We start from the raw sequence: 57,671 nt of genomic DNA on the forward strand, positions 1-57,671 counted from the left end.
ACGCATGAGCAAAGGCCGGATGGATCTAACTATTTGTCCTTTCCTTCAGGTCATACTGCTACCGCATTTGCTGCTGCTGAATTTATGATGCGGGAGTACCAGGATGTATCGATATGGTATGGTGTAGCGGGTTACGCAATGGCTGCTACTACGGGATATCTTCGTATGTCAAATAACAGGCACTGGTTTGGAGATATCGTGGCTGGAGCTGGTGTGGGTATACTTTCAACAGAATTGGCGTATTACTTATATCCTTCAGTGAAGAGAGTATTCAAGAGTAATAAAACAGATGTAGCCAATATAATATTACCAACCTATCAGCAGGGAAGCTTTGGTTTGAGTATGGTACATTGTTTTAGATAGGTATTGCAACACTTACTTATACCCGGAAAAGGGGATGCCATATCCCCACATTTGGGGATACGGCTTGCACCTGTTATTTATTCACTACTGGCATTAATCCGTTGAATTCTCCGGACACTTTGGCATCGCCATAATCCAGTATGTATGATATGCGGTAAGATTCACTCGGCGGATCTTTCTGAATAGTGATCCTGCCATCCTGCAGGTCCGTCAGCTGTTTGCCGGTACCAGGCGTGATGGTGTTGTTGGCGAAACTGGCGCCCAGCACCACATCAGCGGCACTGAAGTTCACACGTTTATCAAATCCGGCGGCGCCTGCCTCTTTGAACGTATATGTTTGTCCGTTCACAAAAGTATCCACCTGAAAGGAAACGCCATCGATCTTGCCACTAAAGGCTGCAGCATTGATATTCACATTAGACATCAGCATTCTTCCACCTTCTTCCACACTCCATTGCACACGGAAACCGAAAGGCGTTTCAGTAGTTTGTTTGTCTTGTCCCTCAATGGTAAAAGCGCTTTTAGGAGTCTGGTTGTTGTTGTCGTCTTTGTTACAGGCAGTAAGCAATGCTACAGCGGCAGCGACGCTGAAAAGTAGTCTTCTCATGGTTTTGTGTTGTGTTTTAATTAAAATCCAGGTTTTTAATAAATGGTTTGCATGTTAATCGGAGAGGTAATGTTGTGTCTTTGTTTTTGTATTGTCCCACTAGTGAAAATATACAAGCGCATATTTTTTTGCGCATGATCCTATTGACAAGAATAATGCCAGATCAGGGAAGGCTTCCTGCCGGACATTCTTATAAGGAGGCATAAAAAAAGGCTGTCGACAGACAGCCCAGTATAGTTATTTTATCTGTTGAATCCAATCTTTTATTACCTGTAGGATCGTCAGTAGTTCTTTTTCGCTGATGATATATGGAGGCATCAGGTATAACACATTGCCGATAGGACGTAACCATACACCGCGTTGCTGGGAGAATTCCTTAAAGCCAGACAGGCAGGCTGCATCTTTCATTTCAAGGGCACCAATCGCACCTATTGATCTTTTCGCAACAATAGCAGGAGAGGAGAAAGTATCAAACTGTTCGCGTATGATGGATTGGATCTTTGCTATTTTCTGCAGATACTGCTCATCTTCAATAATGGAGATGCTTCGCAGTGCCACTGCACAGGCAAGCGGATTAGCCATAAACGTAGGACCATGCATCAGCGCCTTTTCATAATTATCTCCAAGGAAGCTGTCGAATACCGCTGATGTGGCCAATGTGGCTGCATGGCCCATATAGCCTGCTGTCAATGCTTTGCCAAGTATCATAATATCGGGCGTAACACCGGCATGTTCTGCGGCAAACAATTTACCAGTACGTCCAAAACCTGTGGCTACTTCATCGAAGACGAACAGCACATTATATTTTGTACAGAGTTCGCGGGCTGCTTTCAGATAGAGAGGTGAATAAATATTGAATCCGCCGGCACATTGTACAATAGGTTCGACAATAAACGCAGCAATGTTATGATGTTCACGTCGTAACAGTGCCTCCAGTTTATCAGTAGCCTGTTTTACAAGTGCCGCATCCGCATCAAATCCTCCTTCAGGAATATCTAATATATATCCTCTTCTCAGTACATCTGAAAAGGCGCGTGTAAAGTCAGAGTCATCGCTGACTTCCATAGCTTTGAAAGTGTCGCCATGATAACCATTCCTCAATGATATGATCTTGCTTTTGCCATTATAGCCGATGTTTTTCCAGTATTGAATACTCATTTTCAGCGCTACCTCCACACCAATAGAACCACTGTCAGAAAAGAAGACATGGTTGAGGCCTTGGGGAGTAATGCTGACAAGTTTCGCAGCCAGGTCAAGGGCCGGGTTATGTGTCATACCGCCCAGCATCACGTGAGCGAATTTATTGGCCTGTGTAAGCAGCGCAGCATTGAGTGCCGGATGATTATATCCATGTATGACTGCCCACCATGAAGAGATCCCATCTATCAGCGAGCGGCCATCTTCCAGGTGCATCATCACACCTTCTCCAGATACCATCTTTGGCAACTCATTGATCTGTCTCATTTGCGTATACGGATACCACAACATAGTCGTAAAAATTCCCGCAAAGATATTTAAATCCGGGTATAAGCGATAAATGTAATAATGAGGTAAGATATTCGCTGGTTGTTGCCGTATATCGACCGACTCAAACAGGTTTAATAACCCTTTCAGTAGTGAAAAAAATAATGTGGCGGGCTGATATTTTATTTTTCTGTCGTCTGTAACACAGAGATGATATTCCCCGCAGGATCTTCAAACCAGGCTATCAATGGGCCACCACTTCGCCGACAGATACCTTTCTCATCTGTTTTGATCGGCTCATTGTATTGTAGAAAACGGATACCTCTTGCGGTAAGGCCGTCTACAGCCTCTTCTATATTCTCTACGGGAAAATTGAGGATTGTAAAGGTGGCAGGCGTGTGATTGTCTTTTTGATAAATCATGATAGTACCTCCTCCGTGGATATTCAGCTGTAACACGTTACCATTCATTACTTCCTCTACATCAAGCCCAAGTGTTTTACTGTAAAATTCCTTTGCCTTTTTGAGGTCATTAACCGAAAATCCACTGAATGCTTTGGTGGTTTTAAACATAATGGTAAGGTTTGGTGAGTGATACTAAGTTAACATCAATAAACGGACCGGAAGAAGGGGAATGAGGCATACAGGAGGTGTACATCGGTCAGAATTTGGTATGTAGAATAAAATATATATCTTTGCGACCCTTATCTATATACCTGGCCTCTATAGATGGAATAAACAACATTTGTAACCCAAAAAACACTTCACATTCAGAAGTACAACAATGGAAAGGAAATTGGTATCCCCGGTTGTCATAGACGACGTACAGCCTATTGACGGGGCAGACCTGATAGAAGTTGCCACCGTTAAGGGGTGGAAACTGGTGGTCAAGAAAAATGAATTCAACATCGGCGATCATGCGGTGTATTGTGAAATAGATTCATTCCTGCCTGTCAGGGAAGAATTCGAATTTTTAAGGAAAAGCTCTTACCGTAAAATGGGGGAGCTGGAAGGTTTCAGGCTGAAAACAATGAAGCTGAGGGGACAGATCTCCCAGGGTCTGTTACTGCCTGTGAGTCTGCTGGAAGGATACGCTTACGAGATCGGGGAAGATGTATCTGCACGCTTAGGCGTCATCAAATATGAACCTCCAATACCAGCAGCCTTAGGTGGCATTGCAAAAGGCTTATTCCCTTCTTTCATGCCTAAAACGGATGAAGAAAGGATACAGAACCTGAGTGGTCAGTACGAAGCCTTCAGGCAGCATACTTTTTACGTAACGGAAAAGCTGGATGGTTCTTCTGTTACTTTTTACCTGAACGAGGGCGTGTTTGGCGTATGTTCGCGTAACCTCGACCTCGAGGAAACAGCAGATAATACCCTCTGGAAAGTGGCAAGAGCAGAAAACATTGAAGAGAAGCTGGCTGCCCTGGGAAAGAATATTGCGATACAGGGAGAGCTGATCGGAGAGGGAATACAGGGTAATGCATACGGTCTGAGAGGACAAACGGTACGATTCTTTAATGCCTTTGATATCGATCGTTACGAGTACCTGGCATTGGATGAGTTTAAAGCGCTGATCGCTTCATTGGGATTACAGACGGTACCTATCCTGGATCTGCAGTACACCTTGCCTGCATCATTGGATGAGTTGCTGACCATTGCAGATGGCGTGTCGGTGTTAAGTCCGCAGGGTAAAGCAGTGGAAAGAGAAGGATTAGTGATCCGCTCAACAGACAGAAAGATCTCATTTAAAGTTATTTCGAATAAGTTCCTGTTGAACGAAAGATAAAAAGGTGCTCCGCCGGCAGGCGGGCACCTTTTTTGTTAGCTGAATTTTTTGAGGAAGCAGCCTACTGACAGGCCCCAATAAGTATTTCTGCTATTCCATCCACCCCAATGTCCCAATTCGGTTAGGCCTAAGCTATAGGTTGCATTGAAGAACAATCCGTTCTTTAGTTCATAGCCTGCAAGGAAGTTTAATCCTGCATCATAAGGTTTTACATACCTTTTTACCTCACTACCGGGAATATACTCAGGCTCATTGTTCCTGTATTTTACATCATAGTGGGTAGTGCTTGTAACGGGGCTCCCGTTTAATTCATAGTGGTTTTTTGATCTTTCACTACCATCAATGCCACGGCCAATGTAGGCGCCTGCGCCGGCAAATAACTTTCCGCCGTGGAACTGTTGTTTAAATAACATAATGGCTTGTAGTTCAGCATAGAGGAGTTGTCTTTCTGTTTTGCCAGAGATGCCGGTTTCTGAGTTATAGAAAGCATAGTTATACCCCTTTTTGTTTAATACTAACTGTGGTTGCAGATAGAATTTACTCCATAAGCGGCGATCTGCAATCAGACCGGCACGCCATCCCGATCTGGACGTTACATCATAACCATATAATTTAGGAGTAATCGAAGATAAGTTATACCCTCCGATAACACCTATGGATGTCTGGGCAAAAGCTGGCATAATGCTAACAGCCAGCAAAGCTAACAGGATGATTTTTTTCATGGTCTTTTGGATTAGTTAATAATAATAACCATCGTCTGTATTACAGACTGAAAAGGATATTGGTACTTAGTTGAATCTTTTAAAGAAATACCCTACGCTCAACCCAGCATAGGTGTTTTTAGATTTGTAGCTATCATCGTAATACAGGTTAGTTAATCCAATGCTGTACACTGCATTGAAAAACAGGCCATTCTTCAATTCATAACCTGCCAGGAAATTAACGCCCGCATCATAATGTTTTTCATAAACGTTTGGGGTATTGTATACCACGTTATTGCTGAACTTTACAGGTACCTGTGTGTCGTAATCTGTCCTTTCCCCAGCGAGTTCTGAATAGCCTTTCGCTTTTGACCTCCCTGTAATCCCACGAGCCAGGTATGGACCTGCACCCAGAAATAACTTGCCATTACCCAGCCGCTCCTTTAAAAGAAAATTGGCTTGTATTTCAAGATATAGTACCCGCAGATCACGTTCAGTCGCGTAGTTAAATGTTCCGGGAGTGCCGATGCTGGAAGCTTTTTCATGGAAGCCTTTGGTGTTCAATAATAGTTGTGGTTGCAGATATAACTTCTTCCATAGATGATGATCTGATACCAGGCCAGCACGCCATCTGGGCTTCAAAGAATAATCCTGATTGCCGGCTTGCTGCGGATTCTTAGGATAGCGCCATGCCAGATTATATCCGCCAATAACGCCTATGGACGTCTGGGCAAAAACGGGTAATATGCTGATGATCAGCAAGGATAATAGTAGAAGTCTTTTCATGAATGTTAAGGTTAGTTATAGAGATTACATGTTGTTGCAGGTACAATGCTGATGGCCAGCAAGGCTAACAGTACAATATTTTTCATGAACGTTTAGGTTTTGTTGAATCGAAAATAAACCAATCACTCTAAAAGAAAAGTTAAACTGAACAGTTTGTATGACCGCTTATGCTATTTTAACTTTTTGTTTCGTTTAAGCACGGAGGTATACACGATAAGTGTGCAAAAAAAATCAGGAGAAGGATATGCTCCTCCTCCTGATGTAAAACAACACAGAATACGGTTACATGGAAAGACTGATTGTCTTTGTGATCACAAATGTCTCACCTGTTACATATCTTACTGTCATCGTTACATTGTATGCGCCTGCATAATAGAAAGAGTGATTGACGCCGATTTTGTTTAATACAGGCGCTGTACCATCACCGAAATCCCAGTCTACAGAAGCAACAATATCACGTTCAGCGGGGCCTGGTACAGACAGTATGAAAGTGGCGATCCATTCACCAGGATTTACTGAACCATATGGACGAATAAAGGTAAAAAAGTCCGGTGTCGGTACTGTGTCTGCAGCTGGTTTTGAAATTGTTGTGCTGATAGTTGATGGAGTGGTGGTATTTGCGTACATGCCAATGCTTGCAAATGCGAAGAGAATGGCTAACAATAAACCTTTCATAGTAAAGGGAATTTTTGGGTAAACAATAAATAAAATATTATCACAGTGAAAATAGACAGGAATGATTGAATGGAAAATGTTAAAATATCGCAGTTGAGTATATATACTTAAGAAGGGAGTAAGGGCAGTCAACCGTAGGCTGACGGCCCTTACTTTATGCGGATATCAATCCATTAATATGCGTCTGTTTCTATTGTCAGAAATGTATGATAGTCAACGGCTGTTGTGCCACCAAAATAATTCAGGACAGCGATTCCCACACTTAAATTGCCGGTAGCATTTGCAGTAAATGGAATCACATGACACACCATACGCATACCAGTGCCATAAAGCGTATGGAACTGTGCGCTGCTGCCCGGACCATTAGGAATAGTCACGCTCACTCCCGTTGTGGCGAGTTGAAGTACTTGTCCGGCAACAGAAGGATTAAAGGCCCCTACAAGTGTGATCCTTCCTTTCATGCCATTATACACAGGAATAGAAGCCGTGCTAACAGACAATGGGGTACTGCTGCTGTAAGTATTTACGGCAACGTTTGCAAAGGCTTTCTGAACAGATAAGCCATTACCCCGCAGATTTGATACAGTAATGCTATTGTTAGACGGATTATTAATAATAGCACCACTTCCTGCATGTACAATACCTTCGATATTGGTGAATGTAACATTGGCTCCTTTTATATTCACTGCGTTTACAACACTCTGATTGCTTGTTAGCTTGGAAATATTGATCACGGTGGAATCGCTGTCCAGCTCTACAACAGCGCCGTTAATGCTGGTAGGGGAGATCTTTTCTACATATGCGTCAGTAATGTTAAGGTGAGCCATTCGTGGTCCTATCTGAATGGCGTTGTCATTCATGCCGGTAAAGACGTTGTCGGCTATTTCAGTCAACAGACTCCATATACCGGTGGTCAGATTACTGATCTTAATAGCTCCCTGGAAGATATTGTTACTGGTGATAGTGTTGGTACGTGAATTGGCAGGTGTGGCCAGCGCATTATCTCTTTCCAGAAGAATTGAATAAGCCCTGTAGCCGGTGTTATACAACGCGTTGTCAAAAGGTAACTGAGTACCGATATAGTTGCCAATGATCTTCCAGAAAATGGCATTTCTGGCATAAATACCATATTGTGCCTGGTCGAGAGTGCAGCCTTCTATAACAAGGCCCTCATTGGTGTTATAGTCACCGCTATAACTGGATTCTGACTTAATACCATATGTCCCCGCATTGGCAGAACCGGCACAATATATAACGGTATCCCTCACCATGCTTTCGGCATGTTTATCCAGAAAATAAATACCGTTCTTATTGCCGGAAATCCAACAGTTATCTACCAGTATATTGCGACAGATGTTAAACTTGATGGCAGTGTCAAAATTTGCGATATTACATTGAATGATCCGGATAGCTGCATAGTAGTTATAGTCCGCAGGACCGGCAGGATTCGCAACTTTGGGGTAACCGCTGAAGCTAAGGCAGGTAGTGCCGGAATTGACATCTGTTGCCTGAAAATTAACTTCTACAAATTCAATTCCCTCTGCTCGTTGTTGCGTTGGCTGATTCAACGTGAAAGTGAAAAGTGCACCACCGGTAAAATCAGCTGTGAGGGTACATCTGTTTCCGACAAATCTCACATTCGAATATCCTATAAATGATAAGCCGGCTGTTAATCTGTAATTACCACGGCCCAGCAAGATCTCTGACCCGGAGCCAGCTGTTTGAATACATTTGGTAAAGGCCGTCTCATCTGGCGTGATACCATCTCCTTTTGCACCAAACCAGCGAATATTCAACGAAGAAGTATAAATGCGTTTCCATCTTCCGGTTGCTACGAGAGTTCCTCCCACGGTTACCTGGAAGATCGTGCCCTGGTTATCGGTTTCTGTCGAGGTGGCGTCCCAGTAAAACTCACCACCACCCTTATCGTCCGGCGCATAATATCCCAGGAGGGTACTAATTTCATTAGGTTGGGGAACTGCAGAGAGGGTCTTCAATGCACTGACGTTGCTAAATGTCATGTTCTAATCTTTGAGGTTAAATTGCAATAATGCTACTCAAAGATCGCTTATCACTACGCATAGAAAATACGTAGTCACAGAATATCATTTATCTCCTGCTTTCAACCGTATAAATAAAGCTATCAGACTTATAATACCCCAGGTTTAGTTCTATCGGTTTATCCGACTGATCATACACAAAACGCTTACGGAATAATATCGGACTACCCGTATCTATTTCCAGCTTACCTGCAATGAAATTATCTGCAGCCTTTGCACTGATCTCTTCTTTTGAAAGCGTCGCAATAACATTATAATCCTGTTCCAGTATCTCATACAACGGACGCTTAAAATCCTCTTCACCGCTAAGACCAATATCCGGATGAAAATACGATACGAAATATACAAACGGTCCCTCCGGACGTCCTCTCAGCCTTTCAAGTTTCAGGACTTTTACATCAGGTTTAATATCAAAGAAGTGAATAAGCTCCTCAGTAGGTTTCACCCAGCTGATATGCAGTTCAAAGCTCCGGATAGGAATACCCCTGGCTGCCATCTCCTGTGAGAAACTTTTCCAATTCATGGATTTCGAACTGACAGTCTTTTCCGATACTTTGGTACCGATCCCTTTCTTACGGATCAGCAATCCTTCATATACCAGTTTATTCAGGGCCTGCCTGAGTGTAGTGCGGGAAATTTTCAACTGTTGGGATAACTCCACCTCATTCGGCAGGAATTTACCATTCCTGAACTGAGGATCTTCAATCATTTTCCGCAATAATTCCTCCGCCTGGATATGCAGGGGAACAGCACTGTTATGGTCAATAGAAAACTTCATATAACGAATAGAAATGTCAAAAGTAATAGACTATACCCATAAAGACGTCAAAAAATATTTGCTTTCTATGTTCATTGTCTATATGTTTGTACATATGAAATCAGTGTAAGTGCCAAATTTACGCTTATTTATACATAAATACCGATAAAAGAAAGGTAATTGTATAGACATTATGTATGTACATATAACTTACCCATAAACCATTGACCTGGAATATGACAAAGTATTTCCTGCTTTTGCTGCTATGGTGCAGTATCTATACCGCTGCAAAAGCGCAAGACAAAGAACAGGTATTCACTTCAATAGAACTGAAACCTACCGTCGCTTACCTGAAGTATGAAGGACGAGCCGCCAGAATGGTGCGTCTCCTGTTCCATGGAGGGAAGCATTATGCTGCTGCTACGGCTTTTATCAGCTTCAACGGACTAAAAGACAGCGTCAGGATCAATGCCGGCGGAAAAGGAATGGAGGTATTTGAACTGCCTCTCCCAGGAGGGCCTGTACAACAGGAAACGCAGTTATATGTGAAGCTGGCTGCCGACGGAAGAGAATACACTGCCCGCTGCATGGTAGCGCCTGCACCTGAATGGAAGGTATACCTGCTGCCACACTCCCATGTAGATATAGGCTATACCAACGTACAGGAAAAGGTTATGCGCCTGCACATGAACAATATAGATGAAGCTATCAAGATTGCACAACGTACGCAGGACTATCCGGCAGACGCCCGTTATAAATGGAATACGGAGGCTTTCTGGGTAGTTGACCACTATCTTGCTGCAGCAGACGAAGCGAAGAAACAAGCCTTCTGGGAAGCGGTTAAGAAGGGATGGATCAATATCGATGGTGCATATGCCAATATCAACACCAGCGTGACCGATTCCCGCCAGCTGATGCAGATGTTTCACACAGCAGTCAAGACTGCCAAAGAGCATGGCCTGACTATCAACACCATGTTCCAGGGTGATATTCCCGGTGCTTCCTGGGGACTCCCCAGTCAGTCAGCTATTACCGGTATCCGGTATTTCTGGGGCGCTCCCAATGCTGGCGACCGTATAGGCAACTCTCCTAAATGGCGTGACCGACCCTTCTACTGGCAGTCGCCGGGAGGTGAGAAAATGCTCTACTGGCAAAGCGAACCCTATTCCATCGGTTATACACTGAAAGGCAGTAAGATCCCAAACTTCTTTACCATAGAAGATCCTGTGCCTTATTATACAGGGAAACCATCGGACAACTTCCTCAATCCTTATCTGTTTGATTATCTCGCAGCACTTGACAGGAAGAAATTCCCTTACAATATGACCATCATGACATGGGCCATGAGTGATAATGCGCCGATAGATCCGGAGTTGCCCGATGCTGTGAAGGAATGGAATGAAAAATTTGCTTCACCAAGATTGATCATCACATCAGTAAAACAGTTCTTCGGCGATTTTGAAGCTGCTTATAAGGATAAGATCCCTGTTGTTTCGGGCGACTATACAGAATTCTGGACCGATGGTATTGCTTCTGCTGCACGGGAAACAAGATACAACAGGAACGCCTCTGAAAGACTGCAACAGGCAGATGCTGTCTGGGCGCTGCGTAATAAACAAGGATATCCTGCAAAAGACTTTGACACTACCTGGAATAATATCTTATTGTTCAACGAACATACCTGGGGTGCCTATAACAGTACTTCCAATCCTGAAGATCCTAAAGCGATTTCCCAATGGGAATATAAACGCTCCTTCGCATTAAAAGGAAAAGAACAATCCACCATGCTGCTGGAAAAAGCAGCAGAAGGAACTGCGATACCCAATGCAGTGGATGTATACAATACGATCGGTGACACACGTTCCGGATTAGTGATCCTGTCTGCAGCACAAAGTACAGCTGGCGACCTGGTAAAAGATGCCAATGGAAAAAACGTGCCTTCCCAACGATTGAGCACCGGCGAACTGGCCGTACTGGTACAACAGATTGCACCTTTCTCTAAGCAGCGCTTCACCATTCATGCTGGTAAGGCATTTACCAATACAAAAGCCACTGTCACTACAACTACTTTACAGAATGGTTTATACAAGGTAGTACTGGACGAAAAAACAGGCGACATCGTTCGCCTGGAAAGAACAGGCATTGCTCCTAATATAGCAGATTCAGGAGGATTGAACCGGTATTCCTATCTGCCGGGCGACTCTCTTGAGAAGATACAATATGCCGGTCCGGCAAAGATCAGCATCAAGGAAAAAGGACCACTGGTAGTAAGCCTGCTGGTAGAATCTTCAGCGCCAGGCGCGAATGCATTAAGCAGGGAAATACGGCTGACAGCAGGTATGGACCGTGTAGAGATCATCAACACGATCGATAAGAAAGCAATCAGCACAAAAGAAGGTATTCACTTTGCTTTCCCTTTTAATGTGGCAAATGCACAGGTGAGATACAGCATTCCCTGGGGAAGTATCAATGTAGAGGCAGATCAATTGCAATACGCCAACAGGAACTGGTATACAGTGCAACGCTGGGTAGATGTATCCAATAAAGAATACGGTATTACCTGGTCAACGCCCGATGCACCGCTATTTGAAGTAGGTAGGCAAACAAGCGCTGATATGCTGGGCGGACTGTATGATTCTCCGAAATGGATCAACTTCACGGAACAACATCCTGCACTATACTCCTGGGTAATGAATAATCTGTGGCATACGAACTTCCGCCATGCACAGGAAGGCCCTGCTACTTTTCGTTATTATCTGCAGGTACACCATGCTTATGATGCCTTTGCCGTAAATCAATCAGGACTGGCTGTTCACCGGCCATTGATAGCTGCTCCTGCAACGGGGGATGCCAGTGAATCCCTCTTCTTTAACATCGACTCGAAAGCAGTATACATAGAGAGTATCAAACCTGCCGATGATGGAAAGGGTGTAGTACTCTGGCTGGTAAATACATCAGCAGCAGAAGCGCCTGTTACATTCACAGCGAAAGACAAAACAGGCGGGTTGAATATATGGGAGAGCAACATGCTGGAAGAATACAAACAGCAGTTGAATAACAAAGTAACACTGCCTGCAAAAGGTATCATGATGTTACGTGTAGAAAAGAAATAACAGTAATAAGATTGGACATGTTGAATAATGTAAAAACAGATCCTGTGATCAATAAGGCAAATCATGAATCAGAGAACTGGCGTACTTCCGGACAGCGCCTGCTGCCATTACAGCAAACACCCGCTCCGGATGGATATAATATTTATCCAACACATGCTTTAGGCGCAGGTAAGATCAGTGAAGGTTATGAAACACTGGCAGCCTGGATCATTAGGCACGGTCAGGTGCAGATAGATGGTTATACAGGCATACTCTGGGACACGATACAGGACTCACTGAATGAGATCTTCCATCAGCAGTCGTTGAAGGTAAAATGGCATTTGACAGAAGATGCTTTGAAAGATGAAGAAACCATTGAGCAAATGGTTCGTCCTTTTTTGGGCGAACCAGGCGCCGTATGGGGAACGCGTACCTCCTTACAGCTGGCCGATTTTTTTGATAGAGAAAAGTTGGCTGCTATGCAACCGGAGCCCGGATATGATCTGCATATTGTGATCGGTACCGGTGCTGCACTGGTACGGAAGAATATTCCGCTGATCTACCTGGATATGCCCAAGAATGAACTGCAATACCGTATGCGTGCAGGCGCTGTCACTAACCTCGGTAGCAGTAAGACGGCGGCAGCGACTGAGATGTATAAACGCGCCTATTTTGTAGATTGGGTTGTGCTGAATAATTATAAACAATCCCTGGCAGACAGGATCTCCATATTTGCAGATACACAGTGGGGGGCTACGCTGACATGGATAAAAACGCAGGACCTGCAGGCTGGCATCGAACAGATCTGCCAGGATACTTTCCGGGTACGTCCCTGGTTTGAAGCCGGCGCCTGGGGAGGGCAGTGGATGAAAAAGAACATCCCGCAGCTGCCACTGGAAGAGATAAATCTTGCCTGGTCATTTGAAATGATCGTACCGGAGAACGGTGTGCTCTTTGAAAGTGACACCTACCTCTTTGAGATTCCCTTCGAATGGCTGATGTTCCTGCAACATGAAGCCGTGCTGGGAAAACATGCAGACATCTTCCGGTATGAGTTTCCCATCCGTTTTGATTTCCTGGATACCTTTGATGGTGGTAATTTGTCTATCCAGTGCCATCCTGCATTGTCGTATATCAGGGAACAGTTTGGCGAGACCATTACACAGGATGAAACATATTATATCCTCGATTGTAAAGAAGATGCCAGCGTATATCTAGGTTTTGCAGAAAATATTGATCCGGTGGAGTTCAGGACTGCGCTTGAGAACAGTCAGCAGCAGAACAAGCCGGTGCAGATCACAGATTATGTGCAACAACATAAAGCCAGTAAACATGACCTGTTCCTGATTCCCAACAGCACGGTACACAGCGCAGGGGCAAACAACCTGGTATTGGAGATCAGCGCCACTCCCTACATCTTTACATTCAAGATGTATGACTGGCTGCGTCCCGGATTGGATGGAAAGCCAAGACCAATCAATATCGATCATGCATTTAAGAACCTGGACTTCAGCAGGCAGGGTGCATTGGTGAAGAAAGAACTGATCTCTGCGCCGGCGCTGATAGAAGAAGGCACTGACTGGCAGTTATGGCACCTGCCTACACATGCGCAACACTTTTATGATGTACACCGCGTAGAAATGGATCATGCAATTACCTTTACAACCAATGGTATTTGTGAGGTGATGATGCTGGTGGAAGGAACGGTTATCGCAGTAAGAACGGCAAATGGAAAGGAAACAGTGTACCATTATGCAGAGACTTTCGTAATTCCTGCAGCAGCCGAAAGCTATACCCTTATTAATAAAGGACCGGGAAGGGCAAAGGTGGTAAAAGCCTTTATCAAAGCCGAACATCCGGTCTTCAGTACCATCAGTTATGAAAGCACAATCTGATTTTCTCCTCGTTATGACCACAGTGGTTGCCTCATTGGGAGGTTTCCTCTTTGGCTTTGATATGGCGGTTGTATCCGGCATATTGCCTTTTGTAAGACAGCAATTCGCGTTGTCGGCTATCCAGGAAGGATGGTTCGTATCATCTGCACTGGCAGGTTGTATTGCAGGCGTGATCGTTGCCGGTAACCTGAGCGACCGTCTGGGCAGAAAGAAACTACTCTATCTGGCTGCTTTGCTTTTCCTGCTGGCAGCATTGGGATGCGCTTTCTTTCATGACCTTTCCTGGATTATTACAGCCCGTATTTGTGGCGGAGTGGCAGTTGGTATCGCTTCGAGTATTGTGCCCCTGTATCTGTCTGAAATTGCTCCGGATGATAAAAGAGGGCGCCTGGTTACTTATTACCAGCTGGCAGTTACCATTGGCATACTCGTAGCCTATTGCAGCAATGCCCAGTTATTGTCCTATGCTGAGGCGCATAAACAGGATACAGGCGGTGGGCTGATCCAGTTCGTGTTTGTACAGGAAGTATGGCGAGGTATGTTCGGCATCGGTATGTTGCCCGCAGCACTATTCCTTTTCGGACTACTATGGGTACCTGAAAGCCCACGCTGGTTAATGCAACGGGGGCGTGCAGTTGCGCACGAAGGCTATGGCCCTTTATTTGAACCCGCTATGCGCAGGGCTTTACTGATAGGGATACTATTACCATTATTCTCCCAGTTCAGCGGTATTAACGCCATCATCTATTACGGACCTACTATCCTCAACAATGCCGGCATTACATTAAGCAATTCATTCCTTAGCCAGATCATCTTCGGAGCAGCCAACGTGTTCTTTACCATCTTCGCCATCTGGAAAGTAGATAGTCTCGGCAGACGGCCACTGTATCTATGGGGCACCGCAGGCGCTACTATCAGTCTGATCATGACGGGTATCTGTTTTTATACCGGCGCAACCGGTATTGCGCTGCTCTGTTGTGTACTGGCTTTCCTGGCTTTCTTTGCATTCTCGATCGGACCACTGAAATTTGTGATCGCAGCAGAGATCTTTCCCGACAATATCCGGGCAAGGGCCTTATCTTTAAGCATCATGGTGATGTGGGTGTCGGATACTATCGTGGGACAACTAACGCCTGTACTCCTGCGTAGCCTGGGTACCGCGCAGACCTTCTGGTTCTTTGCCGCATTCTGCCTGGGTGCTTTCATTGCGGTTTACAGACTGCTGCCGGAAACGAAAGGACAATCTTTTGAACAGATAGAGCAATATTGGAAAAATACATCGAAACAAACAGCATGAAGGATACGCAGGTCTTAAGTGTGGATATAGGGGGCTCTCATATCACAACTGCATTGGTGGATATGGAACGCAGGACATTCCTGCCAGATTCCATCTATCGTGAACACATTGATTCACATGCCGGTGCAGCGGATATCATCAGCCGATGGAGCTACGTGATGAAGAAGAGTATGCTGGCCGGTAATAACGTACATCGTATTGGTATCGCTATGCCGGGGCCTTTTGACTATGAAGAAGGGATCTCTCTGATCAAAGGACTGCACAAGTACGAAGCCCTGTACGGCCTGAATGTGAAAGATCTGCTGCAGGAACAACTGGGCATCGATAAAAAGTATATCAGGATCATGAATGATGCCTCCTGTTTCCTGCAGGGGGAACTATTCAATGGCGCGGCGAAAGGGGAGAAGGAAGTACTGGGATTGACACTCGGTACAGGTTTCGGATCATCCGTAGCAGATAATGGCGTCGCACAGGAAGGTACTTTCTGGAAAACCCCTTTCCTGGATGCTACAGCTGAAGAATACTTTTCCACCCGCTGGTTCCTCCGCCGCTATGAAGAACTGAGCGGCGAAAGGATCAAAAGCGTGAAAGAGCTGGCTGCCGTAGCACAGCAATCCACATATGCGTTTACGGTATTCCAGGAGTTTGGCTATAACCTGGCCATGTTCCTGCAGGAACAGCAGCCCATTCCCTCTCTCGTGGTATTAGGAGGAAATATTACCCAGGCATTTCACCTGTTCCGTTCCAACCTGGAACATCATATGAACGGTACCCGTTTCGTAGTCTCGGAACTGGGAGAAGAAGCCATCCTGCTGGGTGCAGCAGGTTTCTGGGAAATACCCTAGTCGCCTGCTTTATTGCTGCCACGGTTTGTAATACAGGATCACCACGCCTGAGCTGAAGGTCCTGGCTTTTACAAACCGCAGGTGTATATTCTCTTCCATATCCCTGAACATAGGTACGCCATGTTGTATAAAAACGGGGTGTACCCATATCTGGAATTCATCAATCAGACCGTCCTGTATAAAGGACCTTACGATGCTGCCACTGCCGTAGATGATCATATCTTTCCCGGGCAACCGTTTCATCTTCAATACTTCTTCACTGATATTCTCCTTCACCAGCCTGGTATTGCTCCAGGTAGCAGATTCCAATGTCTGGGAGAATACGACCTTGTTATGATTGTTCATCATATCAGCATATTCCAGCTCTATTCCGGTGAATGTCTTGTTGGGCCAGTAGCGCGCCATTCTTTCGTAGCTCACGCGGCCCAGCAGGATGGTATCTGTTTTGCCCAACTGATCGCAGAAATAGATTGACATTTCGTCGTTCCACAAGGGGAAGTGCCAGTCCAGCTCTCCATCGGTCCCGGCCATGAAACCATCAAGCGTCACATTCATAGATACGATTATCTTTCTCATTCAGTTAGAGGTTACTTCTCAATTTCAAAGATACTATGACATGACAGGTTGGAAGGGGCGTAATCCGGACTTGTAGCGGGGTTGTTTCTGACATCTAATTTTCCTTATTTTTGCCAAGCAACCTGTTTATTAAACGCTGATCCCAGATGAAACACATTTCAATCCTAGTGCCAGATGAGGCTGTATTAGGCACCATCTCTGATACACGTTATATGTTCACCACACTGAACGAGTTCCTTGAATCAGATGGTAAACCGGCCATGTTTAAAGTGCAGCTGGTCGGCCTGACCCGCGATATTCCTTTGAACCAGGGTCTTTTCTCTGTGCATCCCGATGTACTGATCCAGGATGTAAAGAAAACAGACCTCATTGTCATTCCCGCACTAAGCGGTAATCTGAAAGCAACCCTGGAAAGGAATAAAGCCTTCATTCCCTGGATCATTGATCATTATCATAACGGTGCCGAAGTAGCCAGTCTGTGTATCGGCTCATTTATGCTGGCCGCGACCGGATTGCTGGATGGGAAAGAATGTTCCAGTCACTGGGCTTCTGCCGGCGAATTCAGGGCGATGTTCCCCGATGTAGACCTGATAGATGGCAGGATCATTACTGAGGAACAAGGCCTGTACTCAAGTGGTGGCGCCAATTCCTACTGGAACCTGCTGTTGCACATCGTTGAAAAATATACGGATCGTGCATTGACTATCAGGATCGCCAAACTGTTTGCCCTTGAAATAGACAGGAAAACACAGTCGCCTTTTGTCATGTTTAACGGACAAAAGAAACATGAAGATGAACCTATCAAAAAGGCGCAGGAGTTCATAGAATGTAACCTGACAGAAAGGATCTCTGTGGATGATCTGGCTTCCAAATTTGCCATAGGCAGAAGGCATTTCGACCGCCGTTTCAAGAAAGCGACCAACAATACACCCGCCGAATATATTCAACGGGTGAAGATTGAGGCCGCAAAGAAATGGCTGGAAAACAGCCATAAGAATGTGAATGAAGTCATGTATGAAGTAGGCTATAATGACACCAAATCATTCAGAACTGTCTTCAAAAAGATTACAGGATTATCGCCTATCGATTACAGGAACAAATACAATAAAGAGGCTGCGGTAATGGCCTGACCTAGTCCAGGAAATTGGTGGTCAACGTATCCCACACCTCCTTACCATTACCGTTGAATACCTGTTTCAACGCATACATTCCAAATCCTTTCGCCTGGGAAAATTCTATCCTGGGTGGCATTACCAGTACGGACGGATTCACAACAGCGTCTATCAGTACCGGACCATCATGCGCGAATGCCTTTTCCAGGGCGGTACCCACATTGGCCGGATCTTCCAGGCGGATGCCTTTTATACCTATGGCCTCGGCCATACGGGCAAAGTCAGGATTTTTCAGATCAGTACCATAAGGCGGGAGTCCTGCAACCTTCATTTCCATCGCCACAAATCCCAGAGAACTGTTGTTAAACACGATGATCTTCACCGGCAGATTATACTGTGCTATGGTGAGGATATCTCCCATCATCATAGCAAAACCTCCATCTCCTGACAGGGAGATTACCTGTCTGCCGGGATAAGTCAGCTGTGCCCCGATAGCCTGCGGCATTGCGCTGGCCATAGAACCATGATTAAAAGACCCCAGCAGTCGTTGTCCCTTTTTCATTTGCAGATAACGGGCTGCCCATACGGTAGGTTCCCCCACATCGGTGGTAAAGATGGCGTTATCTGATGCCAGCTGATTAATCATATGCGCTAGGTATTCCGGGTGTATGGGCGTCTTGTCAGCTTTACCGGTAGCCTGACTATCGAGTGTTGCCCGGGCGTTTTTGTAGTGCTCCACACACTTGTCCAGGTAAGATCGGTCCGTTTTCCGCTTTACCAATGGCAACAGGCAATGAAGGGTTTCCTTCACATCTCCCACCAGCCCCAGGGCTATATTACAACGTCTGCCGAGGCGCTCCGCCCGGATATCTATCTGCGCGATCTGTGCACGGGAAGGGAACCAGTCTTTGTAAGGGAAGTCAGTTCCCAGCATGATCACCAGGTCGCTGTTTTCCATGGCGTGATAACCGGAGGAAAATCCTATCAGGCCGGTCATACCCACATCAAAAGGATTGTCATATTCTACATGCTCTTTTCCCCGCAGGGCATGCACCATAGGAGTAAGCAGTTTTTCGCCCGCAGCCATCAGTTCATCATGTGCACCGGCGCAACCGCTGCCACAGAGGAGAGTGATCTTTTCGGACTGGTTGATGAGCTCTGCCAGTTTATTCAACTCAGTGTCGGAAGGACGGATAGTGGGGCGACTGATCATCAGGGGATGTTCCAGACCGTTGCTTTCTATCGCTTGCATGGCTACATCTCCCGATAGGGCAATAACGGCTACGCCACCTAATCCGACGGCATTTTGCATCGCGATCTGCAATACCCTGGGCATCTGCCGGGCAGAAGCAATGGTTTCGCAATAGTGGCTGCACTCCCGGAAAAGGGATTCAGGCCGGGTTTCCTGGAAATAGGAAGTGCCTATTTCTGTACTGGGAATCTGAGCCGCGATCGCCAGTACAGGCGCCATACTCCTGTGAGCATCGTATAATCCGTTAATGAGATGCATATTGCCGGGACCGCAGCTACCCGCACATACTGCCAGTTTCCCGGTCAGTTGTGCTTCCGCGCCCGCAGCAAAGGCCGCCGCTTCCTCATGGCGGTAATGTATCCATTCTATTGCTTCATGCTGACGGATCTCGTCAGTTATACTGTTCAGGGAATCTCCCACCACGCCATGTACTCTTTTGACGCCGGCGGCTACCAGTTGTTCGACTATTTGTGCAGCGATCGTTTTGGGCATAAAACAAGGTATTATTTGCTTAAATTTACATTTAAAATCAATGTGTTATACTTTGGTAAGGATTCTGCCAACAGAAACCCTGATCTGTACAAAAAAACTGAAAAGGGTACCATTTTTATGCCGGTAGATTGTCTTATACTTGCCTCTCAAACGTAAACGTCATGATCACAGCGATATCAACTCCGGCCGGAAATAATCATATCTTAAAAGGTATCTCAAAGGAAGAGGCAGCGCAGATCAAAATCCCCAGAAAATATATCAGCCGTAAGGAAGAGATCTACCAGGAGTTTCTCAGGCTGGTAGACGAACACCTGGCCGATATAGTAGCCGAACGGACAGACAAAATGAATGAGCTCAGAGAATTTGCAGAAGCGCTGTTCATTCATCCCACACATCTCAGCAATGTCATCAAAGAGCATACCGGGTATCATCCCTGCTTTTTCTACGAAGAAAAGCTGCTGAAGCTTGCCAAGGAGTTATTGCTGGATAATAAACGCTCCGTGGCGGATGTTGCCTATTTACTTACTTACGACCCTTCCAACTTTACCAAGTGGTTTAAATCATTTGAAGGAGTAACGCCCACACAATTCAGACGCCTGCATCAGCAGGGATGAAAAATACTGAAGTAGGTACCATTTTTACTGAAGAGGGTACCATCATTCCGGAGCTGGGATGTGCCAACTTTGTACTGTAAATCAAAACACAGTACAAAATGAAAACAACGAAGAAAATAGCACTTGTAACAGGCGGTAGCCGCGGATTAGGTAAGAACATGGTGATAGAACTGGCAAAGAACGGGCATCATATTGTGTTCACTTATAACAGCAAAAAAGAGGAAGCACAGAAGGTCATTGCTGAAGTAGAGAAATTTAATGTAGAAGCTGTTGCCCTGCAGTTAAATGTAAGCGAGACTAAATCTTTCCCCGCTTTTAAAGCCAGTCTGCTAAAGGCATTGAAAGAAAAATGGGATACTGAGAATATTGATTTCCTGGTGAATAATGCCGGTATTGACCGTGCCTCACTGATTGCCGACACAACGGAAGAAGACTTCGATGATTTAATGAATACCCACTTCAAAGGCGCTTATTTCCTTACACAAACATTGCTGAATGTGATTGCTGACGGTGGAAGGATCGTAAATCTTTCAACCGGTCTGGCAAGATTTGTAACGCCCGGTTATGCTGCATACTCTTCCATGAAAGCAGCCATATACAACTTCACAAAATACCTGGCAAAGGAACTGGGCCCAAGAAGGATCAATGCCAATGTGGTAGCTCCCGGTATCATTGAAACTGATTTTACCCGCGATGCGCTGGAAAACCATCCCGGAGCGAAAGAGTACCTGTCAACCCAGATAGCTTTGGGACGTGTTGGCGTACCGGACGATATAGGCGGTGTTGTGGCATTCCTCTGTAGTGAAAGGGCCAGGTGGATCACCGCACAGTGTATAGAAGCATCCGGCGGAATGTTTCTGTAACAGTACGAAGAACGATGAATGGCGAAAAGGCTGTAAACTACGGTTTGCAGCCTTTGGAAATAACCTGAGAAACATCGGAAAATGCCTCTAAACATCTCCTGAATTTCAATGTTATCGATAATGTATCTCTGAATTTTCATCCATGGTATGGAGCAGTGATTGCTGTCATAGCACAGAAAGGGGAAAAGCTACTGAAGAAATAGGATGCGGAGAAGTAAGACACGATAAAACATTGACAAATGGAGGCATATAATGAAGAAAAAATACGTGAGGCGCTGAATGCCCATTGGCGTGCGTCCGCAGCTGGTGATGCGAACGCGGAGCATGATATTTATGATGATGATACCATCTGTGACTATCCTCAGTCGGGAGAGCGAATCTTCGGACGACATAATTTGCAGGCGCTGCGGAGTCATCATCCGGGCAAGCCCTCTGGCTTCGATATCAGGCGAATTATCGGCAGCGGCAATGTCTGGATTACAGAATATATCATTACCTACCAGGAGCAACGGTATTATACGGTAAGTATTATGGAGTTCCGCAATGGCAAAGTAGTGCAGGAGACACAGTATTTTGCAGATGCCTTTGACGCGCCAGCCTGGCGAAGTCAGTGGGTGCATCGAAATGTATAAAAGCCGATACCGGACAGGGAATGTTTCAAAAGTGAACATATGGGAATTTATATAATGTATAGTTGTTTTTATAATAGAAATATATAGATTGGCATTGGCTTGGTTAATTAGCATGCTGAATAGCCTAATACTCCCACCGATGCTTAAAAACTACATTAAAATAGCCTGGCGCAACCTCCTGAAGGATCGTCAGTTTACATTGCTTAATCTGGTTGGTTTGTCTACTGGATTAACCTGCGCAATACTCATCTATCTATGGATCAATGATGAAGTACATGTTGACAGGTTTCATGCAATGGATGATCAGCTGTACCAGGTGATGACCAATATAGAAAATTCGGAAGGTGTTCAGACAATGGCGGCTACACCGGGTATTCTGGCAAGGACCATGAAAAATGATATGCCGGAAGTGGAATATGCTGCTGCGGTTATTTATCCGTACTGGGCGGGAGAGACGACCTTGTCTGTGAAAGACGATAATTTGAACGCAGTGGGGTATTATGCTGAAAAGGACTATTTCAACATCTTTTCTTACCCACTTTTACAGGGAAATAAAGACCAGGTGTTATCAGATAAGAACAATATTGTTATATCGAAACAGCTGGCATTAAAACTGTTCCATACCACAGAAAATGTAGTGGGTCGCACTATTGAGTGGCAGCATGAAAAGCAATACCAGGTATCAGGCGTGTTTGACATTCCTGCCAACTCCTCCGTAAAGCATGATTATATCCTGCCTTTTGATGTGTACCTGGACCAATATTCCTTTCTGAATTCCTGGGGAAGTATTGACCCCTCTACTTACCTGGTATTGAAGAAAGGGACAGATATAGACCGCTTCAATAAAAAGATTACAGACTACACGAGGACTAAAGATAAGAATGCCGGTTATAAGCTGTTTGCCCGCCGGTACTCATCCGGGTATTTATACAACCGGTTTGAAAATGGTGTGCTGGCAGGTGGAAGGATAGAATATGTGCGTATGTTTTCTATTATCGCTCTTTTCATTCTCATCATTGCCAGTATCAACTTCATGAACCTGTCGACTGCCAAAGCCTCTAAACGATTGAAGGAAGTAGGCATCCGGAAGGTAGTAGGTGCAGACAGGAAGCTGCTTGTTTTTCAATACCTGGGAGAATCAGTCCTCATCACTTTTTTGGCGCTGCTGGCTACATTGGTATTGTTACCTTTTCTGTTGCCTGCCTTTAACCAGATTACCGGCAAGCAGATATCCCTGCAGGCTGACCCGGTATTGTGGACATCTGTTTTGGGTATTACCCTTTTTACGGGCATACTGGCTGGAATTTACCCCGCATTTTATCTCTCAGGCTTCAATCCCATTGCCATTCTGAAAGGCAAATTACGGGCTTCTTTAGGGGAGATATGGGTAAGAAAGGGACTGGTGATGTTCCAGTTCGTTATTTCTGCGGTATTCATTATCGCGGTACTGGTGGTATATAAACAGATCAGGTATATACAAACAAAGGATCCGGGTTATAATGTAGACAATATTATCAGCTTCCAGATGGGATCAGAAGTGATAACAAAAACGCCTGTGTTTGTGAATGCTATCAGGAACATGCCGGGAGTCGTAGCTGCATCCAGTATAGATCACGCAAGTATAGTGGCCGACTATGGCAGTACTTCCGATATCTACTGGGAAGGGAAGCAACCAAATGATAAAACCAGCTTTGCCAACATTGGTGTATACTATGGTGTTATCGAAACGCTGGGTATGACGATGAAAGAGGGCAGGAGTTTCAATAGCAATGTGAGCTCAGATAGTACAGAAATTATCTTTAATGAAGCTGCTATTAAAAGCATGGGACTTACTAACCCCGTAGGCAAGATTGTAAAGATGTGGGGAGTGAAGAGGAAAATAGCCGGAGTAGTAAAAGACTTTAATTTTGAATCCATACACGAGCATGTGAAACCCTTTGCCATGCGGCTGGAACCAGCAGCAACCTATAGAATACTGGTCAGGATCAAAGCTGGTAAGAACCGTGAAACGATAGACATGCTGCGTAGGGCTTATGAGAAATTTGATCCGGGATTCCCGTTTGTTTACAAATTTGTAGATGGTGAATACCAGGCACAATATACTGCTGAAAACCGCCTGGGCGCTTTATCTGCTTATGCAGCAGGACTAGCCATCGTGATATCCTGCCTGGGTTTATTTGGTCTGGCCGCTTTCACCGCACAGAGAAGAAAGAAAGAGATTGGCATCCGCAAAGTATTGGGCGCATCAGAAAGAAGCGTGGTGGTCATGCTGTCTGCTGATTTCCTGAAGCTGGTGCTGATCGCTGTTTTCATTGCATTCCCGCTAGCCTGGTGGCTGATGGATCAATGGCTGGCAGGTTTTGCCTATCGTACTGCTATTGGGGCGGATGTGTTTTTAGTAGCTGGTGTTGCCACTATTCTGATCACATTAGTGATTGTTAGTTATCAGGGTATCAGGGCTTCGCTGATGGATCCGGTGAGAAGCCTGAGAACAGAGTAGGAAACTACAATACGAGGAGTATAACGAAGGCTGTAAAGAGCCTGCGAATGGAATAATTGATGCAAGCTTTCAATCAGGAGAACGGCCGTCTCAGTAACAATTGGGACGGTGCTCTCCTATCTTTATGAATCATGTCCGGAAGCGGACATAATAATGCCGGAAGTGGACATTTTTACTTAGTGTTCGTATTGTAAATGGTTGAAAATGAGCGATTAAATATTTTGTATTGTTTTTGCGCCATACACCCGATAATCCCCTCCCGTATGCTTAAAAACTATCTTAAAACTGCGTTAAGAAGCCTGTGGCGCAACAAGCGCTATGCATTTCTGAACATCACCGGTCTTACCCTGGGCATCACCGTTTGCCTGGTGATCTATGTGATCATTCAATACGAGCAAAGCTTCGATATGTTCCATACGAAGAAAGATCGCATCTATAGGGTGCTTACGGTAACGCCGGAGGAAAGTGGCAAGATCAATTATACGCAGGCGGTGTCTTTCCCTGTGCCCACTGCGCTGCCAAACGATTTTTCCGAGTTCGAAAAGGTAGCCGGCATTGTACAAATGGGTAAAAGACTGGTAACGCTGGAAGACAGGCATGGCAACATTCAGAAGAAATTCAAACCACTGGTATATTTCCTGCAACCCTCGTTCTTCGACATATTTGATTACAGGTGGCTGGCAGGCAATAAGGCCACTGCGTTGAATGACCCTAATTCCACAGTGCTGGCACGTTCCACTGCAGAGAAGTATTTTGGCGACTGGCACAAGGCCATAGGGCAGGTCATCAAACTTGACAAACAATTTGACCTGACAGTAACAGGCATACTGGATGACCCTCCCAAGAACACAGAGTTCCAGTTTGATATGGTGGCAACTTATGCCTTGCTTAAAATAAACGAGATAAAGGATTGGGTAACGCTAGATGACATTCATAATTGCTATGTGTTGTTACGCCCATCGCAGGATGTGGAAAAGATCAACCGGGAATTGATCGCTTTCTCGAAAAAATACAAAGACCCGAAGAGCAACGTCACGCATATGCTGCAGTCGCTGGGCGACGTGCATTCAGATAAACGCACAGGAAACTTTATTGGCCGTGTAGCATCACCTGAACGGATAAGGATGCTGTGGATGATCGCTGCTTTTATTTTGCTCATTGCCTGCGTGAACTTCATCAATCTGGCCACTGCACAGGCTGTAAACCGTGCGCGTGAGATCGGCGTGCGTAAGGTACTGGGTAGTAACCGCTGGCAGCTGAAAATACAATTCCTGTCTGAAACTGCTATGCTGGTGCTAGCTTCCCTTCTGCTGTCCGTGGTATTAGCGTTGTGCGTGCTTCCATTTATCAGCAGGGTAATGGACCTGCCGCTGGATGCAGGTATGCTGGCTGCCTATAACGTATACATTTTATTGTTCGTCATCTTCCTGGCTGTCACCTTGCTCGCAGGCTTCTATCCTTCCATCGTTGTATCGGCTTTCAATCCTATCAATGCACTGAAGAGCAAGATAGCGGCCAGCAAAAAGTCTGGTGGCATTTCTTTGCGCCGTGGCCTGGTAGTTTTCCAGTTTATTATTACGCAGGCATTGATCATTGGTACGTTAATCATCCTGCAGCAGATGAATTACTTTCACAAGCAATCCATGGGTTTTACCCGGGATGCCATTGTGAATGTAGCTTTCAATAACGACAGCGCGGGTAATGCAAAGATTGCTTACCTCCGGGCTGAGTTGCAACATATCAAAGGCATACGGGAGGTGAGCTTTTCCAATGCTGCTCCTTCCAGAGATGGTAACTGGTGGACAGGCTTTAGATTTGATCATCAGACTGAGGAAACCAAATTCCCCTCCGTTACACGCTGGGTAGATTATAACTTTCTCAATACCTACGATATCAAACTCATTGCAGGCCGTAACCTCACCATTGCAGATTCCGTACGCGAGTTCCTGGTCAACGAAACCCTGGTACAAAAATTAGGTTTGAAACCAGCCGATGTGCTAAATAAAGAGATAGATGTATGGAACGGGCAAATCAAAGGCCTGATTGTGGGCGTGGTGAAGGATTTTGCTGCCGGTTCACTGAAAGAGGCAGTGGCGCCTGTATTCATGTGCAACATAAAGCGGCGTTTCTCCAGCGTGGGCGTAAGACTCGCTACCGGTGCTGATGTACAGGCTTCGCTAAAAGCTATTGAGAAACTTTGGAACGAGAACTTTCCTGAACAGATCTTTGAATACCAGTTCCTGGACCTGCAAATAGCAGAATATTATAAAGAAGAACGTCAGTTGGCACATTTGTACGAAATCTTTGCAGGCATAGCCATATTCCTCAGTTGCCTGGGCTTATACGGCCTGGCATCGTTTATGGCGGTGCAGCGTGTCAAGGAAGTAGGTGTGCGTAAAGTGCTGGGGGCAACGCCGGCTCATATTGTATATCTTTTTTCTAAGGAGTTTGTTCTGCTCATAGGTATCGCATTTGTAATAGCAGCGCCGGTAGTATGGTATTTCATGCATAACTGGCTCAATAATTTCGTGAACCGGATAGAGATTAACTGGAGCGTCTTTGTATTTGGAGGCGTGGCGGCACTGGCGATAGCGCTGGTAGCGGTTAGCTCACAAGCTATCAGGGCTGCCGTGGCGAACCCAATCAATAGTCTGAAAGCAGATTAAGAAAACAGTTGTCATATAGTGTGTGGGTATTAGGATGTTGTTGGGAATATCCTGAATCAATAATATGGAGTTTTATAGAATAAGCATTTCAGCTGCGAAGTGATTATTGAAATTGTGATGGGTAAGCGGAAACAAGGATGCCGGAGATATTATCTCTGGCTTTTTTGTTTTTGTGACAGTGGGGATGTATCTAATGAGATGAAGAAAGAGCTGGATAAGAATATCCAGCTTTCATATCTCACGTTATGAAGAGACACGCTTATCGCATGTCTATCAGGTACGCAAGATAGTTCGGCACTTTGGAATGTCCTCTTAATAAGATGTTAAATACTGAACTTGAGCGGGATTTCCTATACTAAACTGATCAAGTGGCTATAAACCAGAATAATGATCATATCCCTGTTCACGCCCCATAATCGGAGGGTGCTGGCTGTTAAAGCTGATAGTATCAGCAACATGGCACAAAACTGGATAATATATTTAAGAGATCCCTGCGAAAACGAATTGAGGATAAGCTGAATAAAAAAGGAAAGAAGTTGTAACGATTGTATCGACCACTGACAGAAGAATGAAATTTAATTAATCCATAAATGCAATGTATTATGAACTTCAAATCAGTTTTTGCTAAAGGATTTACTGTGGCAGCAATCACAGCTTTTCTGGCTTTGAATGTACAGGCACAGGAGCCAATTAAGAAAGATACTTCCCAACTTTATCATGAAACAGATAAGAAGCAAAAAGTAGATAAGGTGAACAAGAAAATAGAAAAGGTGGACAAGAAGAAAGATAAAGCGGATAAGAAAATAGATAAAAAGATGCAAAAGGTGGATAAGAAAATCGATAAAATGAAGAAAGATACTATGTGAGAAATGTAGGTATTTTTAGCCTGTTATGGCAGCAGGGAGGAGAACGTGCCCTGCTGTCATTTTCAAAACTAAAATGGTGTTGTCATTATATAAAGCTTCATATATCGGGATAATTTGTATATTTAAGCCATAAAATCCTGTGAATAAATAAAGTAGAAGTTTAAAAATAAATGCTGGCAACACGAATTACAAGAATTGAGGAACGGCTTTCACTACATGGCGTCAACAATTATCAGATCTCTTATCCGGAATACCTAAACTTTGATCAGGAGCATTTTGCGACACCAAGAGAGGTGGGTTGCAGAGTGATGATCCTCACTGCTATTGCCTATACGATACAGGATGAGACAAAGAAATATGGTATCGTTAAATGGCTCAAGGAAGAGAACATCTGGTCGCATGTGAGCGAGAAAGAAGTAGCATACCTGAACAGCCGGACAACCGGGGAAGACGAGATAGTAGACCTATCCTGGAAAATTGAAGCAGCCTATATACTGGCCTGGGCACTCGGCCTGGTAGACGATAAACCAATGCCTGGAGAAGAAGCTACAGAAGCGCAGATCAACAATATGATCCAGCAGCTGCCGGCACTGGGCGATCAACTGGAACCTTTTCTCAGTCAGCTGACTTTCAGAGATACTACAGAGATCTATGACGAGAATATCTTCTACGAACTGACCACCAGTCATTTCAGGGATACCTTGTTCAGTGGCGGAAAAAGCAGGGCAGACGTACACGTACCCGCTTCATTTGAGCGGCATCTGGCGCTGAACTGGCTGAGACGCTTTATGAGTGTGCAGGACTGGGACGATACAGATACTTCCACCTGATATTATCCTTTCTTTATTTTTCGCCTGGTATCAGGCACGTGATATTCCTTTTCAGGGGTAAGTGACCATTCTTTCCCTAACTCAGGCCGCACTTTCGTAATGTCGGTTCCTGCCAGCTCCAGCAGTACTGTCATGGGGAAGAGACTGTCGTCTACAATACGCAGGTTACAGGTATGTATGATCTTCTGCACCTGTTGCGCATCAGGCGTCCCATCTCCGATATATTGCAGAATATAGTTGCCCATACCTATCATTTCATTTACTCACTCAGGAGTATACCTTTCCCTTCAAAGGTAGGCTTAAATCCCAGGGATTTGATCCTGGCCGATAAATATTTCAGCATTTCATCCGCCCTTGCCTGGGTACGTTGCATAGCCAGTATCTCCGGGGCTGCAGACAATATACGGGCTGCCATTCCGGTAGCTGCCGGACAGGCCATACTGGTGCCATCCATGATGGCGTAACGGTCGTCGGGGAAGGTGGAAATAATACCTACACCCGGTGCTGTCAGATCTGTTTCCGGTCCGATGTTGGAGAAGTCTGCAATGAAATTGGCCTTGTCCTTCCCATAGGGCGCTTTTATACTGGCAGTTTGTACGGTACGGGAGGGAAAAGTCTTCTTTCTGCCCATTGCCGATACCGCTACAGAAAGGCTGTAAGACGCCGGGAAGCTCACTTTGTCACGGTCGTCATTGCCATTGGCACAAAAACAAAGCACGCCGGCATTATAAGCCTGTTTGATGTAACTGATAATGCCTTCATCCTGTTCTGCCTCTCCCAGGCTCATGTTGATGAGATCACATTTATCGAGGATCGCCTGGTTAATGGCCTTCATGATATAGAAATTAGAGGCTGATTTTCCGACAGGGAATACCCGGTAACTAAAGATCTCTACACCTGCAGCCACGCCATGAATGCCTCCTGAAGCCCCGATAATACCTGCCACATGAGTACCGTGCCCTTCGCCGTTGTCTTTATAATCTTTCGGATCTTCATCTTTTACACAGTTCATTCCACCGGATACTACCAGGTCCTTATGAGGACCAACACCTGTATCGATCACTCCCACACGGATACTGGCGGGTATTGAGGGCCAGCTGGCGGTAGGATAAAAGTATCGTAGTACGTCTTTGTAGTTGATGTCTATAGATGTCAGCGCGATATGAAGAGAAGCGGTAGCGGTAAAGCTGGCGCGGTAATATCCCCAGTAACTGTGTTCCGGATAAACGTAGATCCGTTGTATACGTTTGCCCTTCAGTGAGAGCGTTATCTTGCCTTTGGTTGTGGTGGTACCGGAATCGCCCAGTCTGTTCTCAAAATCAGTAAATGCGACGATATAAATGTCTTTTAGCGGGTTTCCTTCTTTGTCTGTGACCGTGATCTGCAGCTTGTTATTGATCTGGCTTTTCTTCGCCTTTTTCTCTATTGCTTCGCGATAGATAATAGCCTTTTTATAAAACTTCTCTTTGATGATCCTGAATCCGGGATAGGAGAAGCGGAAATCCGCCAGCTCATTGTCGCTTAGCTCTATCAGTTTGGCGCCGTCTTCCTGTATAGAGTCCAGCACCTTCACCGGGATCTTTTTCTCTTGTTTGGCAGGCATCCTGGCACTTAGTTTCAGGGAATCGCTTTTAACAGCCGGTTCGAGTACTGTAGTGAGGAAGTCTTTTACTTTCGGGTTGGTATCTGCGTTGGTCTGGGTCTGGGTGGCAGGCAGCAGGATGAAGTTTGCCATGGGTTGGAACTTTTTGAGGTGAAAAAATGTGTCGACAGTTGCGCTTACTAATTTACTAATTTATACGGCTGGTAAAGTATATCTTGTAAGTAAAACTACTCAGTCTATGCTATACAGGTATATTCTTCAGGCATTGTTCCTCCTGTTGCCATTTTCCACGATTATAGCCCAGGATACCGCCAAAACTTTCTATTTGTGGCCCGATGGTGCTCCGGGGTATGAAAACCGGAAAAACGAGCCGGAAGAGGCCAAAGATTACTACGTAAAGAATATCCACAATCCCTCTGTCACGATCTATCTTCCTCCTAAGGAAAAGGCGACCGGCGCCGCGGTAGTGATCTGTCCGGGAGGTGGCTTCCGTTTGCTTGTCTACAATTCTGAAGGACGTGATCCGGCCCGTTTCCTGAACAGTATAGGCGTAGCGGCCATCATCCTGAAATACCGCCTGTTCCGGGAGGAAAATTCCCCTTACACCCTGGAAAAGGAGATCAGACAGGATGCTTACCGCGCCATGCGTTTTGTACGCAGCCATGCGGCAGAGTGGAATATCGACACCAACCGGGTGGGTATCTGGGGCTTTTCTGCCGGTGGAGAAGTGGTGGCCCAGGTGGCTTATGGTCCGGGGTATGGGGATCCTAAAGCCAAAGATCCTATTGACCGGCTGAATGGGAAACCGGATTTCCAGATACTGGTATACCCTGGTCCCCTGGGTATACCAGAAAAAGTGCCTGCGGATGCGCCTAAGGCCTTTCTGATTGCTTCTAATGACGATGAATGCTGTTCTGCCCCTATCGTTAGCCTCCTGGAGCGTTACAGGCAGGCAAAAGTGCCAGTGGAGGCACATATTTTCGCTAATGGTAACCATGCCTTCAATATGGGTTACCGCTCCAATCTACAGTCTGTCCGGGCGTGGCCACAGCTGCTGACCAACTGGATGACGGATTGTAAGCTCCTCTCGCCGGCAACTGCAGCCGCTAAGTAAGCAAGATCTTATAGTGCAATATCAGTTTAGGAGTACGACCAGTTCGTACTCCTAAGCCTGCTTTATATCGGTCGGTTCCCTTTTATAATCCATAGATAAACCATCCTCAAACCATATATAACCCATATATAACCCATATCTCTATAAATATGGGTTATATATGGGTCATATATGGCTTATATATGGGTTATATATGGGTTATCTCACCGAATACACTATGGTAAAAGCTTTACAAGGGCTGTTTAAATACTTGATTATGTACCGGGTTATAGAAGTGTATCTTTTACAGTAGTAAAAAATGTTATGTCACAATTTGATGGCTGAGAATATATCGATATTTGACATTCTAATGACACTATGAGAGATGGTCTGTACGTCTTCCAAAAGGCATAATCGATAAATTTGCATCGATGAATAAGAAATTAGACATTAAAAGAATTGAGAAGATTTCCAAGGCACTTGGGGATCCATATCGTATTAAAATCGTGGAGGCCATTCGTAAAGAACAGGACTGGACTCCATGTACATTGATCCTCGATATGCTGGACCTGGCGCAGTCTACTGTTTCCCATCACATTAAACAGCTTGTAGATGCTGATCTGCTGCTGGCTGAAAAAGAAGGTCGTAATACAAAATATAAGATCAACAAAGAGGTCTTTGAGGAGTATGTAACATTCCTCTCGCTCTTCACTGCATAAGACTTATTACAAAACAAGCATCAATCTGTACCATGCAAAACTATGCTGCATTAGATAACCCGGTATGGCACGCCTTACAAACAACGCATAAGACATTCGCACAGGGAACGGAACGTGTGCAACGATATCCCGCAGACATTCTGCAATTCATGGGATGTGCTGATCCGCTTCATGCTGATCTGAACGAAATATTACCCTGGACATCTGTGGGAGAAAAGATGCTCATGATCGGTGAGCTACCTGTACTACCTCCTAACTGGGCACTGGTAAGACAGTTGGATTGTATACAGATGACCTGTGATCAGGCTGTGTCAGTAGCTGGTCCGGATGTTGTTCCCTTAGAGAATGTAGAGGAAATGCTGACGCTCACTAACCTGGTACAGCCGGGATTCTTTTACAGGAACACGCCTTTGCTGGGTACTTATTATGGTATCTATCAGGAAGGGCAATTGGTGGCTATCGCTGGCGAACGTACGAAGATAACAGGAATGGTGGAGGTGAGCGCGGTGTGCACGCATCCTGCATTTACAGGACGGGGATATGCGCACCAATTGGTAGCGCATATTGTGAATAAGAATGTGACCCAGGGGAATGCGCTGTATCTGCATTTTCTGACGAATAATGAAAGGGCGAGGAAGGTGTATGAGAGATTGGGGTTTAGGGATAGGAGGGGGATTGTGTTTTGGGAGATCATTAGGAATAGTTAAGGTGACCATCGTTGAAATATCCGGGTAAAAGAAATAGTCCATTTATTTCTTTAACAAGCGCTATCGGGAAGTAAGTTAGTCACTACATATCATGCCCCATCACTCAAGATAAGATGTTTGAAATTGGCTTAAAATATTATCCCACTATTTTGGTAGACTATTAATTTATATTATTTTTGCAGTGCCCGATATGTTATTGCAGTCAATAGACTGGGATAAACGACAAGAACCAGGATTTATGAAACCAGCTGTACTTTTATCAACATTACTCCATTCAACATCTTTGTCTGTAAGCATCAGTTGCTATTGTAGCACCTCTTAATTTACACACATAATAAATGCAATTATTGCCAGCTGCTTCCACCCGGCAGCTGAATAATATACTATTGCCTACAGGTAATGTATTTCTCTATTCTTATAATCTAAACACCCATGTTCAAGAAAAATGTAACCCTTGTGCTTACGCTGCTATTAAGCACAGGGCTTTTTGCGCAGCAAAGACAAGTACAGGGACAGGTACTCGCTGCAGAAAACAGGCAGCCATTGCCAGGAGTAACAGTCAAGATCAACCGAACTTCGTTTGGCACAGCAACAGACCAGAACGGACGTTTTCAGCTGAATATTCCCGGCAGCAAGACAGTGCTTTCTGTTTCCTTCATCGGTAGGGAAACCGTAGAGACAGAAGTCCGCGAAGGAGATGCGAATATCACTATTCTCCTGAAGCCTGCTAATACAACGTTGGATGAAGTAGTAGCAGTAGCTTACACGAATGTAAAACGCTCGGGGTATCCGGGAGCTGTATCTACCGTTAGTGCAGAAAAGATCAATAACCGGCTTACGCCTAATGTTACCAATGCATTACAGGGATTGGTGACAGGTCTGCAAACTACATCTGCAAACGGACAACCAGGCAACAGCTCTACCATACGCATTCGTGGTGTTGGCTCTATTAATGCCTCCAGTGCTCCGCTGTTCGTTGTGGATGGTGCTCCGTATGACGGAGATATTAACGCGCTCAACGCAGCAGACATTGCATCTATCAGTGTATTGAAAGATGCTACAGCTGCTAACCTTTATGGATCGCGTGCAGCCAATGGCGTTATTATCATCACAACCAGGCAGGGTAAAAAAGGCGAGTCGGCCGTAAACGCTGTATTTAATCAGGGTTGGAGCAGCCGTGCTGTGGAAGACTACGACAAGATCAATACAGACCAGTATTTCCAGCTTTACTGGGAAGCATTGCGTAATAAGCAGCTGACTAACGGTCAAACGCCTACACAGGCAGCCGCAACAGCCAGCGCACGTGTCGTATCTGATCTGGGCATCAATCCCTATGGTCCCGGCTTTCCGCAGCCCGTTGGAACAGATGGAAAGATCGTGGCAGGCGCAAAGCCCCTGTGGAATGATGACTGGGAAAAAGGTATACAGCAGTCCGGAAAATATACACAGGCACAGCTCAGCTTCAGTGGCGGCAGCGATAAGTCCACTTATTATGTCAGCGGTGGCTATGTCAACAATGAGGGCGCTTATATGGGTTCCGGCTTCAAACGTTATAATGTAAGAAGCAATATCACCTTACAGGCTAAACCATGGCTGAAGGTGGGGCTTAATGTGACCGGTTCCAGCTCTGCACAGGATTACCCTACGTCTGCAGATTCCCGTACAGACAACGTTGTATTGTTTGGCAGGACAGTGCCGGGTTTTTATCCCATCTATCAACGCAATGAGGATGGCTCCTACAAGCTGGATGGCAGCGGACAGAAGCAATTCGACTATGGTGCTTACCGTCCTTCAGCAGCGCTGGCCCGTGAAAACCTGATCGGTTCCCTGCCGCTGGATAAAAACAGGTATACCAATGAGAACATTTCTGCGAGAACATTCCTCGAAGCAACTCTTATCAAAACCCTGAAATTTAAAACCAGCTATAATATCGACTATGTCAACAATAATTCGTTGGTTTATACCAATCCATTAGTTGGAGGTGATGCTGAAATCGGCGGTACTATCAGTAAAGGCAATGGCAGAAAACTGATCTATACCTGGAATAACATTTTCACATACGATATTGACCTGCTAAGTGGTCATCATCTCAATCTGCTGGCTGGTCAGGAATATTATTATTTCAATTCCAGCACCCAGAGCGGAAGCCGGCAGAAGTTTGCATTGCCCGATTTGTACGAACCAGCGGCAGCTTCTCAGCTGAATGATTTTTCCGGCATTTCAGATAACTATACAAAACTGAGCTTCTTTGGGCAGGGCCAGTATAATTACCTGAACAGATATTATTTCACCGCTTCAGTAAGAAGAGATGGTTCTTCCCGCTTCTCGCCCGATTCCCGTTGGGGTACTTTCTGGTCGACCGGTGCATCATGGCGTATCTCGGAGGAAGCATTCCTTCGTTCTATTAGCTGGTTGAATGCCCTGACACTGAAAGGTAGTTATGGTGCTTCCGGCAATGACAATCTAAGCAGCTACTATGCTTACCTGGCGCTCTTTGATATTAAGAATAACCTGGGCAACGGCGGTGTTATAACTTCCAGGCTTGCCACACCAGGCCTGAAATGGGAAAGCAATCTTAATCTGAACATAGGGCTGGATTTCGGATTGTTTGACAACCGCCTGTATGGTACCATCAACTATTATAACAGGACCAGTAAGGACCTGCTATATGCAAAGCCTATGGCGCCATCTACGGGCTTCGGATCTATCAGCGCCAATATCGGGGCCTTGCGTAATACCGGTGTGGAACTGGAATTGAATGTGATACCTGTGAGAACCCGTGATTTCAAATGGACGGTAGCACTAAATGTAGCCCATAATAAGAATAAGATCACAGAGTTGCCACAAAAGGAAATCATAAGCGGTACCAAAAAGCTTATGGTAGGCAGTTCTATTTATGAGTTCTACCTGCGTGAATGGGCCGGTGTAGATACAAAAACCGGTAATCCGTTATGGTATCAGACCGGTGCAGATGGTAAGAAAATAACTACAACCAATTATGCCAGTGCTACCCAGTACTATGCTGGTTCTGCTTTGCCGGATGTAACGGGTGGTTTCACCAATACGCTTAATTATAAAAACTTTGAATTGTCATTCTTACTAGCTTATAGCATCGGTGGTAAAGTGCTGGATCTTGACTATGTATCACTGTTAAGCGGTGCTACAAGCCCTGGTCGTAACTGGTCTACAGAACTATTGGAACGCTGGACTCCCGAGCACACTAACACCGATGTGCCAAGGCTTACAACTGATAACCTGAACTGGACTTCCACCTCTACACGATTCCTGTACAGTGCCACTTATGCGCGTCTAAAAACGGTATCGCTTGGATATTCCCTGCCTGCACAGTTGTTATCCCGCATCGGTATTGGCAGCCTGAAAGTGTATGCCCTGGGTGAAAACCTGCTCACTTTTTATGGTCATCAGGGAATGGATCCGGAACAGTCTATAGATGGTACCACTTACTATCAGTATCCGGCGATGAAGACATTCTCACTGGGTTTACAGATAGGACTTTAATGTGTAACATTTAATATCAAATGAAATGAAAGCAAACAGATTTTATACATATACGGCAGCGCTGATCATTGGTTTGTCGGCCTGCAACAAGCAGTTGGATACCGCTCCCTCCAATGCGGTATCAGAAGATATTGTGCTGAAGAATGTGGATAACCTCAGTACTATTTCAGAAGGTACCTGGGCGGCCATGATGGATGATTTTTACGGAGGGACCTTCAGTAATCCCGGATTCAAGACCATCGCGCTCACCAGTGATGCCATGGCAAATGATGTAGCATTGATCACTACTAAATACGGTTTTCCCACTGCTTACCGTTTTACGCAGATGAATGATAAAACGCAGGCGCGTGTAAGTGCTATATGGGGGCAGCTCTACAAGATCATCAATAATAGCAATATCATCATCGCCAACGCCGACAAGGTAGAAGGCGACGCCACTGCGAAGAAGGAACTCAAAGGACAGGCGCTGGCATTACGGGCGCATACTTACCTGACTATTGTTTCCTTTTACCAGTTCTCATTCCTGAAAGATTCTCTCGCTAAAACGGCACCTATTTATACTACGCCAACAACAGCAGCGACACAAGGCAATCCGAAAGCTTCGCTGAAAGAGATCTATGAACTGATCTTCTCTGACCTGCTGCAGGCAAAAGGCCTGCTGGCCAACTACGAGCGGCCCGCTAAATACAAGATCAATGCCGACGTGGTGAATGGTCTGCTGGCACGTGCATACTTAAATACCGGCCGTTGGGACCTGGCTGCAGCTGCAGCAGATGAGGCACAACGGAATTATCCATTAATGGCGCCGGTTGAATATAGCAAGGGGTTCAATGATGTGGGTAACTCAGAGTGGATCTGGGGGCATCCTGAAATCCCCAGTCAGAGCGATGGAAGTTATAGTTTTCATTTCCTCGACGTATCTTCTGCGTCTTCCTACTACTACAGCTTTATGGCCGATCCTTTTTTCGCAGAGCTGTTTGACGCAGGCGATATACGTAAAACGCTTTTCTCATGGGATGGTTCTACCGCGGCCAGAGAAGGCTATCTGCAATACAAGAAGTTTAAGTTCAGAGCAGATCAGACGGCAGATCTCGTGCTCATGAGAAGTGCAGAAGTGATATTGATCAAAGCAGAAGGTTATGCACGTGCAGGCAATCTGAATGAAGGTATTAATGCGTTGAATCAGCTCCGTACTGCAAGAGGAGCGAAAACGTTTGAACCGGCCGGGGCTACACAGGAAAGCCTGATAAAAGAGATATTGATAGAAAGGAGAAAAGAGCTGTGGGGCGAAGGATTTGGCTTGTCGGACATTATCCGTAATCAATTGGCGGTTGTGAGAAAACCTTATGTGGATACTGATGGCAAAGATATAAAGGTGACGGTAGTGACGCCGGATGGTACTACTAAACAAGTAAATGCCAAATATCATACAACGCTCAGCTTTTCAGATGGGAGTAACTTTGTGGCGAATAGTCCTTATTATATTTTTGTTGTACCGCAGGCGGAGGAGCAGAATAATCCGAATCTTAATAAGTAGGAGGATATTGGTAAGAGGGGGCTTATGGCCCCTTCTCTACTAATGTTAAACTAAATACAGTCAAAAAGCCTACAGGCAGCAAAAAAATTTGCTTATATTAATTTCATGGAGTTAATTTGTATACACTTCCGAAATAAAATGATTCCATCATGCATAGCAGACAAATAGAGAGAAGCAGGAATGCCCACTCCAAAGTGTCAAAGTGGAGTAGAAAAGAAATCCAACAAAAACATAGTTTATTCCCGAACGACAGAAATGCCTCCGCGTGCGATGTAATTGAAAAACCGGTGAGCGGTTTAGCGGGAAAACTCCCTGTTGGAAATTGGAGTAACGCGAAGTTTACTACCACATATTCTTTGCAGGCAGATTTACTGGAAGAAGCAATGTTTTTAAGAAAAATAGAAAATCAGGGAATTGCGAATGTTGTTCCTTCTACGCAAGTTGAAGCGAATCTTTTAAAAGAGTTCCGTCTTATGGACGAGGCCCAGTTTGGAAGTTATAAAATGAAATTCCAGGAAAGGCTTAGGGACATGGGCTAATCAGCTCGTCCTATGATGTAAATCTAACTGATTTCGGTGTATGTGTTAGATTTTCGAAGTTTCCTGCATACTTCTTAACAAGGTATGCATGTAGAATTTTCACGTTTTTTGAATTTCTGTTCAATTCAAATTCTCCTTCCCAGGATTCTCCATATTCTTGCCAGTAAACCTCTCCACTCATTGGTTTTGTTCCTTGTCCAGGTATATATACATTCAACTGACGTTGTTCCAATAAATCATTTAATGGCATGCGGGGAATTTTTCTTTTATCTAAATTGATATAGTACGCATCTTCACTTTTTCTGGTCATAGTGAAACCAGCCTTTATCCAGGTAATGTACCCGTTAAATTGTTTTGTGGAGTCGGCATGCTCCAACGTAAGTTTGTCTCCGTAGGCTAGGCATGTTATTTTTTTATATCCGGCTCTAAAGAGAGTCTCTTGCTGTTGCTCAAAAATCAGAATTCCTACGCCCTGGCCTTCGTTGCCATTTTTCATTCTGATATATTGATTTTCTACTATTTTATCTTTTGTGTTAACAATAATTCTAATAAAGACTACGTCAGTCTCAATCTCGATTTTAGCGTTTTTTTCAAACCAATCAATCTCAATTGCAGCATTTTTTATTATATCAGAGATTTCATGGATTGCATCTATTCCGGTAAAGGAAATAAGCTGTTTTAATGAATAGCCAGTAAGTCGTTGCCGGAATTGCGTATAATATTCACCTGTTCGGTAGATAATTGCCATTTCTCAACATTTTTGGAGCTCACATATAAGAGGGCAAGTTAATTTAAATAGATAAAATATTATCTGTAATTGAGTAAATAATATCAACATGTTGAATGTTGATAATTTCAAAGTTTGTCTGACTATATATATTAAGTTATGATCTTCGTATTACGTTGGACGGTTGAGCGTCGTGTATCGATTGTCCCTGCAATGCTAGCGCTCAGCGCTCGATTTGCAAGGATGAATTTGAAGAAAAGTTTAATAACTATTTAATTATCAGGTCATTATTCTTTTTAGGAATGCATGATTGAAATGGTCGTCTTTAACACTCTTGAAAATTCCTTTCTTACCTACCAGCTTTTGCTTAATCAGCATTTACCAACTTTTATTAATTTCCCCCCCTCAAGACACATTAACAACCAAACCCACTCCAACACCATGCAGGAAATACAAAATGAGCTAACACGCCTCCGCCGCCAGATGAACTATTTTCGTTTATACGCCATCGCCATATCCGTGCTGCTCTTCGCACTCATCGGCTATGGTTTCCGCAAATCTGCCCAGGATGATATTCTAAAAAGCCTGCGCGCTGAAAAAATCGAAATCGTAGAACCCGATGGCACTGTCAAACTTTCGCTGTTTAGCAAAAGGCATCTTCCTTTAGCTGTTGTCAACGATAAGAAACTAAGCCGCCAGGGAGGAGATGAATCAGGCCTGATGTTTTATAACACCGAAGGAGAAGAATGCGGTGGACTGATATATTCCGGAAAAGGAAAAAATGGTAAAGGTGAGAATGAGTTGAGCATGACATTCGACAAATACAAACAGGATCAGATGGTACAGTTGTCTTATATTCAACGAGAGAACGGAAACCATACAAAAGGACTATCTGTTTACGAACGACCTGAATTTCCGCTCAATCTGACAATGGAAAAGATCGACTCTATTCGTAAGAATGTCAAGGATGTTCAGCAGCAAAACAGCATGATTGAACAACTAAAAGAAGAAGGATTTTTTGGATATACACGCATGTTTGCAGGTCAGCAGGGACAGCGAACTGGCGTCTTTGTACGTGATGATAAGGGAAAGATACGTCTTGAGATGATTGTTAATGAGAAAAACGAACCGGAGATCCTGTTTTATGATGAGAAAGGGGAGGTGCATAAAAAGATAACCTATTAAAGACAAATAGAAGGGCTTTGAAGCACAACTTCAAAGCCCTTCTACGCTTTATAGTGGAAAAATTAAAAGGCCTCCAGGCATACACCTGAAAGCCTTTTCTCAAACTGTAAAGAGAGAGTACTTACCAGCCATATCCTATCAATGGTATCCGTTATTCTGTTTCAGCGTAGGCGTGCTTCCATTAATAGAAAGATCAATCTGCCGCTGAGGAATCGCAAAATATTCATTCGTCCCCTTCACAAAATGCGCCCCTTGTATATCGAGTGTTAGTGCACCTTCGAAAGCGAAGAACGCATTCAGCACCTGGTCTGCCACGCCCCAGCGTACGAGGTCGAAGAAACGGTGACCTTCCATTGCCAGTTCCAGCTTACGTTCAAAATAAATGGCTTTTAAGGCGTATTGCTGACCTTTGGAAGCAAAGGAGCCTGCGGGGTAGGGCGCAACCTTATAATTAGCCGCAGGGACGTTAGAAAAGCCATCCATAGGGGCGCTGTTGTTCTTGTACTTGTAAACAGCGCTTGCCGGTTGGGCTGCACGTTCCCGCACGATGTTCACATAAGCTTCTGCGGCATCGTAGTTTTGCAGTTGTGCTTCACATTCTGCCGCCAGGAGTAGTACATCGGCATAACGAATCAGGTTATAGTTGATGGCATTACCAGGCGCCCATCCACGAGGGTCGTAATAGTCGTCCTGTGTAGCCTGCCAGTAGACATTCTTTTTGGGAGAGTAATGGCCCGCAGTAGACGCTTCCCTGATCCAGGTATCGCCGGGATGTACGCCCCAGTCGAGGTAGGGAATGCCCTGGCGGCCTACCGTCCAGTCCAGGCGAGGATCTACTGTTTCAGTATTTACATTGTGGGTGTTGTAGTTGTCCAGGAAAGGCAAGCCCTGGGGATCGGTGATATATGAGTTCACCAGATCCTGTGTTGGCTGGAAGAAGCCGCAACAGCTGAACGGACCGTTGTACGGATAGTTCAGCATCTCACCCTGGTTCGCATTGGCGGAAGTACCTGAGTTGTCGTTGGCGTCGTATTGTATGGCGAAAACAGATTCAGAGGTGTTCTCTGTAGCAGCATCGAAGTTGTCTTCGAAACGATCCCTTAATGCGTAATGATCGCCTTTGGAAGTAATACCCTGCGTAGTGATCTGGTCGAACAGTGGTTTGGCATCTGTGTATTTATGCTCGAACATATATGTCTTGGCAAGATAACAGGCTGCCGCCCATTTATTCGGCCTTCCTACTTCGTTTTGCGTAAGGGCCAGGTTGTCCATAGCGAATTTGAAATCGGCTTCTATCTGGGGCCAGATGTCCTTGTCATTGGGTGTCTTCATATCGGTGGTGGTTTCATCTATCCAGGGCACCATGTTGAACATCTTTTTCAGATCGGAGTAGTAATGTCCACGCAGAAAACGTGCTTCCGCTGCTGCTTCGGTCTTTTCTTCTTCTGTCATGTCTGTGACTTTCGGTAACAGTCTCAGTACAGAATTACAGCGGGTCACACCTTCATAGTCTACCCGCCATTTATCGTTCAGGAAACTGTTGGTAGCACCGGCACTGAAACGGGCGAGATCAAGGGTGGGAGGGGAGTCGAAATGGTCACTGCCTTTGTGGGCATCGCCACCACTCACACTGCCATAGATCCAGTTGTCGGGAGATACGGCATAACCTGCGCCACCGGAGAGGTTGGTCATATCGCCACCAGTGAAGTCCTGTCCGTCCAGTGCACCATAAGCACCCACCAGCACTGCATTGACGCCTTTTTTATTTGCTATCAGCTCTTCCTTTAAAGAGGATGGTGGCACCCTGTCCAGGAACTTATTACAGGCAGGCGTACAGATGCCAACGCCTGTTATGAAGAGTATCGCTATATGTTTATGTAGTTTCATGGTTTTCAAGTTTAACATCAGAAGGTGAGATTGAGACCTGCCAGGAATTGCCGCTGACTGGGATAAGTGCCTTCATCAATACCAAAGCTCCTTACATCACTGCCGCCTATTTCCGGATCAATACCTGAATACTTTGTAATGGTGAACAGGTTAGCCGCCTGTATATAGATGCGCAGTCTTTCTATGTGTAGCCGGCCACCCAGTTGCTGCGGGAAGGTATACCCCAGTTGCATGTTCTTACAGCGCAGGTAAGCCCCGTTTTCCACATAGTAAGAATTGGGAACAGCGTTGGTGCTGAAAGAACCTTCACCTTCCTGTATGGGCGCTTTGGCATTCATACGGTCAGGCAGCCAGGAATCATACAAAGCAGTTTTACTCTTGGCGCCATCGAAAGAAGAGGAGAAGTCTGTCCACCATTTCACCTGGTTCCAGATCTCATTGCCCTGTACACCGAAGAGGAATACGCTGAAGTCAAATTGCTTGTAGGTCAGTCCGAGATTGATACCATAAGATACCTTAGGATTTGGATTACCCAGGAAGGTGCGGTCGTCTGCATTGATCACGCCATCATGGTTGAGATCTGCATACCTGAAACGACCGGGAGCAGCGTCTTCCTGGAAGCTGGCTGAAGGATCGCCTGTTGTTGCCTGTGCTGACTGATCAGCCTTATCAATGTCGCTCTGACTATTCCAGAAACCATCGATCTTATAACCAAAGAAGCTGGAAATAGGCTGTCCTACCGCATTACGGATAATGCTTTCCGAGAAGTTGCGTGGATCCCTGTCGAAGTAATTCACGCCTTGTGCTATTTTCACAATCTTGTTCGTAAAAGTGGTGAAGGTGACAGTAGCATCAAACTTCAGATCTTTGGTAATATCTGTATGACTGGAAACGGTAAGATCTACCCCTTTGTTCTTCATGTTAGCCACATTGGAATAAGGAGCAGGAGCCGTGCCGTAAGTACCTGGCAGCTCATTGTTATAAAGCAGGTCCTTGATATTTTTCTGATAATAATCCGCAGAGATTTCCAGCTTCCCGCCAAAGAGTGTAGCGTCAAAACCAATATTAGTGTTGATATCGCTTTCCCACTTGGCATCCGGATTACCGATCTGTACCTGCTGGAAACCCAATACAATACTATTGTTTGTTCCTAAGAGATCATAGTAAGAGGTATTCTTGTTGCCTCCATATAATGTAAAGGCATTACCGGGAGTAAGACTTAGCTGATTACCCATGATACCCCATCCTCCACGGATCTTCAGATCTGTGAGCCAGTGGATGTCTTTCATAAAAGGCTCCTGCGAGATACGCCATCCTGCACTGGCAGCAGGGAAGAGACCATAACGATTGTTGACACCGAATTTGGAGGAACCGTCGCGACGTAAGGTACCACTCAATAAATATTTATCCCTGAAACTATAATCTATTCTGCCGATGAGTGATAACAGACCTGCGGAATAACGGCTGGCAGTGATGACCTGTCCGCCGGCGCCTGTACCATTATCCACATAATCAGGGTCGAAGATGAAGAAGTCCTGTGTAGTACCTACCTGTTGACGGGAGCGTTCGTCATAGGCTTCCGCGCCTACTAATACATTCAGGGAATGTACAGTATTGAAGGTGTTGTGATAGCTCAGTGTGTTGGTCCATGTCCAGTTATGTTCGAAGTTGCTGGATTCTGTATAGGAGTTCACACCTGCGTTTTCTTTATTCTCGTACTGCGGATAGGTGAAGTTGTGCCGCCATCCGGAGTTGACTTCTCCACCAAAACTAGTGTGGAAGGTGAAGTGACGCAGGAAGTCGATATCTGCATAGATATTTCCAAATACCCTGTTTACCAGTCCGCGGTCATTCCTGGTGCGGTATTGCATAGCAACAGGATTCATGGCATCACCCAGCCCCAGACCATTGGAGCCTCCGAAATTGCCCTTGATATCATATACAGGGATGATGGGTTGTTCGCGTAGAGCCATGCCCACAGCACCACTGGCAGTGAGCAGGTCTACGGTAGGGTTATCTGTAACAGAGAATGAAAGGTTTTCCCCTATCCTGATATTTTTACTGATACTGAACTGACTGTTGGAACGGATGATATATCTTTTTAGATAGGTGTTCATCAGTGTACCCTGCTGATTGAAATAGTTCAGTGAGAACAGGTAACTGCCTTTGTCCGTACCACCACTCACAGACAGGTTGTGGCTGGTCATGGAGGCAGGATTGAAGATCTCATGGAACCAGTCAGTACCTGCTTTATTTGCCTTTGTGATATAATAGAAACTGTTGTAGTCGTCCTGGTCGGTGTAATTGGGATTGACATAATAAAGGTCAGGATTCACACGTGGATCGCCTTCCTTCAAACCTACAGGCTGGATATAATCCGGCAATACAGGAGTAGCACCATTGCCATACAGGGTATCACTTAATGGTATGCCGGTGTTCTTATAACGTAGCCAACGCAGGTTAGCCATTTCCTGTGAATTGAGCGTATGCCATACGTTACCACCTTTAGGATACTGACGACCATAATAAGCGTCGTATTTGATCTTCACCTTACCGCTACCTTTTTTAGTAGTGATGATGATGACGCCATTAGAAGCGCGTGAACCATAGATAGAGGCAGCACCCGCATCTTTCAGTACCTGCATGGAGCCAACATCATTTGGATTGAGGTCATTGATACTCTGTGTCGGTACACCATCTACTACATATAGAGGCGTGTTGTTGTCAAACGTGTTCACACCACGGATGCGTACAACAGGCTCCTGACCGGGTTGTCCGGAACCGATAACAGTCACACCGGATGCCTGTCCCTGCAGCTGGCTGGTGACCTGGCCAGACGGTTGCTTCACCATTTCACCGATATCAATAACGGTAACAGCACCAGTTAGATCTTTTTTACGTTGGGCTGTATAACCGGTTACGATCACTTCGTTGAGGGTACTGGTATTCTCTGTGAGTGTAATATTGATCTCGGATTGTGTGCCGACAGGGATTTCCTGCGACTGATATCCAACAAAGGTGACTTCGAGTATATCATTAGCTGTACCGGGAACATTGACTGTATAAGTACCATCAGCTGCTGTTACAGCACCGGTGTTTGCGCCTTTTACGCGAATGGTTACGCCGGGTAGCGCTGCACCTTTAACATCAGTGACCTTTCCGCGCACCGGGCGTTGAGCGGCCATGTTGATGGTGACCGGCGCTGTCTCCTTTACTTTTATGAGATAGAATTTGTCGCGTACTTTTTCAAAGGAAAGATTGAAAGGGGCCAGTGTTTTTTCAAGCGCTTCTTCAGGTGATTTACAGGCGGCGATATCCACACTGTTTTTCTGATCTGTGATCAGCTCACTTTTGTAGGCAATGGAAACACCAAATTTTATTTCCGTTTGCCGGAATAACTGCCTGATGGATATGTTATCCTGCTGTTCCAGCAAATGTCCGGCAGGCGTAGCATCTGGACTATGAGCCAGTGCATGTGAGCATAGGGCGCCTGACACAAGGACATGCATCAGCAGCACACGTAAATGTTTTTTCATGTGCGATTTAATTTTGGTTAATAAAAATCAGGGTATCAGTTTTCCCCTACGTGGTTTGTATCATCGCGTTTGCTAAAGCGTACGTTAAAAGCTTTTTCAAACTGCATTAACATAGTGTCTGCATTGTAAATGATGGGCATGGATCCGGAAACACTGTACCGCAATACCCTGGGATCTTTTACTGTAACATGCCTGTCAAATACCTGCTGCATAAATAGTATAGCGTCAGCAACAGTATATTCATCCATTACTAATTGTCCACGTGTCCAGGCAGTTACCTTTTCTGCATCGGTTTTGCTTTTGGAATATTCCCCATCTGTTTTGTCATAGCGGAGTATTTCTCCCGGTCTGAGGTATAGTTGTGTAGTTTGTTGTCCCTGTTGCTCTGTGATATTCAGTTTGATACTTCCTTCCTGTAATACGACTGCAATCTTATTTCCAAAGTTGTTGACATTAAATCTTGTGCCCAGCACTTCTACAGAGAGATGATCATACGTATGTACAATAAAACTCCTGTTGTCTTCCTTATGCTTTACGTGGAACCAGGCTTCACCATCCAGCCATACTTCTCTTACAAGCGGTTCCTTTTGGGTGTAGAGCAGGCGCGAACCGGCATTCAGTAATACTTCAGAGCTGTCGGGCAACAGCAGTCTTTTGGTTTGTCCGGGTTGCGTGGCTACACTGGCGGTAACAGTGCGAAATGGCGGTGTTCTCATGAACAGCCAGAGCATGCCCAGGAACGCAAACAGTAAAACGGCTGCGGCATATTTCCAGGAGAAGATCCTGCTGAAGCGGCTCACTGCCGGGACAGGAGCAGGGGTAGGACTGGCTATATCATCCGCAGCAATACTGTCCCATATGTTCTCCCATAGTTGTTCTTTCTGTGCGGCCGTCATCAGGTAGTCCCGGAAATGAATGGACCTTACCAGCTGAATAGCCATATTTACGGCTTCCTTTTTCTCGGGATGTAGTTTCAGCCAGGTATCCCAATAGTAGGTATTCTTTACATCCGGCCGCAGCACCCACTCCTGGAAATATTCATCCAGGGCAAAGTCACGGGCGGTATATAAATGATACTGCTGCAAATGTTCGCTTTTATATAAAGAGACAGGGGTGAAGTGAATCTCATCACTTTCGGATAACTTTTTTTAAAATTATTTTCAGGGGGATAGAAGGGTTTATTTCCCGGGCTGTAATAAAAGGAGTAAGACCGCAGGCGGCAGCGTCTTTTTGAGTACGCTAATGGCTTTGGAGATGATATTATAGACGGAGTCGACCTTCATGGACATCATATCCGCTACTTCCTGGTAGGATAGCTCATGAAAGAAGCGGAGGTAAATGGCTTCCCTTTGTCGGCGGGGCAGAGCATTGAGAGCGGCATGCAGTTGTTTTACCTGTTCCTGTACTTTTTCATCCTGTATGATGGCATGTTCCCGGCTGGGGATCAGTTCAAAATCGAAGGGGATCTCTGTTGTTTCCGCCCTGAAACGGCGGTCTCTTTCCAGAGTACGTAAGAGGCGGCGGCGCAGGCTGCTGAGGAGGTAATAACGGATGTTGAGCAGCTGGGCTGCCAGGTGTTCCCTGCTTTGCCAGAGGTCATGAAATAGTTCCTGGAGGCAATCCCTGACCAGTTCTTCATCACCGCAAAGATGGACGCCATAATGGTAGAGATTGTCCACCTGCTCCTGGTAGATCCGGGCAAAGGCATCCCGGCTACCTTGCCGGAAGCTATTCCAAAGCTCTTCCTGGGGAGATACTGTATGGGAAGCAGTGATAGTTTGTACCGCTTTCATGCTGGTCTGCGTTGGTTGACGTAATAGGCTGGCTGTATAAAAGTAATCAATTTAGAAGATTTACAACCTGTTTCCTGGAAAGTGTCTGACTGACCAACCGGGTGTTATAACAGTTACAACATCCTTTTCTGCAGTCTTGATTTAATGATGTAAACAACGATGCCTGCCATTGTCACAGTAGCCCCTGCCAGCATCATGTGCAGGCCGGTCGAAATGAAAATGCCAATCCAGATCATGATAGCGAGGATCACAGGAAGGGGATATAAAGGCATATGCCACTTGAAGAAGTTCCTTCCCTGTCTTCTGCTGAGTAGTATCAAACCCACTGCCTGGGCAATGAACTGTATCATGATACGCATGGCAAGGATCGCGCTGATAACTTCTTTGATCTTGAATAATAGGCTGAATATAAAGGCTACTGCTCCCAGGAAAAGCAGTGATACATAGGGGAAGTTCTTGGTAGGGTGGAGACGTGCAAATACTTTAAAGAAAGCACCATCCTGCGCCGCAGCATAAGGAATACGGCTATATCCCAGTGTTGCTGAGAATACAGAGGCGAAAGCTACCCAGAGGATTAAGATAGTAGCCACTTTGGCAGCCGTGGCTCCTCCCAGTACTTCTATGAATTCACTTACTACAAAGGGGCTGTGTTCTACTCTGTCAAACGGTAATACAGAGGCCACACTGATATTCATGCACAGGTACAACACTGTTATACCCGCAATAGAAATGAGCATACTGCGGGGAATGTTCTTTTCCGGTTGTCTGATCTCTCCGCCCAGGTGACAAACATTATAATAACCAAGGTAACTGTAGATGGTCTTCACGCTAGCAAAGCCCAGTGCTGCTGCAAATGCGGAGTTGAGCTCCAGGCCATCGTTAATATGTTTAATAGGCTCGAAGAAGTGGCCATGTGTAATACCTCCGCTGATGATCCAGACCATAGTAACGAGTACGCCCATCCACAGCAGTACACTGATCCTGCCGATGGTCTCGATATTGCGGTACAGCAGGAAAACAATCAGCAGCACCATACCACCACTCACCGCCTTTGTGCCCCAGAAACCTAAAGGAAAGATATAACCGGCATATTGTGCAAAGCCGATAGCCGCAGAAGCGATGACAAGCGGCGCCTGGATCATGGTCTGCCATACGAAGAGAAAACTCATCAACTTTCCTGTTTTAGGACCAAAGCCCTCTTTCAGGAAGTTATAACTACCACCTGCTTTGGGAAAAGTAGCTCCCAGCTCACTCCATACCATAGCATCGATGAATGACAGCACCGCTCCGGCTATCCAGGCATAGAGGAAGCCCGGACCGTGCATGGTTTCAGCCACTACGCTCAATACTATAAAGGGGCCTATGCCCACCATATCTGTCATATTAATAGCAGTAGCCTGTAACAGACTAATGCGCCGGGATAGTTCTGGTTGCTTCATTGAGGTGCAAAAATAAATATTTTGTAGCGCAGTGCAGCATATTTATTGAAATCTATCAATGTTTGGTAAGATCCTGGTCCCGGCACATAGATGGTGAATGATCCCAGGCTGAAACAGAATAAAAGCTATAATCAGGCATGTTGGCCAGATAGTAAAAGGCCGCCCCGGAGATTTGGGGCGGCTTTCTTGTTTTTATAGTTGTGTTTATCTGACGACTTTGTATTTCATCCACACCACATCATCTGTCATCTGCTGCAGGTGGATCAGTTTAAGATGTTTGTATGGAATATTTTCAACGGTAGGAAGTCCGGTGTCATTGAAAGTAGCGGTATCTGAACCATCTGCAATGGGATAATACAGGATGCTGAATTCATCTATCAGTCCGGCTGCATGGAATGAACCATTAATGCCACCGCCGCCTTCCAGCATTATTTTATTGATGTTGAAATGTTGTTGCAGCTTTGTGAGGATCAGGGACAGATCAACCGCTGTTGCGCCGCCAAACAGATAGGAAATATCTTTTGACTGCAGGTATCCCAGGTATTCAGGAGAAACCTTTTCTGTTAGTACAACGATCAGGCGATCGCCATCCAGATCATTGGAATCCCATCCAAGTTTACCCGATGCATCGAGTGCTATTACATAGGAGTCTGCCTGTGCGTCAGCAATAAAATCTGTCTTATCGGGTATCGTTTCAAAGCCAGATAAGTCGGGCAGCTCAGCAGCAAAATGTTGCTCCATTGTTACTCTTCCACAGAACCACGCATCAGCGTTTTCATGTTTCCCTCCTGTCTGTTCATACAACTCAACTCCTTTGAACGGCTTCCAGTTTTCTGTAATGATCCTGCCGTCAATTGAGCATAACATGTGACAAATAACGTGTGGTTTCATATTACTCAGTATTGTAGGTCACAAATATGAGACAATTGACGAACAGGATCTAATGAAAAACAAACTATAACTTACTAATTTCAAAGATAGCAGCGTTACTCTGCGCTCTTCACCAGGTGTTTGCTTGTCTTTATACCGTTAATGTCGAGCTGAATAAGATACACGCCCGGACGCAGCTGTGCGGTGTTGATCTCCTGTCCGGAATAAATGATCCTGGTGGGTGTTACCTGTCGCCCTAATGCATCATAGATGATCATGCGGGCTTGTTTGGCGCCGAACTTCAATCTGACATGAGAAGTGGCGGGATTGGGGTAAAGAACAATGTCTTTTCCTGTAGCCGTTTTCTCATAGGCAGTGGCTATACTGCTGTTAGCAAGGGATAACGGAGTGGCATACAGCTGATTCTTCGGTATGATCTCCTTACCCTGTGAAGCACTCGACCAGGATAGTTTACAGTTGGCTCCGCCGTTGTTTTCAAAGTATTCCAGTTTGATATCATACTGTTGACCTGCTGTTAATGTAATAGTGCCGGAGTATTCAATATCCCAGTCATCCAGCCATTTATCAATGACCAGTTGATTGTTGACCCATAAACGTCTGCCATTATCGCTGGTAATGTAGAAGGTGTACTGACCTGAATATCTTGGTTCTACTTTGCCTGTCCAGCGTACCGTATAACCGTTCGTGTTGACACCTGCGCCCGGTGAACCTTCACCCCAGTCAAAGTTGATGGTGGGATCAAGACGGGAGAATACAAAGGTCTCGAAGTTCATGCCATTGTAGTAATTGCCTGTAAGGCCAGTACCATTGCCAACAGGAGGAACAGACAGTAACTGCCATCTGCCTGAAAGCTGACCAGTACCTGTATGCTGCACCACTTTTGCTTCCGGCGCAGTGCTTTCGTTCAGGATGGAGAGTACTTTCCCGCTCAGTACAGAAATGAATTTGTAATAACCGCTATCTGCCTGTACAGCGATGAACTGCTGATTGCTGGCTTCCTGGTTGGTCCATTGCCAGAGACTGACATCCTCATTCAGGCTGGATTGTGGAATATCCAGGCATTTGGCGCTGTGGTAGGCAGTAACAGTATAACGACCATCACCAAGGTGTTTCAACGTGAATGTCTGGTTAGCGGCGCCTGTACCATGCCATAGCTGAATGGGAGTGCCATCACCGGTACCACCTATACCACCACGCACATCGAGAAACAAACCACTGTTTACGTTTTTAATGGTGTAAGAACCTGCCAGGTTGGGATTACCATTAGCCAGTACTTTAATAGAGCTGGCTTTATCATTCCAGGTACTACCCAGATTGGCGCTCGAGGATGTTAATACAATAGAATCACCGGCAAAGTTCTCATGCTCAAACAGGATCACCTTGTAACCTTCAGCAACCTTCAGAGAGGAGATCTCGTCATTCTGCACACCTTTCAGTTCAAGTCCGGCCAGTTTGTAAGCACCAATAGGAAGGCCCGCATGGAAGCCGCCATATTGCGCATGCTCATAAACAGTTACGGGGCCATTACTCGTATCAGGTCTGCTGTAGAGTTGTGACCTTGGAATGATCTGCCGCGATTGGGAAGCGCTTTCCCATTGCAGGTGACAGAAAGCATCACCATTGCCTTCGCCATACTGCAGCTCAATGTTGTATTTCTGACCGGCGGTTAATGTAATAGTGCCACTGCGGGTATAGGCGCCCTGTGTTTCAAAGTCGTTGATGATAGGCTGACCATTTACAGTGAGCTTTACGCCATCGTCTGAGTATACGTAGAAAGTATATGATTCGGAATATAGAGGTTGTACCTGACCAGACCATTTTACAGAGAACTGGTTATTACCCAGCTGCGCCTGATTGGGAGAACCTATCCCCCAGTCAAAGTCAACGTTACCATCGGTCTGCTGATACTTTAAGTTGTCGAGATGATAACCGCTATAGTATTCCGCTTTCAGGCCATTGCCGGTTCCAACAGGTAAGCCTTTCAGGTTCTTACGGATCAGCCAGACAAATTCATCAGGTGCTACTACGCGTACATTGGGTCCGAGTTTACTGATACACTCCTGTACATCATCTACATCTCTTGACCAGATATGCACGGAAACAAGGCTGTAGCCATCTGCTGAATTGATATTGGTAGATGCCTGGTTCAGCTGATTGGCCAGCGATTGCGGGGAAGAGAGCGTGCCCCATAATGTATATCTGCCACCGATGGATGGCTTGTCTTTATACCAGTCAATTTGTCCGTGCCGGCCGGTATAATTGGCGCCATAGCTGTAATAAAATAAGGCGTCAATGTTGTCCTGTTTCAGGTAAGCACCTGGATCGTTATCACTGTCGTCTGCATCGATGATGTTGACAATACGGAGATCGGCCTGTTTCATATACTTATTCAGTAGTGTAGCCTCAGTTTCCAGATCTGCATTAGGATAACGTCCCGGGAAATAGTAGCTTCTTCCGGATGGACCGGCTATCAGTACATTCCTGCCATCGGGTGTGGTCAGGCAGTTCTCTACATATTTCTCATATACCACTGGCGCCAGTTCAGAGAGGGAAGGAGAGATGGTCCAGCCCAGATTGACATGTGCACGGGCGGGATTGTTCCAGTTGTTGATATTGTCGTGAGAACCTAAGAGCCATTGCACATTATCTCCATCGGTAATCACAAAACAAACAGTGTGTACGCCGGTCTTCACTTCAAAAGGCTTGATGGGATCTTTCTGTTTGAAGGTCTTCGACTTTGCAGGAATGTTGCTCAGTGCCGACATATTGGGCGCCCAGTCAGATGGGAGGATGCTCATAGATTTCAGTGAGAGCTGCTCCACTGTTTCATATTCTGCTGGTCCCCAGCCGAAGAAGGTTGCACCTTTGTTCATGCGGTTATATACACTGGTAGCCAGTGCGCCGGATGGGGAGCTATCCCAGAACTGAAATGCTTTTGTGTAAGCGCTGTAGTCTGCCAGGGAAAATACGCGGTCGTCAGAGCTCTGTTGGTAAGAAGCGATCTTCTGACTGAAGAGATTACCATAGTTGGCTAATGCCCAGGCTTCATCCCTGGCGCGTACGTCGAGCAGGAGCGTCAGACCAGCGTTGATGGCCGTCTGCTCAATGTCCGCAGGAATAGCAATGGCATTCATTACACCTGCCAGTGAGATCGCCACATTGGTTGATTTGTCTTTCTGATTGCACAGGATATAACCTGACAACCTGTTGGCAAAGCGGTTGAGCATTCCGGGAAAATTGGTGTAGTACGTGTCATTGATCTTTACACCGGCGTTTTCCACCAATGTACGGTGACCGGAGATGTCTCTGAGAATAGCGGGTTTTGTTTGTGCAAGAACGCCCATCAGGGTCTGCAGGGCAACCTTTTCGGAAGGTGCATAATTTTCAGATGTAAGATACAATGTGTCGGGTATGGCTGAAAGTGGAAACGGGCTTCCCGATACCCTTGGTACCTGCGCCTGTACCTGGGTAAACAGTACGGGTATCCATACAGCAAGAAGTGTGTAAAAGATTTTCTTTTTCATGATGGAATTGATTTGGTTACATGAGTACTTGTACGTGAAATGGAATGTATGTAAGTGGAGGGTTCAGATAGTTTTCAGCTATTACGAGCTACAGAGCGGGTTACACGCATTAAATATAATAACTGGGGCGATTATTTCATAGTGTTAAATAATCTTTATCAGCGGCATGCAGTGATGGGGTTTGGGAGCTCATTAATGGCCTTGTAAAAGAGGCTGATACGCACTGGTTATATCAGCCTTTTACTGTTATAAAACGTTTCCTGGTTGTTGATATCATCCGGGCAAATAAACCTGTTATTAACCTGATCCTGGCCATGATCTTTTTCTTAAGAGGATTAGCGCCGTTATTGAGTAGGAGGTCTATGATGTCATTATGCCCGAAAGTGGCTGCATAGGTCAGGGCGGTTGAACCAGACTCTGTTTCTGTGCCGACAGCAGCGCCTTTTTTCAATAACAGTTTTACGATTTCAATATGTCCCTTGAAGCAGGCGCCCATTAAAGCAGTTTGCCCCAGGTTGTCTTTCAGTTCCGTATCAGCGCCCGCCTTCAGCAGGAAATCTACAGCATTGCTGTGATTGTAATAAGCAGCAATGATCAGCGGAGTAGAGCCTCTGCTATCTCTTGCATTCAGGTGCCCATCTGCTATGTATGCTTTCAGGAGTGAAGTATCGTTTGTTCTTGCTGCTTCAAATATATCCATCGTGATAAGTGTTTGTGCAAAAATATTTAATCACTCCGGCTGCAGATACTGAATAGAATAATATCATAGGCAATAGATTTCATCTATGGATGTCGCGATCTCAGAAGATGCTTTGATAGCTATCATCTATAGGTCATCTTATTTCCTTATTCTCTTCTCTGGTGATATGCGCAGGGATACTTTTGTATCCATCAATCAACAAAAAAATACGCTTTATGAGTCAACAGAACCGTCACTTAACCACACGACAGGGACACCCGGTACATAACAACCAAAGCATGCGTACTTTGGGTAACCGCGGACCAGCCGTTTTAGAGAATTATCAGTTCCTTGAAAAGATCGCTCATTTCGACCGTGAACGTGTGCCCGAAAGGGTAGTGCATGCCCGTGGTACAGGTGCACATGGTGTATTCGAAGCCTACGGAACAGTGGGCGATGAACCTATTGCAAAATACACACGGGCAAAATTGTTCCAGGAGAAAGGCAAACAAACACCGGTATTTGTTCGTTTCTCAACAGTGATCCACGGTGGTCATTCTCCGGAAACATTAAGAGATCCCAGAGGTTTTGCAGTGAAGTTTTATACAGAAGATGGTATATGGGATTTGGTAGGTAACAACCTGAAAGTTTTCTTCATCCGTGATGCGATCAAGTTCCCTGATTTTATTCATGCACTGAAACCTGATCCTGTTCACAATCGTCAGGATGGCGGCCGCGTGATGGACTTCTTCAGTAATTCTCCTGAAGTAATGCATATGATCACCTGGGTGTTTTCTCCATGGGGCATTCCGGCTAACTACCGCCAGATGCAGGGATCAGGTGTTAATACTTATAAATGGGTGAATAAGGCCGGAGAAGCGGTGCTCGTGAAATACCACTGGGAACCACTGGCAGGTATTAAAAATCTGACGCAGCAGGAAGCGAAACAGATACAGGCAGAGAACTTCAATCACGCCACCCAGGACCTCTATGACGCTATTGCGGCAGGTAATTATCCGCAATGGGAACTGTTTGTGCAGATCATGAGTGATGACGAACATCCGGAGCTGGACTTCGATCCCCTGGACGATACCAAGATCTGGCCAAAAGAACAATTCCCATGGTTGCCGGTGGGTAAAATGACCTTGAACAGGAATCCGCAGAATTACTTTGCAGAAGTGGAGCAGTCAGCTTTTGGTCCGGGTGTACTGGTGGATGGTCTTGACTTCTCTGATGACAAAATGCTGATCGGCCGTACCTTCTCTTATTCAGATACACAGCGTTATCGTGTAGGACCGAACTATCTGCAGTTGCCTATCAATGCTGCTAAAAATCATGTAGGCACTAATCAACGCGATGGTAGTATGACGTATAAAGTAGATCTTCCTGATGGCGCTAATCCGCATGTGAATTATGAGCCGTCCAGCCTGAATGGACTGGTGGAAGCACCTCAGACAGAGGTAGTATATGAACCGACATATGCAGCAGCTAAGATAGTGCGTCAGAGTATTGACCGCACCAATAACTATCAACAGGCGGGTGAGCGTTACAGATCATTTGAAGAATGGGAACGTCAGGACCTGATCAATAATCTGGTAGATACGCTAGTAGCGGCTACGCCGGCTATTCAGCAAACAATGGTGGAGCATTTTTATAAATGTGATGAGGATTATGGACGCAGCATAGAAGAAGGCTTGAAGAAAGCTGGTAAATAAGGATTTGTGCAGCACGCGCAATTATAGGGATAGGCTACGAGAAAAAGCCCGGTGTAAAACCGGGCCTTTCTTTTTATATAGCTTCAATTAATTCTTTCCTGTTCTTTGTTTTTAGTTTTTGTGGTACACTGGCCAGTATCTCCATTTTCAGTGCTTCTATCATTTTGCGTTTTACAAAATTCTTGGGAGTGATAAGACCTATCTCACGGGCAGGCTCGGGATACTGAAAATACCTGAGTTTTTCACGCTGTTGATCCGTCAGCTCAGTTAATGCCAGTTCCGGCAGAATGGTAGCGCCATTGTTCTCATCTACCATGCGCTTCAGTGTTTCTATACTTCCGGTATTGTATTCATAGTGCTGGGAACCTTTGGTCGTTTTGCGGCGCTGACAGATATTCAGCACCTGGTCGCGCATACAATGCCCATCGTTCAGGATCCATAGTTCTTCGATATTGATATCTGAGGGCTTCAGTTTTTTCTTTTTGGACAGCTGACTATCCTCAGAAACATACGCGACAAAATTCTCATAGAACAAAGGCGTTTCGGTGAACTGTGGTTCATGTATCGGCGTAGATACAATACCACAATCTATATGGCCGAGTTTCAGCTGTTGGGTGATCTGTTCCGTGTTTTGTTCACCCACTATCAGCTTTACACCGGGGTATTTGTTGATGAATTGTGTAATGATCTTGGGAACAATATAGGGAGCTACAGTAGGAATGATCCCGACCTTCAGTTCTCCGCTCAGTTCCTTGTTCCTGTCTGTCACCAGGTCCTGTATCTTCTGGTATTCTGCTAAGAGCACCCTTGCCTGCATGATGATTTCGGCGCCGATCTCTGTAGGAACAACAGGTGATTTAGTGCGGTTAAATATTTTAACGCCCAGTAAGTCTTCCAGTTTCTGGATCTGCATACTGAGCGTAGGTTGCGTAACAAAACATTTCTTTGCCGCTACATTAAAGCTGCGGTAGGTGTCTACTGCAACAATATATTCGAACTGTACAATAGTCATACGAAATTTTTATCCTTAAAAAAGATTGCCAAAATGCCCCCAGCGGTTAGTGGCAGCTACCAGTGTCTCATACCCCGATGCATTTCCCTGTAGCAATGCATAGTCGATCGGATTTTTTCCAAACCTGTCTTTTTTAAGAGGGGAGGCCCCATGAACAAGTAACAAGGAGATGATATCGTTATGACCGAAAGTAGCGGCAAAGGTCAGTGCAGTAGCGCCGTTGCCATTTTCGGTGTGTACAGAGGCACCGTTTTCGAGTAATAGCTTAGCGGCTTCGACATAACCTTTAAAACAAACTCCCATCAGGGCGGTATTGCCCATACTGTCCTGTAATTCGGTATCTGCGCCTGCCTGGAGCAGAGCAGCTATTGCGGCTGTATTGTTGTAATAGGTAGCTAAAATGAGAGGAGTTGACCCCCTGGCGTCTCTTTCATTTATCTGTCCCTCTTTCAGCAATTCGTTCAATGCTGTTACATTATCTGTGCGTGCTGCTTCAAAGATATCCATGGTCTGGCTGGTTTAAATCAGGCCCAATATTAGAGAAACCAGCTGGAAAATGGCCAGGGATAAGATAATATCATAGCCCATAGATGAAATCTATAGGCTATGATATTATTAATGGAAATAATTTAAATAGCTGAATTATTATATATTTGCGCCCGTAATGGCGGGGTAGTTTAACGTGGAAGAACGCCCGCTTGCCAGGCAGGAGATATAAGTTCGAGGCTTATCGTCGCCATTACACTTCATGGAGGGTAATTTAACTGGAAAAATATCAGTTTGCAAAACTGAAAATGCGTTCGGTTCGAGCCCCGCTCCTCCTCAACTTA

The 57,671-nt window shown here is 45.3% G+C and carries 46 protein-coding genes and 1 tRNA gene (2 of these 47 only partly in view); 23 read left to right on the forward strand and 24 right to left on the reverse strand.

What is annotated here, in order from left to right; all coding sequences use genetic code 11:
* A protein-coding gene (locus BLR32_RS14890) for a phosphatase PAP2 family protein (RefSeq protein WP_245705435.1) crosses the window boundary here: on the forward strand, positions 1 to 363 show its 3' end. The gene continues 414 nt to the left of window position 1, outside the view; the window shows 363 of its 777 coding nt (coding positions 415-777); its start codon lies beyond the left edge, outside the window; its stop codon occupies positions 361 to 363.
* 73 nt (positions 364 to 436) lie between these two features.
* Here BLR32_RS14890 and BLR32_RS14895 read toward each other — a convergent pair whose 3' ends face one another.
* The 3 genes from BLR32_RS14895 to BLR32_RS14905 all read right to left on the reverse strand — a co-directional run bounded on the left by BLR32_RS14895 (position 437) and on the right by BLR32_RS14905 (position 3,006).
* Complete coding sequence (locus tag BLR32_RS14895) at positions 437 to 970, reverse strand: hypothetical protein (protein ID WP_089833098.1); 534 nt, start codon at positions 968 to 970, stop codon at positions 437 to 439.
* Between the two features lie 237 nt (positions 971 to 1,207).
* Entirely contained in the window at positions 1,208 to 2,458 is a 1,251-nt protein-coding gene (bioA, locus tag BLR32_RS14900) for an adenosylmethionine--8-amino-7-oxononanoate transaminase (protein ID WP_089833099.1), read from the reverse strand.
* 158 nt (positions 2,459 to 2,616) lie between these two features.
* The gene (locus BLR32_RS14905) at positions 2,617 to 3,006 is read right to left on the reverse strand and encodes a VOC family protein (protein WP_089833101.1); all 390 of its coding nucleotides are present in this window, start codon (positions 3,004 to 3,006) and stop codon (positions 2,617 to 2,619) included.
* 211 nt (positions 3,007 to 3,217) lie between these two features.
* On the opposite strand from BLR32_RS14905, the gene BLR32_RS14910 reads away from it, so the two are divergent.
* Complete coding sequence (locus tag BLR32_RS14910) at positions 3,218 to 4,225, forward strand: RNA ligase (ATP) (RefSeq protein ID WP_089833103.1); 1,008 nt, start codon at positions 3,218 to 3,220, stop codon at positions 4,223 to 4,225.
* Between the two features lie 35 nt (positions 4,226 to 4,260).
* Here the strand turns inward: BLR32_RS14910 and BLR32_RS14915 are convergent, their stop codons facing one another.
* From BLR32_RS14915 to BLR32_RS14935, 5 genes are all read right to left on the reverse strand, one after another.
* On the reverse strand, positions 4,261 to 4,947 hold the full coding sequence (locus tag BLR32_RS14915) for an outer membrane beta-barrel protein (protein WP_089833105.1): 687 nt from the start codon (positions 4,945 to 4,947) through the stop codon (positions 4,261 to 4,263).
* Positions 4,948 to 5,013: 66 nt separating this feature from the next.
* Positions 5,014 to 5,712, reverse strand: coding sequence for an outer membrane beta-barrel protein (locus tag BLR32_RS14920; protein ID WP_089833107.1), 699 nt, complete (start codon positions 5,710 to 5,712; stop codon positions 5,014 to 5,016).
* 282 nt (positions 5,713 to 5,994) lie between these two features.
* Positions 5,995 to 6,387 (reverse strand): PKD domain-containing protein, encoded by a 393-nt coding sequence (locus BLR32_RS14925; RefSeq protein ID WP_089833109.1) that lies wholly within the window; start codon positions 6,385 to 6,387, stop codon positions 5,995 to 5,997.
* A 173-nt stretch (positions 6,388 to 6,560) separates the two neighbouring features.
* The gene (locus BLR32_RS14930) at positions 6,561 to 8,408 is read right to left on the reverse strand and encodes a glycosyl hydrolase family 28-related protein (RefSeq protein ID WP_089833111.1); all 1,848 of its coding nucleotides are present in this window, start codon (positions 8,406 to 8,408) and stop codon (positions 6,561 to 6,563) included.
* Between the two features lie 88 nt (positions 8,409 to 8,496).
* Positions 8,497 to 9,225, reverse strand: coding sequence for a GntR family transcriptional regulator (locus BLR32_RS14935; protein WP_089833113.1), 729 nt, complete (start codon positions 9,223 to 9,225; stop codon positions 8,497 to 8,499).
* Between the two features lie 215 nt (positions 9,226 to 9,440).
* Between BLR32_RS14935 and BLR32_RS14940 the strand changes: the two genes are divergently transcribed.
* From BLR32_RS14940 to BLR32_RS14955, 4 genes are read left to right on the forward strand one after another with little or no spacing between them, the layout of a single operon-like run.
* Positions 9,441 to 12,317, forward strand: coding sequence for a glycoside hydrolase family 38 N-terminal domain-containing protein (locus tag BLR32_RS14940; RefSeq protein ID WP_143011477.1), 2,877 nt, complete (start codon positions 9,441 to 9,443; stop codon positions 12,315 to 12,317).
* Positions 12,318 to 12,334: 17 nt separating this feature from the next.
* Entirely contained in the window at positions 12,335 to 14,191 is a 1,857-nt protein-coding gene (locus BLR32_RS14945) for a class I mannose-6-phosphate isomerase (protein WP_089833117.1), read from the forward strand.
* Positions 14,175 to 15,488 carry an MFS transporter gene (locus BLR32_RS14950; RefSeq protein ID WP_089833119.1) on the forward strand — a complete coding sequence of 438 codons (1,314 nt, stop codon included), beginning with the start codon at positions 14,175 to 14,177 and terminating at the stop codon, positions 15,486 to 15,488. Before BLR32_RS14945 ends, BLR32_RS14950 begins: the two co-directional genes overlap by 17 nt.
* Positions 15,485 to 16,333, forward strand: a complete 849-nt coding sequence (locus BLR32_RS14955; protein WP_143011478.1) for an ROK family protein — start codon at positions 15,485 to 15,487, stop codon at positions 16,331 to 16,333. The genes BLR32_RS14950 and BLR32_RS14955 overlap by 4 nt, the downstream gene beginning before the upstream one ends.
* 9 nt (positions 16,334 to 16,342) lie before the next feature.
* On the opposite strand, the gene BLR32_RS14960 is transcribed toward BLR32_RS14955, so the two are convergent.
* Positions 16,343 to 16,909 carry a dihydrofolate reductase family protein gene (locus tag BLR32_RS14960; protein WP_089833123.1) on the reverse strand — a complete coding sequence of 189 codons (567 nt, stop codon included), beginning with the start codon at positions 16,907 to 16,909 and terminating at the stop codon, positions 16,343 to 16,345.
* Between the two features lie 146 nt (positions 16,910 to 17,055).
* Here BLR32_RS14960 and BLR32_RS14965 point away from each other — a divergent pair, with 146 nt between their 5' ends.
* Complete coding sequence (locus BLR32_RS14965; RefSeq protein WP_089833125.1) at positions 17,056 to 18,039, forward strand: GlxA family transcriptional regulator; 984 nt, start codon at positions 17,056 to 17,058, stop codon at positions 18,037 to 18,039.
* Position 18,040: 1 nt separating this feature from the next.
* Here BLR32_RS14965 and poxB read toward each other — a convergent pair whose 3' ends face one another.
* Positions 18,041 to 19,765, reverse strand: coding sequence for a ubiquinone-dependent pyruvate dehydrogenase (poxB, locus tag BLR32_RS14970; RefSeq protein WP_089833127.1), 1,725 nt, complete (start codon positions 19,763 to 19,765; stop codon positions 18,041 to 18,043).
* 161 nt (positions 19,766 to 19,926) lie between these two features.
* Between poxB and BLR32_RS14975 the strand changes: the two genes are divergently transcribed.
* From BLR32_RS14975 to BLR32_RS15005, 7 genes are all read left to right on the forward strand, one after another.
* Positions 19,927 to 20,379: a helix-turn-helix domain-containing protein gene (locus BLR32_RS14975; protein WP_089833129.1), complete on the forward strand. Its 453-nt coding sequence runs from the start codon at positions 19,927 to 19,929 to the stop codon at positions 20,377 to 20,379.
* A 98-nt stretch (positions 20,380 to 20,477) separates the two neighbouring features.
* Positions 20,478 to 21,242 (forward strand): SDR family NAD(P)-dependent oxidoreductase, encoded by a 765-nt coding sequence (locus BLR32_RS14980; protein WP_089833131.1) that lies wholly within the window; start codon positions 20,478 to 20,480, stop codon positions 21,240 to 21,242.
* A gap of 239 nt (positions 21,243 to 21,481) precedes the next feature.
* Positions 21,482 to 21,874 carry a nuclear transport factor 2 family protein gene (locus BLR32_RS14985; RefSeq protein WP_089833133.1) on the forward strand — a complete coding sequence of 131 codons (393 nt, stop codon included), beginning with the start codon at positions 21,482 to 21,484 and terminating at the stop codon, positions 21,872 to 21,874.
* A 139-nt stretch (positions 21,875 to 22,013) separates the two neighbouring features.
* Positions 22,014 to 24,374, forward strand: a complete 2,361-nt coding sequence (locus tag BLR32_RS14990; protein ID WP_089833135.1) for an ABC transporter permease — start codon at positions 22,014 to 22,016, stop codon at positions 24,372 to 24,374.
* Between the two features lie 263 nt (positions 24,375 to 24,637).
* Positions 24,638 to 27,040 (forward strand): ABC transporter permease, encoded by a 2,403-nt coding sequence (locus BLR32_RS14995; RefSeq protein ID WP_089833137.1) that lies wholly within the window; start codon positions 24,638 to 24,640, stop codon positions 27,038 to 27,040.
* A gap of 602 nt (positions 27,041 to 27,642) precedes the next feature.
* Entirely contained in the window at positions 27,643 to 27,906 is a 264-nt protein-coding gene (locus BLR32_RS15000; protein WP_089833139.1) for a hypothetical protein, read from the forward strand.
* 170 nt (positions 27,907 to 28,076) lie between these two features.
* A complete protein-coding gene (locus tag BLR32_RS15005; RefSeq protein WP_089833141.1) occupies positions 28,077 to 28,736 on the forward strand; it encodes a DUF4272 domain-containing protein in 660 nt (219 codons plus the stop codon).
* 2 nt (positions 28,737 to 28,738) lie between these two features.
* Here the strand turns inward: BLR32_RS15005 and BLR32_RS15010 are convergent, their stop codons facing one another.
* Both BLR32_RS15010 and BLR32_RS15015 read right to left on the reverse strand, forming a co-directional pair.
* Positions 28,739 to 28,981 (reverse strand): hypothetical protein, encoded by a 243-nt coding sequence (locus BLR32_RS15010; protein WP_143011479.1) that lies wholly within the window; start codon positions 28,979 to 28,981, stop codon positions 28,739 to 28,741.
* A 14-nt stretch (positions 28,982 to 28,995) separates the two neighbouring features.
* On the reverse strand, positions 28,996 to 30,471 hold the full coding sequence (locus tag BLR32_RS15015) for a S8 family peptidase (protein WP_089833144.1): 1,476 nt from the start codon (positions 30,469 to 30,471) through the stop codon (positions 28,996 to 28,998).
* Positions 30,472 to 30,577: 106 nt separating this feature from the next.
* On the opposite strand from BLR32_RS15015, the gene BLR32_RS15020 reads away from it, so the two are divergent.
* The 6 genes from BLR32_RS15020 (at position 30,578) to BLR32_RS15045 (ending at position 38,453) form a co-directional block, all read left to right on the forward strand.
* Positions 30,578 to 31,453 (forward strand): alpha/beta hydrolase, encoded by an 876-nt coding sequence (locus BLR32_RS15020; protein WP_089833146.1) that lies wholly within the window; start codon positions 30,578 to 30,580, stop codon positions 31,451 to 31,453.
* A 410-nt stretch (positions 31,454 to 31,863) separates the two neighbouring features.
* Positions 31,864 to 32,151 (forward strand): ArsR/SmtB family transcription factor, encoded by a 288-nt coding sequence (locus BLR32_RS15025; protein WP_089833148.1) that lies wholly within the window; start codon positions 31,864 to 31,866, stop codon positions 32,149 to 32,151.
* A gap of 32 nt (positions 32,152 to 32,183) precedes the next feature.
* Positions 32,184 to 32,858, forward strand: a complete 675-nt coding sequence (locus BLR32_RS15030; protein ID WP_089833150.1) for a GNAT family N-acetyltransferase — start codon at positions 32,184 to 32,186, stop codon at positions 32,856 to 32,858.
* A gap of 432 nt (positions 32,859 to 33,290) precedes the next feature.
* Positions 33,291 to 36,377, forward strand: coding sequence for a SusC/RagA family TonB-linked outer membrane protein (locus BLR32_RS15035; protein WP_089833152.1), 3,087 nt, complete (start codon positions 33,291 to 33,293; stop codon positions 36,375 to 36,377).
* A 25-nt stretch (positions 36,378 to 36,402) separates the two neighbouring features.
* Positions 36,403 to 37,914 carry a RagB/SusD family nutrient uptake outer membrane protein gene (locus BLR32_RS15040; protein ID WP_089833154.1) on the forward strand — a complete coding sequence of 504 codons (1,512 nt, stop codon included), beginning with the start codon at positions 36,403 to 36,405 and terminating at the stop codon, positions 37,912 to 37,914.
* Positions 37,915 to 38,063: 149 nt separating this feature from the next.
* On the forward strand, positions 38,064 to 38,453 hold the full coding sequence (locus BLR32_RS15045) for a hypothetical protein (RefSeq protein WP_089833156.1): 390 nt from the start codon (positions 38,064 to 38,066) through the stop codon (positions 38,451 to 38,453).
* A 10-nt stretch (positions 38,454 to 38,463) separates the two neighbouring features.
* Here the strand turns inward: BLR32_RS15045 and BLR32_RS15050 are convergent, their stop codons facing one another.
* Entirely contained in the window at positions 38,464 to 39,201 is a 738-nt protein-coding gene (locus BLR32_RS15050) for a hypothetical protein (RefSeq protein WP_089833157.1), read from the reverse strand.
* Positions 39,202 to 39,486: 285 nt separating this feature from the next.
* On the opposite strand from BLR32_RS15050, the gene BLR32_RS15055 reads away from it, so the two are divergent.
* Positions 39,487 to 40,365 carry a hypothetical protein gene (locus tag BLR32_RS15055; protein WP_143011480.1) on the forward strand — a complete coding sequence of 293 codons (879 nt, stop codon included), beginning with the start codon at positions 39,487 to 39,489 and terminating at the stop codon, positions 40,363 to 40,365.
* Between the two features lie 138 nt (positions 40,366 to 40,503).
* On the opposite strand, the gene BLR32_RS15060 is transcribed toward BLR32_RS15055, so the two are convergent.
* From BLR32_RS15060 to BLR32_RS15095, 8 genes are all read right to left on the reverse strand, one after another.
* A complete protein-coding gene (locus BLR32_RS15060; protein WP_245705437.1) occupies positions 40,504 to 42,252 on the reverse strand; it encodes a RagB/SusD family nutrient uptake outer membrane protein in 1,749 nt (582 codons plus the stop codon).
* Positions 42,253 to 42,269: 17 nt separating this feature from the next.
* Entirely contained in the window at positions 42,270 to 45,788 is a 3,519-nt protein-coding gene (locus BLR32_RS15065; protein ID WP_089833162.1) for a SusC/RagA family TonB-linked outer membrane protein, read from the reverse strand.
* A 35-nt stretch (positions 45,789 to 45,823) separates the two neighbouring features.
* On the reverse strand, positions 45,824 to 46,873 hold the full coding sequence (locus BLR32_RS15070; protein ID WP_089833164.1) for a FecR family protein: 1,050 nt from the start codon (positions 46,871 to 46,873) through the stop codon (positions 45,824 to 45,826).
* A 93-nt stretch (positions 46,874 to 46,966) separates the two neighbouring features.
* Entirely contained in the window at positions 46,967 to 47,581 is a 615-nt protein-coding gene (locus BLR32_RS15075; protein WP_089833166.1) for an RNA polymerase sigma factor, read from the reverse strand.
* A 113-nt stretch (positions 47,582 to 47,694) separates the two neighbouring features.
* Complete coding sequence (locus tag BLR32_RS15080) at positions 47,695 to 49,020, reverse strand: APC family permease (protein ID WP_089833168.1); 1,326 nt, start codon at positions 49,018 to 49,020, stop codon at positions 47,695 to 47,697.
* Between the two features lie 204 nt (positions 49,021 to 49,224).
* Positions 49,225 to 49,911, reverse strand: coding sequence for a dihydrofolate reductase family protein (locus BLR32_RS15085; RefSeq protein ID WP_089833170.1), 687 nt, complete (start codon positions 49,909 to 49,911; stop codon positions 49,225 to 49,227).
* Between the two features lie 95 nt (positions 49,912 to 50,006).
* Positions 50,007 to 53,435 carry a PA14 domain-containing protein gene (locus BLR32_RS15090; RefSeq protein WP_089833172.1) on the reverse strand — a complete coding sequence of 1,143 codons (3,429 nt, stop codon included), beginning with the start codon at positions 53,433 to 53,435 and terminating at the stop codon, positions 50,007 to 50,009.
* Positions 53,436 to 53,667: 232 nt separating this feature from the next.
* A complete protein-coding gene (locus BLR32_RS15095; protein WP_089833174.1) occupies positions 53,668 to 54,135 on the reverse strand; it encodes an ankyrin repeat domain-containing protein in 468 nt (155 codons plus the stop codon).
* Positions 54,136 to 54,350: 215 nt separating this feature from the next.
* On the opposite strand from BLR32_RS15095, the gene BLR32_RS15100 reads away from it, so the two are divergent.
* The gene (locus BLR32_RS15100; protein WP_089833176.1) at positions 54,351 to 55,829 is read left to right on the forward strand and encodes a catalase; all 1,479 of its coding nucleotides are present in this window, start codon (positions 54,351 to 54,353) and stop codon (positions 55,827 to 55,829) included.
* Positions 55,830 to 55,902: 73 nt separating this feature from the next.
* Here BLR32_RS15100 and BLR32_RS15105 read toward each other — a convergent pair whose 3' ends face one another.
* The gene (locus BLR32_RS15105; RefSeq protein WP_089833178.1) at positions 55,903 to 56,841 is read right to left on the reverse strand and encodes a hydrogen peroxide-inducible genes activator; all 939 of its coding nucleotides are present in this window, start codon (positions 56,839 to 56,841) and stop codon (positions 55,903 to 55,905) included.
* Positions 56,842 to 56,856: 15 nt separating this feature from the next.
* Positions 56,857 to 57,348: an ankyrin repeat domain-containing protein gene (locus BLR32_RS15110; protein ID WP_089833180.1), complete on the reverse strand. Its 492-nt coding sequence runs from the start codon at positions 57,346 to 57,348 to the stop codon at positions 56,857 to 56,859.
* A 243-nt stretch (positions 57,349 to 57,591) separates the two neighbouring features.
* On the opposite strand from BLR32_RS15110, the gene BLR32_RS34030 reads away from it, so the two are divergent.
* A tRNA-Cys gene (locus BLR32_RS34030) sits at positions 57,592 to 57,665 on the forward strand.
* Between the two features lie 3 nt (positions 57,666 to 57,668).
* On the opposite strand, the gene BLR32_RS15120 is transcribed toward BLR32_RS34030, so the two are convergent.
* Positions 57,669 to 57,671, reverse strand: partial view of a leucine-rich repeat domain-containing protein gene (locus tag BLR32_RS15120; protein ID WP_089833182.1) — the 3' portion only. Its footprint extends 1,107 nt past the window's final position; the window shows 3 of its 1,110 coding nt (coding positions 1,108-1,110); its start codon lies beyond the right edge, outside the window; the stop codon is at positions 57,669 to 57,671.

The organism is Chitinophaga filiformis, assembly GCF_900102545.1.
GTDB classification, from domain to species: domain Bacteria; phylum Bacteroidota; class Bacteroidia; order Chitinophagales; family Chitinophagaceae; genus Chitinophaga; species Chitinophaga filiformis.

Coding starts and splice junctions, on each gene's coding strand:
- BLR32_RS15030 (WP_089833150.1), top strand. CDS start 32,184: ATGCAAAACTATGCTGCATTAGATAACCCGGTATGGCACGCCTTACAA.
- BLR32_RS14985 (WP_089833133.1), top strand. CDS start 21,482: ATGGAGGCATATAATGAAGAAAAAATACGTGAGGCGCTGAATGCCCAT.
- BLR32_RS14980 (WP_089833131.1), top strand. CDS start 20,478: ATGAAAACAACGAAGAAAATAGCACTTGTAACAGGCGGTAGCCGCGGA.
- BLR32_RS15060 (WP_245705437.1), bottom strand. CDS start 42,252: ATGAAACTACATAAACATATAGCGATACTCTTCATAACAGGCGTTGGC.
- BLR32_RS15085 (WP_089833170.1), bottom strand. CDS start 49,911: ATGAAACCACACGTTATTTGTCACATGTTATGCTCAATTGACGGCAGG.
- BLR32_RS15100 (WP_089833176.1), top strand. CDS start 54,351: ATGAGTCAACAGAACCGTCACTTAACCACACGACAGGGACACCCGGTA.
- BLR32_RS15095 (WP_089833174.1), bottom strand. CDS start 54,135: ATGGATATATTTGAAGCAGCAAGAACAAACGATACTTCACTCCTGAAA.
- BLR32_RS15000 (WP_089833139.1), top strand. CDS start 27,643: ATGAACTTCAAATCAGTTTTTGCTAAAGGATTTACTGTGGCAGCAATC.
- BLR32_RS14895 (WP_089833098.1), bottom strand. CDS start 970: ATGAGAAGACTACTTTTCAGCGTCGCTGCCGCTGTAGCATTGCTTACT.
- poxB (WP_089833127.1), bottom strand. CDS start 19,765: ATGCCCAAAACGATCGCTGCACAAATAGTCGAACAACTGGTAGCCGCC.
- BLR32_RS15065 (WP_089833162.1), bottom strand. CDS start 45,788: ATGAAAAAACATTTACGTGTGCTGCTGATGCATGTCCTTGTGTCAGGC.
- BLR32_RS14925 (WP_089833109.1), bottom strand. CDS start 6,387: ATGAAAGGTTTATTGTTAGCCATTCTCTTCGCATTTGCAAGCATTGGC.
- BLR32_RS15040 (WP_089833154.1), top strand. CDS start 36,403: ATGAAAGCAAACAGATTTTATACATATACGGCAGCGCTGATCATTGGT.
- BLR32_RS15090 (WP_089833172.1), bottom strand. CDS start 53,435: ATGAAAAAGAAAATCTTTTACACACTTCTTGCTGTATGGATACCCGTA.
- BLR32_RS15020 (WP_089833146.1), top strand. CDS start 30,578: ATGCTATACAGGTATATTCTTCAGGCATTGTTCCTCCTGTTGCCATTT.
- BLR32_RS14950 (WP_089833119.1), top strand. CDS start 14,175: ATGAAAGCACAATCTGATTTTCTCCTCGTTATGACCACAGTGGTTGCC.
- BLR32_RS15005 (WP_089833141.1), top strand. CDS start 28,077: ATGCTGGCAACACGAATTACAAGAATTGAGGAACGGCTTTCACTACAT.
- BLR32_RS14990 (WP_089833135.1), top strand. CDS start 22,014: ATGCTTAAAAACTACATTAAAATAGCCTGGCGCAACCTCCTGAAGGAT.
- BLR32_RS14915 (WP_089833105.1), bottom strand. CDS start 4,947: ATGAAAAAAATCATCCTGTTAGCTTTGCTGGCTGTTAGCATTATGCCA.
- BLR32_RS14940 (WP_143011477.1), top strand. CDS start 9,441: ATGACAAAGTATTTCCTGCTTTTGCTGCTATGGTGCAGTATCTATACC.
- BLR32_RS14995 (WP_089833137.1), top strand. CDS start 24,638: ATGCTTAAAAACTATCTTAAAACTGCGTTAAGAAGCCTGTGGCGCAAC.
- BLR32_RS15080 (WP_089833168.1), bottom strand. CDS start 49,020: ATGAAGCAACCAGAACTATCCCGGCGCATTAGTCTGTTACAGGCTACT.
- BLR32_RS14920 (WP_089833107.1), bottom strand. CDS start 5,712: ATGAAAAGACTTCTACTATTATCCTTGCTGATCATCAGCATATTACCC.
- BLR32_RS15105 (WP_089833178.1), bottom strand. CDS start 56,841: ATGACTATTGTACAGTTCGAATATATTGTTGCAGTAGACACCTACCGC.
- bioA (WP_089833099.1), bottom strand. CDS start 2,458: ATGTTGTGGTATCCGTATACGCAAATGAGACAGATCAATGAGTTGCCA.
- BLR32_RS15050 (WP_089833157.1), bottom strand. CDS start 39,201: ATGGCAATTATCTACCGAACAGGTGAATATTATACGCAATTCCGGCAA.
- BLR32_RS14975 (WP_089833129.1), top strand. CDS start 19,927: ATGATCACAGCGATATCAACTCCGGCCGGAAATAATCATATCTTAAAA.
- BLR32_RS14910 (WP_089833103.1), top strand. CDS start 3,218: ATGGAAAGGAAATTGGTATCCCCGGTTGTCATAGACGACGTACAGCCT.
- BLR32_RS15035 (WP_089833152.1), top strand. CDS start 33,291: ATGTTCAAGAAAAATGTAACCCTTGTGCTTACGCTGCTATTAAGCACA.
- BLR32_RS15045 (WP_089833156.1), top strand. CDS start 38,064: ATGCATAGCAGACAAATAGAGAGAAGCAGGAATGCCCACTCCAAAGTG.
- BLR32_RS14960 (WP_089833123.1), bottom strand. CDS start 16,909: ATGAGAAAGATAATCGTATCTATGAATGTGACGCTTGATGGTTTCATG.
- BLR32_RS14935 (WP_089833113.1), bottom strand. CDS start 9,225: ATGAAGTTTTCTATTGACCATAACAGTGCTGTTCCCCTGCATATCCAG.
- BLR32_RS14945 (WP_089833117.1), top strand. CDS start 12,335: ATGTTGAATAATGTAAAAACAGATCCTGTGATCAATAAGGCAAATCAT.
- BLR32_RS15025 (WP_089833148.1), top strand. CDS start 31,864: ATGAATAAGAAATTAGACATTAAAAGAATTGAGAAGATTTCCAAGGCA.
- BLR32_RS15075 (WP_089833166.1), bottom strand. CDS start 47,581: ATGAAAGCGGTACAAACTATCACTGCTTCCCATACAGTATCTCCCCAG.
- BLR32_RS14955 (WP_143011478.1), top strand. CDS start 15,485: ATGAAGGATACGCAGGTCTTAAGTGTGGATATAGGGGGCTCTCATATC.
- BLR32_RS15110 (WP_089833180.1), bottom strand. CDS start 57,348: ATGGATATCTTTGAAGCAGCACGCACAGATAATGTAACAGCATTGAAC.
- BLR32_RS15055 (WP_143011480.1), top strand. CDS start 39,487: ATGATTGAAATGGTCGTCTTTAACACTCTTGAAAATTCCTTTCTTACC.
- BLR32_RS14965 (WP_089833125.1), top strand. CDS start 17,056: ATGAAACACATTTCAATCCTAGTGCCAGATGAGGCTGTATTAGGCACC.
- BLR32_RS14930 (WP_089833111.1), bottom strand. CDS start 8,408: ATGACATTTAGCAACGTCAGTGCATTGAAGACCCTCTCTGCAGTTCCC.
- BLR32_RS15010 (WP_143011479.1), bottom strand. CDS start 28,981: ATGGGCAACTATATTCTGCAATATATCGGAGATGGGACGCCTGATGCG.
- BLR32_RS15015 (WP_089833144.1), bottom strand. CDS start 30,471: ATGGCAAACTTCATCCTGCTGCCTGCCACCCAGACCCAGACCAACGCA.
- BLR32_RS14905 (WP_089833101.1), bottom strand. CDS start 3,006: ATGTTTAAAACCACCAAAGCATTCAGTGGATTTTCGGTTAATGACCTC.